A 57,671-nucleotide genomic window follows, 5' to 3' on the forward strand; every position below is an offset into this window, starting at 1 on the left:
CCGCCTATGCCAGCCGGCCCAAGGCCACACCACGTGGCTCCAGCGCCGGCGAACACAACCGGATCCGCCACGACTCCGTCGACAACAACGGAAAACTCACCCTGCGACACAACGGAAAGCTGCACCACATAGGCATCGGGCGAGCCCTCGCCCGAACCCCCGTGATCATGCTCATCCAAGACCTGGACATCCATATCGTCAACGCCCAAACAGGAGAACTCCTCAGGGCACTGACCCTCGACCCCACCAGGGATTACCAACCCCAAAACGAAAGGAAACCGCTGAACCCAGGGGTTCAACGGTTTCCTATGTCCTGAGACAGGACAAGTGTGTCCGGAGGGGGACTTGAACCCCCACGCCCTATACGGGCACTAGCACCTCAAGCTAGCGCGTATACCAATTCCGCCACCCGGACAGGTGCTTCTCGATCCAATCCTCACATCTTCTGAAGTTTGGCTCGACGTACGACGATAGCACGAAATCGACGCACACTTACTCATAATCGACCGTTACGGTTCAGCCCGGTAACGTGAAGCCATGACCCTCGACTCTTCTGCCGCCACAGCGGGTATCTCCTCACTCTCGCGCACCGCAACGATCGCCCGCGATCTCATCCGCATCGACACCACCAACTTCGGTGAGGGCAAGTCGGTGGGGGAGACCGTGGCGGCCGAATATGTGGCCGCGAAGCTGACCGCCATGGGTTTGAAACCCGAGTTGTTCGACTCCGCCCCCGGGCGGACCAGCGTCGTCGCGCGGGTCGCCGGTGCCGATGCTTCGCAGGGCGCATTGGTTGTGCACGGGCACCTCGACGTTGTGCCCGCGATCGCAGACAACTGGTCGGTCGACCCGTTCGCCGGCGAGGTGAAAGACGGCATGCTCTGGGGCCGCGGCGCCGTCGACATGAAGAACATGGATGCCATGATTCTCGAATCGTTGCACGGCATCCTCTCGTCGGGCCGCCAACCGGCACGCGATCTTGTGATCGCTTTCTTCGCCGACGAAGAGGCCGGCGGAACGTACGGCGCGCACTACCTGGTCGACAAGCATCCCGAGTTGTTCGCCGGTGCCACCGACGCGATCAGCGAGGTGGGCGGTTATTCCATCGACCTAGCCGGCCGCCGCGCGTACCTGGTGCAAACGGCGGAGAAGGCAATGATGTGGATCAAGCTGATCGCCACCGGCACCGCCGGGCACGGCTCGGCGATCAACCCTGACAACGCCATCACCCGCCTGTCTCAGGCGGTCGCCCGTATCGGCAGCCAGGAATGGCCCGTGCACCTCACCCGCACCACCCGCCAACTGCTCGACGGTGTGGCCCGCATCCTCGGCCACGACCCGCAGAAGATTTCGGCCGAAGACCTCGCCATCGCCACGGGCAGTGCCTCCAAGTTTCTCTCGGCGAGCCTGCGCACCACCACCAACCCGACAGTGTTCACCGCCGGATACAAGCACAACGTCATTCCCGACACCGCCGAGGCGCTGATCGATGTGCGCGTTCTGCCGGGGGAGGAGGACGCGGTTCTGGCGCGCATCCGTGAACTGGCTGGCGACGGCATCGAGATCGAGATGGTGCACCAGGATGTCGGGCTTGAGACTGATTTCTCCGGCCCCCTCGTCGACGCGATGATCGCCAGCCTGAAGCGCCACGACCCGGATGCCGACGTGCTGCCCTACATGCTCGCGGGCGGAACCGACAACAAGGCGCTGAGCAAGCTGGGCATTCGCGGCTACGGGTTTGCCCCGCTGCAACTGCCGGCCGACCTCGACTTCGTCTCGCTCTTCCACGGGGTTGACGAGCGCGTGCCGCTGAGCGCCCTCGAGTTCGGTACAGCCACACTGACCGACCTGCTGCTGCGGTACTGATCTCTGCGGCACTGATTTCTGCGGTACTGATTTCTGCGGCCCTGATTTCAGGGGGATCGATGTTGGGGCGCTGAGGTCGAGGCGCGGAGCCGGTGGCCCTGATAACACTCCCAGAACGCCCTCAATCTGACCGAATATTGCCGTGGGGCTGAGGATTCGTGCCGCAAGGCGTTACGCTGAACCCCGGCGATTGCACTGTGCCTCGGTCAGCCCGTCGCATGGGGTCAGCCAGTCGCATGACCGCACCTGTCGAGACAGAAAGTTTTTATGGATCTTCTCAATGCCGCCATCCTCGGCCTGATCCAGGGGCTCACCGAGTTTCTGCCGATCTCTTCCAGCGCCCACCTGCGCATCGCCGGCGCGTTTCTCGGCACCGGCGCCGACCCCGGCGCGGCATTCACGGCCATCACGCAGCTGGGCACCGAGACCGCGGTGATCATCTACTTCTGGCGCGACATCACGCGCATCATCAGCGCCTGGTTTCGCTCGCTGGCCGGCAAGGTGCCCCGTAGCGACCCGGATGCCCGCATGGGCTGGTTCATCATCCTCGGCACCGTGCCGATCGTGGTGCTCGGACTGCTCTTCCAGACCCAGATCGAGACGACGCTGCGCTCCCTGTGGATCGTCGCCATCACCCTGATCGTGTTCGGTCTCGTGCTCGGCGCCGCCGATCTGTTCGGCAAGAAGGAGCGCACGGTCCAGCAGCTGACCTGGCCGCGCGCGATCATCTTCGGGCTCGCCCAGTCGCTGGCCCTCATCCCCGGGGTGTCCCGCTCGGGCGCCACAATCTCGGCCGGGCTGTTCATGGGATTCAACCGGGAAGCCGCCGCACGCTACTCGTTCCTGCTGGCGATCCCCGCCGTGTTCGGCAGCGGGCTGTACCAGTTGTACAAAGTGGTCAAGGAGCCCTGCCTGGTCGCCGGCGCTACCTGCCAGCCCGAGATCTTCACCGGCTGGGAGACCGCCTTCGCCACGCTCATCGCCGGCGTTGTCGGTTTCATGGTGATCGCGTTCTTCATGCGCTACATCTCCAAGCACAGCTTCGCGCCGTTCGTGATCTACCGCATCCTGCTCGGCCTGACGCTCATCATCTTGCTCTCGACGGGGGTGCTGCTACCGTAGTTCGCCTCGGGCGCTCGCCCCGTGCAGCAGATGCGCTCATCCGCCAGCGAAGATTTCGCTTCGGGTCCGACCGGCCGCAGATGTGATGGTGCATGAGCGCCGGGCGCGGGCGCACGGCGGCCTGCAGATATCTCGGTAGGGTAGAAGCGTGCAGGCATGGACGAGACCCGAGATACCGAGACTGCCCGGATACTCGAAACCTCCGCTCCTGTATGACACCGCCAGCCAACGGATGATCGAAGCCGGGCCGTCAGACGAAACCGCCCGCCTGTATGTCTGCGGCATCACCCCCTACGACGCCACCCACATGGGACACGCGTCGACCTATGTCGCGTTCGACACCCTGCAAAGGGTCTGGCGGGACGCCGGCTATGCCGTTCGCTACACCCAGAACATCACCGACGTTGATGACCCGCTGTTCGAGCGGGCCAATGCCACCGGGGTCGACTGGCGTGAACTCGGCGAGAGCCAGGTCGAGCTGTTTCGCAACGACATGGTCAACCTGCAGGTGATCCCGCCCGATGACTTCATCGGCGTGACCGAGGTGGTCGACGACATCGCCCGGGCCGTGCAAAACCTGGTCGACCGCGGACTGGCGTACGAGGTGGCGGTTGACGATGACTCCGAGATCGCCGGTACGGGCACCCGGCGGGTCGACATCTACTTTGACAACACGCGCACCGAACAGGAAACCGAGTGGCGCCTCGGACAGTACAGCAATTACGACGAGACCACCATGCTGCGCCTGTCAGCCGAGCGCGGGGGAGACCCGGAGCGGCCCGGCAAGCGGGATCCGCTCGATCCGCTGCTCTGGAAGGCACAGCGCGAAGGCGAGCCCTCGTGGCCGTCGACGCTCGGCGCCGGGCGACCCGGCTGGCACATCGAGTGCTCGGTCATCGCGTTGGAAAGCCTCGGCCGCAACTTCGACGTGCAGGGCGGCGGCACCGACCTGATCTTTCCCCATCACGAGTTCAGCGCTGGCCACGCGACTGCTCTCTCGGGCGCTCCGTTGGCGAAGATCTTCAGCCACTCCGGCATGGTCGCCTACCACGGCGAGAAGATGAGCAAGTCGCTCGGCAACCTCGTTCTGGTGTCCCGGCTGATTGAAGGCGGCGTCGACCCGCGCGCAATTCGTCTGGTCATTCTCAGCCAGCACTATCGAAGTGACTGGGAGTGGACCGACCGGCTGCTCGCCGACAGCTTCTGCCGGCTTGGCGACTGGCTGGCCGCCTTCACCGAGACAGCGGATGCCGGCCCCCGATCAGGCGCAACACCGGCGAGCGCGATCAGTGTGGTCAACGAGATGCGCGAAGCGCTGAACCACGACCTCGATACGCCAGCCGCGATCGCGGTCGTGGATGGAGCGGTGCGCTCCGGCGTCGACGACCCTGGCCTGCTGGCGGCCGCTGTGAACGCGCTCCTGGGCGTCAACCTGGAACGCTGAGCCCACAAACATCAGGATGTGAGCCGTGCGGACGCCCTGTGAAGGTCGGCGGCCCTGTGCTCCTGAACTTTTGCGGGTCCCAGGCGTTCGCTCAGCCAACGTAGGGGAGTCTGCGAATCAGTCCTTGCCGCGCCAGGGCTCGTCCGGCTTGCCGTCACCACGGCCGTCGGCGCGGCCATCACTGCGACCGTCGCCCCGGCCGTCTCCGCGACCGTCGCTCCGCTTGCGCAGGTACTTCTCGAACTCGTTCGCGATCGCCTCGCCGCTCGCCTCCGGAGAATCGACGGTGTCTCTGGCCTGCTCCAACTGCTGGATGTATGCGGCCATCTCGTCGTCTTCCCCTGCCAGCACGTCGATCCCGCTCTGCCATGCAGCCGCCTCATCGACCAGGTCGCCGCGGTCGATCACCACGTCGATCACTTCTTCGAGCTTGTCGATCAGGGCAAGCATCGCCTTCGGGCTGGGCGCGTTGTGCACGTAGTGAGGCACGGAGGCCCAGATCGAAACCGTCGGAATGCCCACCTTCTCGGCGGCCTCACCGATCACACTGAGGATTCCGACGGGACCTTCGTAGTTGCTGCGCTCAGCATCGAGCTCGGCGCGAACTTCGGCGTTCTCGCTGGAGACGAAGATGGAGATCGGACGCGTGTGCGGTACATCTGCCAGCATCGCCCCGAGAAAGACCACCGCTGAGATGTCTTCGGCCAGCGCCGTGTCGATGATCTCGGCGGTAAAGCTCTTCCAGTTGCGGGAGGGCTCGGCGCCGAGCAACAGGTAGAGGTTGTTCACATTGCTACCGCTCACATTGAGTTCGGCATCCGCCGCCAACGCCACCCGTTCGGCTGCTCCCTCCGCGGGCCCGAAGATTGTCGCATCTGGCCACTGCAGGGTTCTGGCACCGTCTTCGTCCTGGCTCACCACGGGGCGGTTGAACTGAAAGTCGAAGTACGTCTCGGCGTCGAGCACCTTGATCGGCTGCGCCTGAACCTGCTCCTTCAGCAGGCGCACGGCGCCACTGGCGGCTTCGCCTGCGTCATTCCACCCCTCGAATGCCACCACAAGCAGTCGTCCGCCGAGGAAACCCATTCAGTCCATCTCTCTGATCACGCGCGTTCAGTGCCTAGTCGCTCAGTGCCTATTCTTTGACCGGGCGCGCTTTCACGCCCGGACAAAACCTTATCCTCCAAGGATAGAACGTCGCATGCCCCAGCAACCGTGGTGCAGGGATGCGTTCGCTCAGGGCCGCATCAACCGTCACCGGTATCATTGGCGCATATGACTAAAATGCTTCCCGACGCCGTCTTATGGGATATGGACGGAACCATCATCGACTCCGAACCCGCGTGGATGCGCGCCGAATCCGAACTGGTCACCTCGTTCGGTCACGCGTGGACGGCTGAAGACGCCCAACTGACGGTCGGTTTCGGCCTCTGGGAGTGCGCGGGAATCCTCGTGTCCCGCGGCGTCGACCTCAGCGAGGCCGAGATCATCGACCGCCTGACGGCGCGCGTGATCGAACTTTTGACCGTCGAGCAGTTGTGGCGGCCGGGCGCCCTGGAGATGATGAAGCAGGTTCAGGATGCCAGAATTCCACAGGCTCTGGTCACCGCGAGCTTTCGCTCGATGGCCCAACACGTGGCCGACAGCATCCCATTCGCGCCGTTCGACGTGATCATTGCCGGCGATGACGTCACCCACAACAAGCCCCACCCCGAGCCCTACTTGATGGCCGCCCAGAAGTTGGGCGTCGACCCGACCCGGTCGATCGCGTTCGAGGACTCCGTGCCGGGAACGGCATCGGCGGTCGCCGCCGGTACGATGACCATCGCCGTTCCCCATCAGTCGCCGTTACCCGAAGGCGCCGGGTACACCCTCTGGTCGACGCTGTCGGGCCGCGGCCTCGGCGACCTGGAACATGTCGTGAGGGGCACCCAAGAGACCCAGTTCCAGTCGACGGCCCGCGCATGAGTGGAGCACCGGATGAGGCAACAACGCCTCGGCCATCGGAACAGCCTCGGCCAACAGAACAGCCTGGGCCAGCGCAAGCACCTGTTGCACCCGAGATGCCTGTGCCCACGGGAGTGCCCAAGCGGAGCGGACCGTTCCGTGCCGGTGACAAGGTTCAACTGACCGGACCCAAGGGCCGGCGGAACACGATCACCCTCGAGGCGGGAAAGACCTTCCACACCCACCGCGGGATCCTCGACCACGACGCCATCATCGGCCAGCCCGACGGTTCGGTCATCGAGAACACGGTCGGGGTGGAACACCTGGCGTTGCGCCCACTGCTGGTCGACTTCGTGATGTCGATGCCGCGCGGGGCTGCGATCATCTATCCCAAGGACGCCGCACAGATTCTCGCACTGGCCGATATCTTTCCGGGCGCACGAGTGGTCGAGGCGGGCGTCGGCTCTGGCGCACTTTCGCTCTGGTTGCTTCGCGCCATCGGCGAGGGGGGAATGCTCTACTCGTTCGAACGCCGCGAGGAGTTCGCGGCCGTCGCCCGCGGCAACGCGGCATCCTTCCTCGGCGCTGATCCCACCAACTGGATCGTCACGGTCGGCGACCTCGAGACCGCACTGCCCGAGACGGTGCCATCCGGCGGCGCCGACCGGGTCGTGCTCGACATGCTCGCGCCCTGGGAGTGCGTGCACGCAAGCGCTGACGCCCTCACCCCTGGTGGCGTTCTGCTTTGCTATGTGGCCACGGTCACCCAACTCTCGCGGGTCGCCGAGGCGATTCGGGCATCCGGCCTGTTCACCGAGCCGCAGTCGAACGAAACCATGGTGCGCGGCTGGCACGTGGAGGGGCTCGCGGTGCGTCCCGACCATCGGATGATCGGACACACCGGTTTTCTCATCACGGCCCGACGGCTCGCGCCCGACACCGTGCTGCCCGAACTCAAGCGCCGCCCGTCGAAGACGTCATTCGCCGACGAAGATGTCGAGGTCTGGACTCCCGGGGCGCTGGGAGAGCGGCAGGCCAGCCCCAAGGTGTTGCGCAAGCGGGTACGCCAGGCTGAAGCCGGCGCAGACCTTGCCCGCGGCGGATCGAGCGCGGAGGCGGCGCCGGAGCCGATTGAGCAGGACCACCTGGATCAGCAACCACCGGATCAGGCAACCCAGGATCAGCGAAACCAGGACCAGCACCCTCAGCATCAGCAACCCCACAGCGACAATTCAGCCGGCACCCACGATCCGGTCGCATAGGATGATTCACGGCGCATTCGTCACCGAGCGCCCCACTGACTTTCACTGAATAGAGGCTTCGTGCGCAAGACCGCCACCATCATCACCTCCCTTGTGCTGCTCGCGGGGCTGACCGCGTGCAGCGGCGGATCAGACAATCCTGTGGCGAGCGACTGCCAGCCCGCGGCCCAGCCGGGAAGCTCATCGGAAACCATCACCGCCACCGGAACGCTCGACACCCCGCCCAAAGTGAAGTTTCCCACCCCGCTCCACCCGAGCGAGACAGAGCGCAGCGTGCTGATCCCGGGCGAAGGAATCACCGCCGGGATGGGACAGAAGGTCGTCATCGAGCTGAACGTCTACAACGGCAGCACCGGTGCGGCGATCGAATCCTCCAAGTATGACAAGCAGTCTCCCGCCTCCTTCGTGCTGACCAAAGACGGGCTGCCGGGGCTCACCAAGTCGCTGGAGTGCGCACAGGCCGGCTCGCGCATCGCGTCGGCAGTTCCGCCCGCTGACGCATTCGGTCCGACCGGGGGCAACCCGCAGATCGGCGTCGGCGCCCACGACAGCCTGGTCTTCGTGATGGATGTCAAGCAGGTGTTCCCGGCCCGCGCTGACGGCAAACCGCAGGCAGCCCAGCCCGGATTCCCCAGTGTTGTTCTGGCTGAGAACGGTCAACCGGGGATCACCATCCCGCCCATCAACGCACCCACCGAGTTGAAGGTGACCGCGCTGAGGGTGGGCGCTGGCCCCGAGGTGAAGAAGGGTGACAGCGTCACCGTGCAGTACACGGGTGTGCTCTGGGACACCGGCAAGGTCTTCGACTCCAGCTGGGAGAAGGGGCAGCCGGCCACGTTTGCCACCGATCAGGTCGTTCCGGGCTTCGCGGATGCGCTCATCGGCCACACGGTCGGTTCGCAGATGCTCGCCGTGATTCCGCCCGACCAGGGCTACGGCGACAAGGCTCAGGGGGCGATCCCGGCCAACTCGACGTTGGTCTTCGTGGTGGACATCCTCGGCATCGGCTAGTCATCGGGCAGGCTCGGCGTGTTGGCCGGTCTGCCGGCCAACACCCTAGGATTGCAACGTGACCACTCCAGCGAAGAAGCCTCCACCACCGGTGGAGGAACGGCTGTTCTCTCTGGTGCTCGCACTCGTGGCCACCAGGATCGGTCTGACCAAGAACGAGATCCTGCAGACGGTGCAGGGTTACAGCCAGCGTTACGTACATTCCGGAGACAACGAGAATCTGGAGCGGCAGTTCGAGCGTGACAAGGACGAGCTGCGCGACCTCGGCGTGCCGCTCGAAGTCGTCGACGACCACACCGGAAACAACCACGACGCGCGTTACCGCATCTCGAAAGACGATTACGAGTTGCCGGCCGGCATCACCTTCACCCCAGATGAGATGACCCTGCTGTCGCTCGCCGCCATGGTCTGGAAAGAGGGGTCGCTCTCGGCCGACTCCCGCCGGGCGATCACAAAATTGCGTTCTCTCGACCTGCATCCGGACGAACCGATCATCGGCTACGCGCCACAGCTGCGGGTACGGGACTCGGCGTTCGAGCCGCTGCAACGCGCAATGGACCGCTATCAGGTGGTGTCGTTCGACTATGTGAAGCCAGGCGCCACGGCGCCCGGTAGGCGCACGGTGGAGCCGCTGGCCCTCGTGCAACACGACGGGCGCTGGCTGCTCAACGGGAACGATCTGGAAGCCGGCGCCCGGCGCACCTTCCTGTTGTCTCGCATCGTGTCTCCCGTTCGCGCCACCGGAAAGAGCTTCCCCGCCCCGGGCAGCGGCCACGCCGACCGCACCATCGAAGAACTTGACGCCCTGCTGCGATCGAACTCTGCAGAACTCCGGGTCACCCCCGGCAGTGACGCGCAGTTGCGGCTTTCCAGGCGGGCAGAGGGCACCACCGCTGACGCGGAATCAATCACCGTGAACTACACCGATCTCGCGCTTCTCGCCGATGAGCTTGCCGGCTATGGCCCCGAGGTGCAGGTGGTGGCGCCAGACGAATTGCAGCGCGCCGTGCGGGATCGCTTGCTCCTCGTCGCCGAAGCCCATGCCGAGCCTGGCCGGCCCGCCGACCTGCGGGGAGGGGCCACGGATGGCTGACAAGCCCGGTCAACTGTTGCGCGCGAGCGACAAGCTCACCTACCTGCTCACGCTCGTGCCGTACCTGATCGCCCAGAATCGCGTCAGTGTCACCGATGCTGCTGAACACTTCCAGGTGGAGCCGCAACAGATCCGCGACTGGGTGAAGCTCATCGCAATCTCAGGCATTCCCGGCGACACCGGCCAATACCTTCCCGACGATCTCTTCGACATCGTCTGGGACGACTTCGAGAACAACGACCAGATTGTGCTGACCCACCGGGTGGCCATCGAGTACACACCGAAGTTCTCCGGCAAGGAGGCCGCAGCGCTCATCGCCGGGTTGCAATACCTGTCGGCGTTGCCGGAGCAGTCCGACCGAGAGGCAGTGGCGAGCCTGATGGCCAAGCTGACACGCGGCACCTCCCAGACCCCGAGCGAAGTGGCCGTCGCAGACACGGTCCACGAGCGGGATGTGCCCCTCATCGGCGACGCGGTGAAACGAGGCCTCCAGATCGAGTTCGACTACCTGTCGGCGCGCGGGGAGCACGAGCGACGTATCGTCGACCCGTTGAGAATCGATTCGACCGACAACAGTTGGTACCTGCGTGCCTGGTGTCATTTGCGCGAGAGCGTGCGCACCTTCAGGCTCGACCGAATGAGCGATGTGCAACTGCGCGACGCACCCATCACCCGCCACGCCGGTGAGGTGGTGCTTCCGGAGACGCTCTTCGACGGGTCTGACGAGGATGTCAATGTGCTTCTCGAACTTCCGAGCACCGCATTGAGCCTGATCGCCGACTTCGCGCCCGAACCCGTCGGCGAAGCCGATGCGGACGGCCTGGTGCACGTGACCATCAGGGCCGCAGGTTTCCACGGGCTCAAACGACTCGTCGCCGGCCTGTCCGGCGTGGTACGAGTGGTTGCGCCAGACGAGGCCCGCACGGTGGTCGCCGAGTGGGCCAGTGCCGGGGCAGCCGCCTACGAGGGGGTGTGACCCGATGCCGTGGTGGTCATGGGTGTTGATCTGGTTCGGGTTGTTCCTGCTGCTGGTCGGGGTGCTGGCGTTGTTCGCCTGGCGCCTCTTCCAGAAGCTGATGGTGGCCCTCCGCGAGCTCGAGAAGTTGGCCGCTGCTGCAGAGATCCTGCACGCTGCCGGAGACAACACTCCCGAGCAACCGTTCCGATCTGCAGTCTCCCAGGACATGGCCGACGTGCACGCCCGACGCGAGGCGGAACGTGAGAAACGGGCCGAACGCGTGGAGATTCGCAGGAATAACAGAGTGAACCGGGGTAAACTCCTGACACGCGCCGATTACCGGCAATACTTGTACCTGACGAAAAGGACTTGACCCTCCATGGGAATCTTCGGCAATACGTTTACGGGCTTCCACCTGATCATCATTCTGGTGGTCATCTTGCTCCTGTTCGGTGCGCCGAAACTCCCGGGACTCGCCCGAAGTGTCGGACAGTCGATGCGCATCTTCAAGAGCGAAGTGAAGACCATGAAGGAGGAGAACGCCGATCCGGTCGATTCCACTGTCGACGCGAACGTTGACGCAGGCCGTACGAGCAGCGAACCCTCCAACATTGTCACCGGGCCGGAAACCCCGCCCAAACCCTGACTGAAGTGGCAACCCTCTTCAACCGGGGCAAGTCCGGCGAAGGGAAGATGTCGCTGGGCCGGCATCTGATCGAACTTCGCAATCGCCTCTATATCTCTGCCGGCGGCATTCTGGTGGCGACCATCGTCGGCTGGTTCCTCTCTGCGTATATCCTCGATGCGATCAGCAAGCCGATCGAGCAGATAGCCCTCGAATACGGGCGGGTCTCGTCATTCAACTTCGGGGCGATCACCACCGGGTTCGACCTGCGCTTCCAGATCGCGATCACCGTCGGCATCCTTCTGGCGAGCCCGCTGTGGCTCTACCAGATCTGGGCCTTCTTGATGCCCGGGCTGAACAAGAAGGAGAAACAGTACGGCCTGGGCTTCATGCTGACGGCCATTCCATTGTTCTTCATGGGCGCGTACGCCGGTTGGTTCGTGTTTCCGAACATCGTCGCCCTATTGACCAGCTTCGTTCCCGACGGCGCCAGCAACATCATGGATGCGCGAATGTACTACGACTTCGCCCTCAAGCTGATCATCATTGTCGGCGTCGCGTTCGTGCTCCCCGTCTTTCTCGTACTCCTCAACTTCGTCGGGGTGCTCAGTGCGGCCTCGATCCTGAAATCATGGCGGGTGGCGATCCTCGTGATCATCCTCTTCACCGCCACCGCAACGCCGTCGGTCGACGTGATCAGCATGTTCATGCTCGCCGTACCGATGATCATCCTGTATTTCTCCGCAGCGTTCGTCGCCTGGTTGCACGATCGACGGGTTGCCAAGCGCGCGGCAGCTTTCGACGACTCTCTCGGCATAGGAGAGCCTGCGTGACCGAGACCGCCTCGCCGGCCGAGCGCTATCAGGCGCACCAGGCCGGTGTCCGCTTTCCGCGGCTTGCCGAATTTCGCGAGCGGCAGCGATTCGATCTCGACCCGTTCCAGGTGAGCGCGTGCGAGTCGTTGGAGAACGGCCGAAGCGTACTGGTCGCTGCCCCTACCGGGGCAGGCAAGACGGTCGTTGCCGACTTCGCGGTGCACCTGGCGTTCCAAGAACCGGCCGCGAAGGTGTTCTACACCGCGCCGATGAAGGCGCTCAGCAACCAGAAGTTTCAAGACTTCGTGGCTCTCTACGGGCCGGAAGACATCGGCCTCCTCACCGGAGACACCTCGATCAACCCGCGCGCCCGGGTGGTTGTGATGACCACCGAGGTGCTGCGCAACATGCTCTACGCCGACTCTGACCTGCTGGATGACCTCGCCTTCGTCGTCATGGACGAAGTTCACTATCTGGCCGACCGCTTTCGCGGTGCCGTCTGGGAAGAAGTCATCATCCACCTGCCCCTGGCAGTGCGGCTGGTCTCCTTGAGCGCGACCGTCTCCAACGCGGAGGAGTTCGGTGACTGGCTGCAAGTGGTGCGCGGTGAGACCGATGTGATCGTCTCTGAAGACCGCCCTGTTCCGCTGGAACAGCACGTGCTGATGCGCTCTCGGCTGCTGCCGCTGTTCGCGACCACCCGCCACGCGGACAACCAGCGCGTGAACCCCGAATTGATGCAGCTGGCGAAGATCGGCGGGCGACCCCAGTCGCGCAGATCCCAGCGCGAACAGGTTCGCAACCGGCACGGTTTCGACCAGTCCCGCATGAATCGCTTTCAGGTGGCCGATCTGCTGCACAGCCGCAACCTGCTGCCCGCCATCTTCTTCGTGTTCAGCCGCAAGGGGTGCGACCAGGCGGTGGCGCAGGTACTGCGCTCCGGGGCACAGTTCACCGACAGCAACGAGCGGGATGAGATTCGGGAGACGGTCGAGGAGCGCTGTCGCACGATCCTCGACGAAGATCTGGCCGTGCTCGGCTACTGGGACTTTCTGCGAGGTCTTGAGCGCGGTGTGGCCGCCCACCACGCCGGAATGCTGCCGGCGTTCAAGGAAGTTGTCGAAGACCTGTTCCGACGTAAGTTGGTGAAGGTGGTGTTCGCCACCGAAACGCTGGCACTGGGCATCAACATGCCTGCCCGCACCGTCGTGCTGGAGAAGCTGGAGAAGTTCAACGGTGTGGAGCGCGTACCGATCACACCGGGGGAGTACACCCAACTGACCGGGCGGGCCGGTCGCCGCGGGATCGACATCGAGGGCCACGCCGTCATCCAATGGCAGCCCGGATTGAACCCCCAAGCCATGGCATCACTCGCATCCCGGCGCACCTACCCTCTCAACTCGAGTTTCAGCCCCACCTATAACATGGCGGTCAACCTGATCGATCAGTTCGGCCGTGAACGCACCCGGGATATCCTGGAATCTTCATTCGCACAGTTCCAGGCCGACCGGGCAGTCGTCGATCTCGCGCAGAAGGTACGAAGCCAGGAGGAGTCGCTCGCCGGATTCCAGAAGTCGATGGCGTGTGACCGGGGTGACTTCGGCGAGTACCAGACGCTGCGACGCGAACTCAGTGATTTGGAGCGCGCCGGCGCCGGGCGGGCAGACACCGAAACCCACCACGTGCGCAGCACACGCCAACAGGCCCTTTCCGACCTGCGCGCCCGCCTGAAGGCGCACCCCTGCCACGGGTGCCCGGATCGAGACAAACACGCGCGCTGGGCCGAGCGGTGGATTCGCCTGCAACGAGAGAACAAGGCGCTCCGAAAGCAGATCGGTGCGCGCACGGGCGCCGTCGCCCGGGTGTTCGACCGCGTCACCGACGTGCTGGTCTCCTGTGACTACCTCAAGGCCTCCGACGATGGCACTCTCGTGCTGACTCCGGCAGGGCAGATGCTGCGCCGCATCTACGGGGAACGCGACCTGCTCATCACCGAGGCGTTGCGGGTGGGCGCGTGGGAGGGTTTGGATGCCGCCGGTATGGCCGCGATGGCGTGCGCCCTGGTGTATCAGCCGCGACGCGACGACGTGGGCGAAGCCGCCCTGCCACGTGGCCGCTTCCGCGCCGCGCTGGAGGCGACCGAAGCCCTCTGGGAGCGCCTTGACGCGCTGGAGCGGGAGCACCGGCTGCCCGGTAGCCTACCTCTGTCGCCGGCACTCAGCCTGGCCATGCACACCTGGGCCTCGGGCGGCAGCCTCAGCGACGTTCTCTACGAGTCCGATCTGCCGGCCGGCGACTTCATCCGTTGGACCAAGCAGACCATCGACCTGCTCGATCAGTTGTCGATCGTCGCCGACGGCGACCTCGGGCGCAACGCCCGGGCGGCGCTGGAGAAGATTCGCCGAGGCATCGTGGCCTACTCGTCGGTGGCCTAGGCCGCGAAGAATCCAAATGACCTCCTCCCGCACGGCGATGTCTTCCGTCATCGAACCAGAAGCCAACGGAAGCACAATTTTGGGCGTTCCGGCTCCACGATGGAGGCTGCCCGGGCCCCTTTCAGCGCTGACCGCTGCAGCCGCCGGCGTCATGATGGACTGGGGGTTTCCCGACGGCGACATCTGGCCGCTCACCCTCGTCGGCGTCGGCCTGTTCCTGTGGGCGTTGGTCGGCCGTACCTTTGGCGGCGGTCTGCTGATCGGGCTGATCGGCGGACTCGCCTTCTATCTGATCCACATTGAATGGGCCACCACCTACCTCGGCCCGCTGCCGTGGGTAGCCTTGTCCACGCTGCAGGCCCTCTTCGTCGCCGTCGGCGGGGGACTGATCGCGCTGGCCTACCGGTTCGTACCGCGAGCATGGCCGGGCACCTTCGGACGTCTGGTTCTGCTGCCGGTCATCGTGGCCGGCCTGTGGACGGCCAGGGAGGCGATCTCCAGCGTCTGGCCCTACGGCGGCTTCGCCTGGGGGAGGGTGGCGCTGTCTCAGACAGAGGGGTTCTTCGCACCGCTGCTGGCCTGGTTCGGAATATCCGGACTCAGCTTTCTCCTCGTGCTCATGGTGGCTGTTCTCCTCCAATGCCTGCTCGAGTATTCTCTGCCCCGAGTGACACGGGCGCTGGTGGCCGCCACTGCGGTGGTGGCCGTTCTGGCCATTCCGGCGTTCCCGGTCGAAACCTCGGGCAGCACGAGAATCGCGGCGATCCAGGGCAACGCCAAAGCCGGTTACTTCGATCAGCGTCAACCGGGCGACATTCTGAATGCCCACGTCTCGGCGACCCTGCCGCTGGTCGGTGAAGACGTCGACATGGTGGTCTGGCCGGAGAACGGTACCGACCTCGACCCGATGACCGTGCCCGCGGCCGCGAAGGTGTTCGACTACCTGACGGGGGCGATGAACGCCCCACTCGTGGCCGGCACCATTACACACCGCGATGACAAATGGTTCAACACCTCGTTCGTCTGGGAGCACGGCGTGGGTGCCACGCAGCTCTACGACAAGAAGCATCCGGTACCGTTCGGGGAGTACGTGCCCGACCGTGCGTTCTGGCGGCCGTTCGCCCCCGAGCTGATTGACCTGATCGCCCGGGACTACACCCCGGGAACCCTGCCCAACGTCTTCGACGTCAACGGGATCCGTGCCGGGGTCGCCATCTGTTTCGACATCGCAGACGACCAGCTGATCCAGGAGATGATGCAGGGTGACGCCCAGGTGATCCTGGCACAGACGAACAATGCCGACTTCGGGCACACCGACGAGAGCGTGCAACAACTGGCTATCGCGCGGTCGCGCGCGATCGAGACCGGGCGCAGCGTGGTCAACATCTCCACCGTCGGCACCAGCGCGATCATCGCCCCGGACGGCAGCACTCTGGCCCAACTGGAGTGGTTCACCGCAGGGGCGATGGTCGAGGATGTTCCGCTCGGCACGAGCACGACGGGTGCAACCCTCATCGGCCGCCAACTGGAATGGCTGGTCTCGGGCCTCGCCCTCGGCGGGCTGGCGATCGCGCTGTTTCCCCGGGGGAAGAAGATTCGGCACCAAGGAACTGCTCGAAATCAACTGAGCTGAGTCTCCCAAAACCCAGAGCGCTCCACCGGTCTAGTATCCGTGGTCTTGGAGTCCAGCCGCGCCTCCGGGTAAGCTAAAGAATATGAAGCTTTCTGTTGTCGTGCCTTGCTTCAACGAGGAAGCCAGCATCCAACGTCTGGTCGATGTGTTGACTGCAACGCTTTCGAGCATGGTGGATTCTTTCGAAGTCATATTGGTGGACGACGGGAGTCGCGATGGGACTCTTGACCGACTACGAACCGTAGCTCGACGCGACGATCGGTTCCGGTACCTGTCGTTCAGTAGGAACTTTGGGAAGGAAGCCGCCATTCTGGCTGGCCTGAGCGAAGCGACTGGTGACGCCGTTGCCGTTCTGGACGCCGACTTGCAGCATCCGCCGGCGCTGCTCGCCGAGATGCTGCCTTTCCTTGATCGAGGCTACGACCAGGTGGTCGCCGTCAGAACACGGACGGGTGACCCTGCGGCTCGGACGCTCGCTTCGCGACTCTACTACCGCCTGGTGAACCGCATGGTGGACGTAAAATTCGAAGACGGCGTGGGCGATTTCCGTGTATTGAGTAGAAAGGCGACGAACTCGTTGCTGGCTCTGCGAGAGTACAACCGCTTCTCGAAGGGTTTGTTCTCTTGGATCGGGTTCGCGACGGCCACTGTCGACTACGAAAACGTCACCCGCGAAACCGGCGAGAGCAAATGGGGATTCCGAACTCTGTTGAATTACGGGATCGACGGAATCTTGTCTTTCAATAGCAGGCCACTTCGTGCTGCCATCCATGTAGGTCTAGTCGTTATGGTTCTAGGAGTTCTTTACGCTGCATGGGTGGTGGTCGATGCGATCATCAGCGGCGTAACCGTGTCTGGCTACGTCACCACCATTTCTGCCGTTGTGCTGTTCGGTGGACTGCAAATGATCTTGTTGGGCATTATCGGTGAGTACCTCGGGCGAATCTATCTGGAAACCAAGGCGAGGCCTCACTATATCCTCCAAGAGGTCAGTACGCCGGTTACAGGTTCGGGTGCTTTGACTGAGGAAATAGAAGCCCGGAGCACGTGTTGCCAGCAGAGTCCGAACATGGCGAGTGAGAAGGCACGACCAACGATCTCCGAGAGGACGGCGTGAGCTCAAGCCCACAGTTATAAGCGGGCAGAGTGGAACCTTTCAGTATCGGCCGGCTTGCCGAGTCTGGGGCTATCCGCGTGATCAACACAGGCGTTTAGTACGGTCTGTATTTATTACTGCACTCGACTTCACCGCACTTGTTTGCGCACTCGAGCCTTCGCCCTAACAATGGTTGGTTCATACTTCCTAAATTGTTGGGTTACGTTGCGAATTTACCTTCACCCGCATTGTGGTCCTCTACGTGATGTTGGGGCGTGGCAGCAGTTGCCCAATGCTTGATGTCAGTACCTCTTCGGAGATCTAACCGTCGCGGCCGATGAGCCTCTCTTGCAAAGAGCGAGTCGTTCATGTCCGGTGTGCGGAAGGCTTGGCGTTAGAGGACCATTCCGCAATTACGAGGGCTGTGGCAAACCAGGTGCGAGTAAACTACAGAATCTGCCGTGACCGGAGCGATTTCACAGCGTGTGAACTTGGAGCCAATTTGTATGAATTGTCGTTGGCCATGTCTCCGCTGGCAGCGCAGTCATGACAAACTCGACGAGGTAGCCGCGGTATCAAATCTATGGTGCTCTGAGAAGATCACATAGCCGAACTATTTAAGCTGGATTGTCAGATCCGGTGGTAGATGGTAAAACAGCTTATACCGAGTCGCCCAAACTCCCTCGGTTGGGTCAGGTGCGTGCACGTATTTAGGGAATGGCAATTTCGGAACCACTACTTGTTGCTCGCCCGCTGCGACATGTTGCCGGATGTCGGAAAGCCGGTCTGCAGACACGGCCGAAATTGAGATGTAGATGACGAAGTAACTGCACAACAGGCCCACCGTCACGGCCATCGCCACTGCGGCAAGTCCTGACATGACTGTTCTTCCGATGTTCTCTGCAACCTCTTGAAAGAGCAAATTCACGATCACCAGCGTTATGGCATAGGTCACTAGGAAGAGGCGCGGTCCGATGGGATCGACGAAAGCAAGAGGCCCGACGAGCATGATCATTGCCGCGATGCACGCGAGCAACAAATGCTTTCTACTTTTCGAAAGCGAACCCGAGATTGTGAAAAGCCCGGCCAGCAGAAGTAACGCTGCGATCCCGCTGATCTTGCGCCAGGATGGAGGTAATCCCGTCAACGCATCGACCCTATTCAGCGCGAACGCAACTGCAATGAACGCGAAGATGAGTATCGTCGGCACGAGCATTTTGCCCCACCCTCTGCTGCGCGCGAGAAACGTGCCGAGCAGAATTACCGCGGATGCCAATGCCACGTTCAGAGCCAGGTTATCAATGATCGCAGACTGACTAACCGGGCCGAAAAGCTTCGAAATTGCACGCTGAATTCCTGAAACTTGCTGATACCCTTCGTCGCCGCCAAATGCGCGCTGGTAGGCCTCGTTTGAGAACATTGCAATGGCGCCCGCTAGGAAACCCGCTGCCCACCCCCAGGCGTCCGCTGATACCTTACCCAGTGCGAGCCTTTGCAGCGGTAGGAGAATCAGAGATGCCGCTACGAAAAAGACCGTCACATTTTCCATGAACTGGGCTGCCAAGAATGCCAGCGACACAATTGCCGTCACACGGAATATCTTCGGGCGAGAGGTGGACAGTTGGCCTAACCAATCTGCCTGCACCGCTCGCGCAAAGATCAGAACGAGCAGAGTGCTCAACGCGTAGTTCACGAAACCCGAAAGCCACGAGATCGTCTGATTCCACAGCAAATTAGGCATGGCAAGCAACAAGGCGGACGTGATCGCGTATCCCCAAGCGGTACGGTTCTTGCTGATGTCAAGGATGAGAAACAGAATCGACGTGAAGGTTGCTGCAACCACGAACGGCGCAATTAGGGGAAGTCGAGTCAGGGCGAGAACGATCAGATTACCGACGTAACGCCCGTTGTAATTCTCGAAGAATGCATCCAGGCGGTCGATGCCAATTTGTGAGCCCCATGCCCAGTCATCACCGCTCAGAGGGAACAGGAAAGCGAGAACCGTCAGCAGGGCAAACGTACTACCAAGCCAATAAAGATCGATCCGCTGGAGAATACGACGCGGGCCGGTTTCGAGATTCGAAACGCTGTGTGAAGGGCGCGGCGCTGTGTGATCGCCATTCGTCGTTTCAGCAGTCTGCTCGAGAATTGAACTTTGAGCTTGTTTTGTATGGTCAGGCATCATGATCCCACCAACGTACCGCACCGCAGCACCATGGAATCGCCGCCCGCACCTGGAGCGAATGCCCACTACGTTCTCAGTTGTAGTTACGCAACGGACGGATCCTCAAATACCCGCCCCGGGCACCGGTTTCCATGACCTCGCCAGGACCGATCTGGACGAAGTCATCACCGGAATCAACAACCGACCGCACGAGCCTCGGTCGGACGACCTACGCCGAAGCGCTCCAAGGACTATGCTCGCAACCAGACCGCTCCTGTACTTTGCACTCCCAACTAGCACCCGGGTGGGCGGCGGCCCGCAGAGGATGTAGATAGCGTCGATTGCCGAACCGCCTCCGTCAGGCAGAAAAAAGGTTCAGGACGCCCCGAAACTCGCCCTGAACCATTTCCAGACCGGAAAGATGGATTCTCCGGTCACGTGTTATCGCCTATGCCTTGGACACCGTCTTCTTCTTTGGCTGACTCTTTGCTGCCGGCGCCTTGGACCTCTGGCCGCTCGACTTCACCTCACCGTTTGACGACTTCTCGTCAGCGGCTTTGAGGGTTCCCCGACGGGAGCGAAGAAACGTCAGCCGCTCCTCCAACAGCTCTTCGAGCTCTTCCCGGGTGCGCCGCTCCAGCAGCATGTCCCAATGCGAACGCGGGATCTTGGCTTCCGGGCGATCCAGTGTCACCGGCTCTGTGCCTTCCAGCAACACGGCCTCTTCGCCACAGGTACGACACTCCCACGTCTGGGGAGCCTCCGCGTCAGCAGAGAACGTGACCTGGCTCAACTTGCCGCACACGGTGCACTGGTAGCGATACTCGGTCCTCGGCGAGAACGTGACCCCTTCTTCGCTCTGTAAACTCTGGGATCCGAGCCTCATTCCGCGCAAACTGCGATCTGCCATTGTCTGGTCTCCTCTCGCGTCGCTTCACCAGTTATAAACCCCTGAGCTGTGTAATCCCCTCCCGATGCAGAGCTATTGTGTGCAAACTACCAGTTTCAGCCCGACGGTGCAGTACCTTTTATCACCGATACCGCGATGTCGGTGCGATCGGTGACTAAACCGTCGACGCCCAACGCGAGCAGACGACTCATGGCAGCGGGGTCGTTCACCGTCCACACATGCACCTCGACACCCACCGCATGGAACATTGCAACGCTTCGACTCGTGACCACCTGGATGCCGGAGTACCGCTCGGGAATCTGCACCGCATCCATCCCTCGGAGCGCCGCCCGCACCCCAGGCGTTATTCGAGCCTTCGAGGCCGCGAGTGCGGCCACGAACCGAGCAGACGACGAACTGGTCGCCACCCCAGGCAGCAACTGAACCGCACCGCGGCGGCGGCGCTCGGAGAATGAAGTGATCAGCACGCGATCCACCGCACCGGCATTCTGTACAGCGTCGGCAGTCGGGTAGACGGCCCGTGGCTCCTTGATGTCGATGTTGAATCGGCCTTCCGGGAGCGCGGCCAGCGCTTCGGCGACCGTCGGCACCCGCTCGCCGCCACCGAGGTCAATGGAGCGCAGTTCTGCCAGGGTGAGCTCGGCGACGGGGATGCGGACGCCCTGGTGAACGACCTCCGCATCATGCACGAGCACGGCGACACCGTCACGCGTGGCATGCACATCGGTCTCGAGGTGCGTGGCGCCCGCCGTCACGGCTGCGTCGAACGCCGCGAGCGTGTTCTCGGGAACAGTCAGCGCCAGCCCGCGGTGCGCTAGCACTCGTGGGCCGGTGGGGGAGAAGTAGTCGGTCAGAGCCCAGTGCTCTCCGGGCCCTTGGTGGGGCCGAGTTTGTCGACGAATGCAGAGCTGATGCCTCGCAGCGCCTCGGTGAACTCTCCCGGAATGACCCAGGTGGTGTTGCCGGCGCCCTCGGCCAACTTCGGCAGGGTGAGCAGGTACTGGTAGGCAAGCAGTTTCGGATCGGGATCGCCGGCATGGATCGCGCCGAAGACCGTCTCGATCGCCTTCCCCTCACCCTCGGCACGTAGGATCGCCGCCTTGGCGAAACCCTCGGCCTCAAGAATGGCGGCCTGTCGGGCACCCTCGGCGGTGAGGATTGCGCTCTGCTTCGTGCCCTCCGCGGTGAGGATCAGCGCGCGGCGGTCACGCTCGGCACGCATCTGCTTCTCCATCGCGTCCTGGATCGACAGGGGCGGGTCGATCGCCTTCAGCTCTACGCGGCCGACACGGATTCCCCACTTGCCGGTGGCCTCGTCAAGCACGATACGCAGCTTGCTGTTGATCGAGTCGCGACTGGTGAGGGTCTCTTCCAGGTTGAGCCCGCCGACCACGTTACGAAGTGTGGTGGTGGCCAGCTGTTCCACGGCATAGAGGTAGTTCTGGATCTCGTAGGTGGCGGCTCGGGCATCCGTCACCTGCAGGTAGACGACGGTGTCGATCGATACGACCAGGTTGTCTTCGGTGATCACCGGCTGCGGCGCGAACGAAATGACTTGTTCACGCAGGTCGAGCAGCGGAAGCAGGCGGTCGATGAAGGGCACCAGAATGTTGAGGCCCGGCAGAAGCGTCTTGTGATACTTGCCCAGCCGCTCCACCACCCCAGCCCTGGATTGTGGAATGATGCGGATCGCCTTGGCGAGGGTCACCAGTACAAAGATGACAATGACGACGATCGCTGTGACGACAACGACCCCGCCGACGGTTATGGTGTTCAATTCTCAAATGTCCTTTCCACCGGGGAGACGATGACCGTCGCCCCGTCGATCCCGTAGACGGTGACGTGTTCTCCGAGGGCGAGTTCAGTGTTCGCCGGCTGGTCGAGTCGTGCGCTCCAGATCTCACCGTTGGCAAGCCGAACCTGACCGGAGCCGAGCGTCAGCGGAATGATGACGATGCCGTCGAGACCGATCACGGCGTCGGTGTTCGATCTGGCCGGGTCGCCGCCTTTCTTCAACGCTTGAAGGAGAGGCGGCCTGAGCACTGTCAGCAGCAGGAGAGCTAGAACCGCTGCGACGATGATCTGCCCCCACCAGGGCACGCCCATCAGCCCGGAGAGCAGGCCGCCGAGGCTTCCCAACGCGATCATGAGGAATGTGAACTCCAGGGTGAACATCTCGATCACGACAAAGATCAGGATCAAGGCCAGCCACACAATCCAGGCGTAGCTCAGAATGTCGTTCATCTGGTTCATCCCCCTTTCGACCATCGGTCCTATCACCTATGAAACTAGCAGTCGAACCCGCAGACTTGACGTGAAAAGGGGTATTCTCGTAACTTCGGTGTCGAATGCGTGCGACACTTTCACGCACGTGCCCGAACCGACCCCAGCACCTCAGTCACCCAAGGAGCACACCGTGTCACAACCCCTGGTTCAAGGATCCCTCAACGGCAAGCGGGCTCTGGTCACCGGAAGCTCGCGGGGCATCGGCGCCGAGACGGTCTCCTATTTTGCTGAGGCGGGCGCGAAGGTCGTCATCAACTACCGCAATAAAGAGGCGCGAGCCCTCAAACTGGCCGCGCAGTTGGCCGAAAAGGGCGCCACCGTGATCACTGCCGGGGCCGACCTCACCGACCCCGCGTCGGTTGCCGGCATGTTCGAGCAGATCAATGCAGCATACGGCGGACTCGACATTCTGGTGTTGAACGCCTCGGGCGGAATGGAATCGGGGATGGCCGCCGACTATGCAATGGTGCTGAACCGGGATGCCCAGGTGAACGTCTTGACGCAGGCACTTCCCCTACTCGGCCAGGGCTCACGAGTCGTTTTTGTGACCAGTCACCAGGCGCACTTCATCCGCACCACCGAGACGATGGCCGAATATGACGTGGTGGCCCGGAGCAAGCGTGCCGGAGAAGATGCATTGCGCGAGATGCTGCCGGAGCTGGAAGCGCGGGGGATCGAGTTCGTTGTGGTCTCCGGTGACATGATCGAAGGCACCATCACCGCAACGTTGCTGGAACGCATGAATCCGGGCGCGATCTCCTCACGCAAGGAATCGGCTGGCCGCCTGTACAACGTCAGTGAGTTCGCCGCCGAGGTGGCCCTCGCCGCGGTCGAACCGGTTCCGGCCGATAACACCCGCTACGTCGGTGACACTTCGAGTTTCGTCGCTGAATAGTCTCACTTCCAGCCGCGCCCGATTGCGGTGCCCACACGCAGACCATCCTCGAACGCGGCGACCGCGTTCATGCCATCAATGCGCCTGGCCCCGCCGATCACGGTGTGGGGGATGTTTGTACCCGCCAGTGCCCGGGCGGGCTCGCGCAGGGATTCCTGGCCGGCGGCCAGCACCAGGGTGTCGGCCTCGACCAATTCTTCGTTGCCGTCCGCAGAAATCCAGACTCCGCGCGGTTCGACACTGAGATAATCGACACCGGTCAGGGTGCGCACTCCGGCCGCCCGGATCGTCTGCACCACCGCCCACCTGGTGGTCACGCCCATTCCGCGGCCGATCGATCCGCTGCGGCGCATGAGAGTGATCTGCCTGGCTGGCCTGGCCAGCGGCTGCGTCGAATCGGGGTCGTCCGAAACGCGGGCCCGGGCGCGAAACTCCCGGCGCCTGTTCGCTGACCCTGGTGCCTGATACCCGTATCGACAGCCATCGGCGCACTCCACCAACAGATGTGCCAGATCGACGCCGATCCCGCCGGCTCCGATGATCGCCACCCGTTCGCCGATGGCATCCGGGTCACGAAAGGCCGTGGCGTAGTCGACCATCTTCACCTCGTCGCCACCCGGCAGCCAAACCTCGCGCGGACGCACCCCCGAGGCGATGATCACGTGATCGAATTCGGCGACCTGCGCGGCCTCGTTGACCCGCGCATTCAGCAGCACCTGCACGCCGAGTCGTTCCAATTCGTTCTCGAAGTACCGCACCGTCTGAAGAAAGTCGGCCTTGCCGGGCACCATGCCAGCCATCAAGAACTGACCACCGATGCGCGCGTCGGCCTCGAACAGGGACACCCGAGCACCCGCTGCCGCCAATGCGCGGGCTGCCTCCATCCCTGCAGGGCCGGCACCGACCACGGCGACCGCGGGGCCGGTGCGGCTGATAGACCTGGCTGGCTCAGGCTGTGGCGCGGGTACCTCGAACTCCCGTTCACGTCCGGCGCGCGGATTGACCAGGCATGAAACCGGCTGCGTGCCGAACGACCGGTCGATGCAGGCCTCGTTACAGCCGATGCACGTGTTCACGAGCTGTTGCCGGCCGCTGAATGACTTTGCCACGATCTCGGGGTCGGCAAGAAAGGGGCGGGCCATCGAGATGAGATCGGCGTGGCCGGCAGCAAGGATGGTCTCGGCCTGCTCCAGCTTGTTGATGCGCCCGGAGGCGATCACCGGTTGCGTGCGGCCCGCACTTCGCAGCACTCCACGGATGCGTGACGCCGTGTCGACCCAGATGCCGTGCGGTACCAGGGTCTGCACGGTCGGAACCCGCGACTCGTGCCAGCCGATGCCGATATCGAGGGCATCCGCTCCGGCCGCGACGAGTGTGAGCGCCTGGTCGTCAACCTCGGCCTCCGTGGACGAGCCGGGCATCAGATCATCACCGGACAGGCGCACCAGGAGCGGGAGGATGCCGATCGCTGCCCTGACCGCGGTGACCACGGCGACCGGGAATGCCAGCCTGCGCCCGGCGTCGCCACCCCAGCGGTCCTTTCTGCGGTTGGTCAGCGGGGACACGAACTGGTTGAGCAGGTATCCTTCTGAACCCATCACCTCGACCGCGTCGAAGCCGAGGCGAGCGGCGTGCTCCGCACCTCGGGCGAAATCAGCGATGGTCTCCCGAAGGTGGTGTTCGTCAAGTGCAACCGGGGTGCGTCGTGAGAATGTGCTGTAGACGGCTGACGGTGCAACCGCGTCGAGGCCTTCGTCGGTGGGCAGGGCATAGCGGCCGGCGTGGAAAAGTTGCAGCGCGATCTTTCCCCCAGCGGCGTGCACCGCGTCGACGACGACGGCCAGGCGTTCCTGGTGGCGGGGTTCGTTGATCAGCATGTAGCCGGGACCGCCGGCGCCCTCGCGGTTCACAGCGGCCCCGCCGGTGACGATCAGTGCGGTGCCGCCGGCCACCCGCTCGGCATAGAACGCGGCAAGGGCCTCACCGTCGTCGACGGTCTCGAGGTTGAGATGCATGGAACCGGTCATGATGCGGTGGGGGAGAGCAAGGGTTCCGATGGTGACCGGGGACCTGGCGTAGGGGAATTGCGCTTGCGGAGTCTGGGCATGTGGAGCCTGGCCGGTGATCGGTTCACCTGCCGTCTCGGCACTGCCTGCCGCAGTCACGACGAAGCGTGCGGCAAGTCATCGGGCCGGGTGCCGTGGGTTGGCCGCTCCGGCAGCCGGAGCGGATCGCTGGTGTCGTGGTAGTACGGGGGTGCGGCCACGGTCATCCCGCCGTCGACGGCCAGCACCTGGCCGGTGATGTAGCCCGCCTTCTCGGAGAGCAGAAACTCGATCGCGTTCGCCATGTCATCGACGGTGCCGGCCCGACCAAGCGGGATGGCCGCCAACACGGTCTCCACCGGGGCCATGCCGGGCATCGAATAGAAGTAGTGCAGAGAGTCCGATTCGATCAGTCCGCCGTTCACCGCGTTCACCGTGATGCCGTAACCGGCGAACTCAACGGCCATGAAGCGCACGAACGACTCGATCGCGGCCTTGTACGACCCCAGCGCCGCGTACGTGGCGAAGGCGCGCGTGGAGCCGTAGCTGGAGACGGCCACGATCCTTCCGCCGTGATCCATCAGCGAGACCGCCTGCTGGGCTCCCAGCACGAACGGGCGCACGTTCATGCCGTAGGAACGATCAAGATGGTGGATCTTCAGGTCGAGAATCTTCCTGAATGCCGACGCCGCGGCGTTGTTGATGAAGTGATCGAGCCTGCCGTACCGGTCGGCGACCTCGTCGAAAAGCCGCATGATGTCTTCCGGGTTCTCCATATCAGCCTGCACGGCGAACCCGCCCCCGCCCAGCCGTACCGCCTCAGCGACCACCTCGTCGGCGAGGTCTTTGTTGGTGCGGTAGTTGACCACGACGGAGGCGCCCTGGGCTGCCAAGAGGAGGGCCAGTCGGCGTCCGATTCCCCGGGACGACCCGGTGATCACCGCAACCATGTCCCGGCGGCTCGCATCCGTTGTGGTCATGGTTGGTCCTTTCGATCACGAGCCCGTTCGAACACGTCGTGGGCGACAACCGTCTTCTGGATCTCGTTGGTGCCCTCCTCGAAGCGCTGGGCGCGCGCGTCTCGGTACACCCGCTCGATCGGCTCCGACTTCATGTAGCCCCGGCCGCCGTGCACCTGGAGGGCCTTGTCGGTGACCCGGGTGAGCATGTCGACGGCAACCATCTTCGCCATCGATGACAGGGCGCCCGCACGGTCGGTTCCGCGTTCCCATTCGTCGGCGGCGTGCAGCACCAGTGCCCGGGCCGCCTCGATGTCGGCCTCGTTCTCGGCGATCATGAACGCGATCGCCTGGCGGGAGCTGATGGGCTTGCCGAAGGTGACCCGGTGCCTGGAGTAGTCGACCGCCAACTGCTGGGCACGCTGGGCGAGGCCGACACAACTCATCGCCACCGAGATACGGCTCGGGGTGAGAAACCCGCCGAGGGCAATGGTGAGTCCGTCACCTTCGGCACCGAGCCGGTTCGTTACCGGAACCGGGGTGTCTGAGAACGTCAGGCTGGCGTGGTCGGTGCCGTGCACGCCCATTGTTCTCGAAGTGTCTTCGACTGTCACACCCGGCGCATGCCGGTCGACCAGCAGGGCGACGGTGCCCTGTTTGCCGCTTGAGCCAGCGAGGCGGGCGAACAGGAGCCAGTAGTCGCACCTCACTCCGAAGGTGATCAGGTGTTTGCGCCCGGTGAGCAGGTAGCCGTCTTCGGCCGGGCGCGCCGTGCAGGTGATGTCGGCGCCGGAGCCGTTGTCAGGTTCGGTGAGGGTGAATGCCACCAGGATGTCGCCGCGCACCGATGGGGTCACGAACGTTTCCCGCTGCCACGGGTCGGCGTACGGGTTCATCGACCGCCAGGTGCCGTTGATCACGTGCACGAGCATGCGCACGGAGGCGTGGGTGCGGGAGAAGAGCTCCATCAGCAGCATCCACTGGCTGAAGCTCAGCCCGGCGCCACCCAGGTCGACCGGTGCTGCTAGCCCAAGAAAGCCCTCGGTCCTGAGGGCGTCAAACAGTTCTCCAGGCGCGACATCGTCAGCCTCGATCCGGCTGCCCCACAGTTCGCCGGGACCTTCCACCCATTCACGCACCCGGTCACGGAGAACGCTGAATTCGTGCTGCACCAGCTGCTGTCCGCGGCCGTCCGGTGTCGACATTGATACCTACCTCTCTCTCATGGTCTGCCACCACTGAGAGTCGTTGCGGGACAAACCCGGCCGCACGATCGCGCAGGATGAATTTCTGGATCTTGCCGACCGCGTTGCGCGGGATCTCATCGATCACCTCAAGTCGTTCGGGCCAGAAATACTTGGACACGCCGTTCTCGTCCAGGAACTGCTGCAGCTGCCGGAAGGTCAGGCGTTTGTCCGGGGCCAAGGTGATGAATGCACAGGCACGTTCACCGAGCCGGGGATCCGGCATGGCCACGATCGCCACATCGCTGACGGCATCATGGGTGTACAACAGTTGTTCGATCGAGGCGACCGGGATCTTCTCGCCTCCCCGGTTGATCACGTCACGTACACGGCCGGTGATGCGAAGGAAGCCACCGTCGTGGAGGGTGGCCAGGTCGCCGGTGCGGTACCAGCCGTCGGAGGTGAACACTTCGGCGGTGAGATCGGGACGTTCCAGGTAGCCGTCGAATACTGTGGGGCCGTTGACCTCGAGGTTGCCCTCGACACCTGCTGGGAGCACCGACCCGCTGTCATCGGTGATCCGCAACTGCACTCCTGGCAGGGCGCGGCCTTCGGTGCCCCAGACCTTTGTGGACTCATCAAGCGGGGTGGCCAGGGTGGCAAGCCCGGTCTCGGTCGTGCCGAAGGCGCCGCAGACCATGGTCTGAAGCGTGCGGGTGGCGCGTTCGGCGAGCACTCGGGGAACGGCGGCGCCGGTCGCGACGAAGATCCGCAACGTGCGCGGTGGGGGAGCGCCCTCGGCCACGGCCTGCACCAGGTCGGACAGGAACGGCGTCGCTGCTTGGACAAACGTGCCTTCCCACCGGTTCAACACCTCGAGGGCACGACGCGGATTCCAGGTCCCCTGCACGATCTGGGGTGACCCGAGAGCGAATGCCAACCACATGCCGTAGAGGAACCCGGTCTGGTGGGCCAGCGGAGACGGCACGTAGATCACATCATTGGCATTCAGGCCGAGGTGCTCGATCTCCATCTGCACGGCGCGGCTCAGGGTGCGATGCGTGTGCACCACGAGTTTCGGTTCTCCGGAGGTGCCCGAGGTGAACAGCAGTTGCGCGGGGTCGTCTGGGTTCGGCTCCACGGCTTCGATTCGAGCGCGGTCGACGATGGCTTCGGACATCGCGCGGTGCCAGCCGTGCCACTGCACAGTCGCATGCTGGCACTCCGGCAGGACGCGCGCAGTGCCTGGAGTGTCGTGCATCACCACCACGTGTTGCAATGAAAACGGCTCCGGGTCCGGGGAACCGGGAGCCCGGCTGGCGGCCGCCACGGCGGCCTCATCGAGCATGCGTGCGATCTCATGGGCATGGGCGCGCGCACGGAAGTTGTCGATGACCACGAGCACGCGTGCGCGTGAGCGCCTCAGCGCGAAAGACACCTCATGGGTGCGGAAGATCGGCATGATCGGGCAGATCACCGCACCGATGCGCATGGCCGCCGCCGCCACGATCACGAACTCCTTGTCGTTCGGCAATTGCACAGCCACCCGGTCACCGGGCTCAACCCCCAAGCTCAACAGTAGAGCTGCAACGCGGTCCACTTTCTCGTCGAGTTCACCCCAGCACACGTGGACGGTGCGGTCCCAACGCGCATCCACGACGGCAAGGGCGTGCGGCCGAGCGTTCGCCCAGTGCCGGATCCACCCGGGCCCAGTCATCGTTTCTGCGGTGGCCGGGGTCTCCGCAGGGCCAACCGCGTGCAGCGGGCGGCCCGCAGAGGTCGCCGGCCTCTTCTCGACCTGAAAATCGAGACCCATGGTCTGCATGGCCTCGATGAACCGCGGGTAGGAGATGCGGTAGGCGTTCGGGTAGGTGAGGGTGGAGCGCCCGGTGGCCGCCGATGCTGCGACCGCCAACGACATCAACACCCGGTGATCGTTGAACGAGGACAGGTGGGCGTTGTCCAACTGCTCCACCCCGCGGATGAGCAGGTTGCCACCGTCGACCGTGACGTCGGCGCCCATGCTGTTCAATTGCAGCATTGCAGTCACCCGGTCGGATTCCTTCAACCGCACGTGCTCCACGTTGCGCAGGATGCTTTCACCACGAGCGGTCGCCGCCAGGGTCGACAGGATTGGCAACATGTCCGGAAGGTCGCGGCAGTCGACGTCGATCGGCTCGAGGGGCCCACCGTCGTGGCTCACGCGCAACCCACCACTTCGCCGTTCGACACGCATGGGCAGGCCCATACCTCGGATCACGTCGAGGAAGCCGGCTTCGGGATGGTCGTAGTCGGTTGCGCGCATGCCGGGCATTCCGGTGAGCAACACGTCGGCCGGGTGCAATGCGGCCACAGCCAGGCCGAACGCGGCCGAGCCGATGTCGGGCGGCAGGGCGAGTTGGGCGGGAACGGCGTGCTGGTTCGGTTTGATGTCAAAACGACGCCAATCCGCCGATGCGGTCACGATCAGCCCGAATTGGCGCATCATCGTCACCGTCAGTTCGACGTAGTTGCGCTCATTCAGCTCGCCATTGACCACAATCGTGGTGTGCTTCGTCGCGAACGGTGCCACCAGCAGCAACGATGAGATCCACTGGGAGAGCGTGCCGCTGATGTGCACGACGCCTCCGCGAGGGCGTCCGGGGGTAACGGTGATGGGCGGGCGGTCATCCGCCGACTTCGTCTCGATTCCCATCTCGCCCAATGCGCGCAGCAGGGGACCAATGGGTCGGTGCTCGAAGTAGCGCTGCCCGGTGATTGTCAGTGGTGTTTCGCATAGCGCGGCCAGCCCGACCATGAAGTAGAGGGTGGTGCCGGAACTGCCCACCGAGAGGGCATCACTGGCGGGCCGGTATCGGCCTCCGTGCACGAGCATCGTGTCGCCGTGGATGTCGATGTCTGCGCCGAGTTGTTTCAGTAGTTGCACCGTGTAGTGCACGTGCGTGGCGTCACTCAGCCCGGTGATCGAACTGGTGCCCCGGGCCAGCGAGGCGAGGATCAGTGCCCGGTGGGCGTGATACTTCGAGTTCGGTACCTGAACGGTGCCGGTGACCTTTGCTGATGTGCCGACGACTGCGAGATGCATGCTGAATGTCCCATCCAGTTGCTCCGTCCAGCCCGGAGGCTGCGATAACTTTCACAGTACCCGGTCGGGTCTTTTTCGGCAGGGGAGAGGCCGCTCAGAGGCTGATTGCGAACCAGAAGCCGAGGCCGGCTGCCAGAATCGCGAGCACCATCATTCCGAGTCCATGAACCAGTGCCGCGGCTGCCCGTTCCTCTTGAAACAGTCGAACGGTTTCGAAGGTGGCGGTGCTGAAGGTGGTGAACCCGCCGAGAAAGCCGGTGCCGATCACAAACAGCCATTCGTCTGGCAGCGTGCCGACCAACGCGATCCCGGTGAGAAAGCCGAGCAGGAGGGAGCCGGTGATGTTGATCACGCCGGTTTCCAGCGGAAACGTGTGTACGCGCAAACCCCGCAATACGCCATCAATGAAGAATCGGCATCCGACGCCGATTCCGCCGGCGACGGCCGCGGCGATGAACAGCAGCGGAGTCATCGTGGGCCACCGCCTGTAAGAGTGGGGCCAGTCCTGGTGCCGGGGCCCAGAAGGCCGGCGCACAGTAGCCCCGCCCATGTTGCCAGTACGCCGAGGATGAGGGTACCGAACGCGTAGGCGAGCCCGAGCCCGACATTGTCGCCGACAATCAACAGCACGGTGTCTGTTGCGAAAGCACTGTAGGTGGTGAAACCACCGAGCGCGCCGGTGCCGACCGCCAGTCGGAGGCGATGGGCGGTGACGTCGCCGGCGGAGCGGCGTGCGAGCCTCCCGAGAAGAAACGCAAGCAGGAAGGCACCAATCACGTTGATGGTGGCAATGGCCACCGGAACGGGGCCTGCGGCCGGGATCATCAGACCGAGGGCCTCCCGGCCGGCGGTGCCAAGGATGCCGCCGAGCGCCACCAACCCCAGATTTCCCCAATGCCGGTGCGCAGGTGGTGTGCGTCTGGGCGTCATGCTTAGCGACTGAAGTCTTGTTATGTCAAGTAATTTAGAGCGCGGCCACGACATCCCGGCCGAAGCGGAAAGCGCGGAACAGTTGGCTGATGCCGGCCACGATGAGGAAGATTCCCGCGACGATCGCCAGCGTGCTGATCGCCTGCATCGGCACGGACAGCACGACGATGCCGGCGAGGATGCTGATCACGCCGAAGACGATGCCGACCCAACGTGACGAGTCGTCGGCGGATTCGGCGATCGAAGCGACGCCTTCGATGATCCAGGCGATTCCGACCATCAGGCTCAGCAGAACCAGCGTTGTGTCGGGGTTGCGCAGCATGAAGATACCGGCGACAAGAACCAGAACTCCGAGCAAGAGGTCGAGTATGCGCGCGCCGGCGTTCAGGCCGGTGGCGACCAGCCCGGTGACCACGCGGATCGCGCCGATCACGAGAAAGTACAGGCCGAACAGCACTGCGATGACATTCAGCGTCGCCGCGGTGGAGAACACCGCCCAGGCGCCCAGGATGACCGCCACGAGGCCACCGACGAACATGGCGACCCGAATCAGGTTGATCGTTGACTTGCCGAGCTCGCTGGCACGTTTCTGAAACGCGAATGACTGGTTGAACTGCGGTTGCCCTGATTGCGTGGACATTCTGGCTCCTGACCGATTGCCTGGGGGCTCGCGAACGACGACCCTCACTAAAACATAGTGGAGCGGCGCCGCGCGTGGCGTGCGGCTGCCGACGAGTCCACCAGGGCCCCGCCTCACTCAAATGCGCCGATAATGCACATTATGTCAAGTAATAGATTTTGCCCACAACCCGCGCGCCCCCTGCGCTCACTCGAACGGTAGTGCGCTCCAGTCGCGCGGCCCAGGTGCGCGTCGAAGTGGTTCGCGGGTATTCCTCCCCGACGAGCCAGACGAGCCCGGCAAGCCCGACGACTCCGTCACCACAGCCCGCACCGATCTCGGCATCGCGAAAGACTTCGGCGGATACAGTGCGGCTTCCGATCGCCGCCTCCCCCATCGCCGGCCCCGACTCAGACGAATCCGTTCCCCGCACCAGCGCATCGAGGTGATCAGGCCCACGCACAGGAAGAATGCGAGCAGCGCGGCACCGACCATCGCACCTATCGGATGCCAGACGAGCACGAGGATCAGCTCGACAAGCGATTGCAGCAGATTCTGGAGAGCCGTGAAGAGTTCGGACAAATCTTCGACCGTAGCCGCTCGGAAGCAGCGGGCTCCATCCCCAGTTCAGGCCACGTATGGGTCGCCGCCCCATTGTGAATGTATCACAATATTGATACATTGAGATTCTTAGATCAGCGGTTATGAAATGGGGTCACCGATGTCTCTGCAGATGCTGTTGATGTCGGCTCTGACCCTGGCTGCGCCAGTCGTGGTCGCCCTGGGTATTCTCACTCACCTTGCCCGGCGAAACGACCCAGTCGGACAGGCCGGCATGCGGGCGCTCGGCCGCGAGTCGTTTCGCCAGTGGTCGCGATTGGTATCCCGGTATGCTGCCGCCACCAGGGTCATCTGCGTGCTCTTGTTCGCAGCGGTGTTGGTTCGGTTCTTTGTGATCGAGATCCAATATGTTCTGAGTGACCTGCTTGGAACGGGATTCGTTGATCACTGGGGCTGGGGTTTCTACGCGTTTCCGGTCGCCACGGCGTCTCTGGGCGTACTGGCTCACACGTGGCTCACCGTTGACCACGGTGCAACCGCGGCTGACGGGCCGATCACGGTGACACTTGAGCCCCGAACGACCTGGAGCTTTGCATCGACCCCATGGATTGTTACGTGGGTGGCTTCCGCGACTGTGCTCGTGACCACGGTCGTCACCGCCGGACTAATAGCGGATGTCGACGATGAAGGACGGCACGCCGCCCTCTCGACCGGTACCGGTGCGCTCGGAGGCCACAGTGAGTTTCTCGGGTGGTACTACGGTGTGCCGATGCTGATCGCCGTAGCCGCGCTGGCAGCCGTCACCGTTGTCTCTCTCACATTCGGGGCGCGGGGCCCCATACCCGCCACGGCATCGACGGGGCGCACCGTCGATATCGTGCTGCGCACGCTCGGTGCTCGGGCAATCCTGTCGATGGGCGCTGGAGCGATGCTGGTCGCCACCGGGCTCTCCTGGACATTCATCTCCAGCGCGGTGAGATTGCAGTCGTGGGTTGACCTCGGCTCGGCCGGAACGGTGCGTTTCGATACGGGGCTCGCCGGACTCTCCTGGTGGCTGCAAGTCGGCGCGTGGCTCTTCGAAGGCCTCGGCTTTGCTGCCCTACTGCTTCCTGCAGTGACGCGGCGGCCGACGGTGCGCGAAGAAGGGGCACCGGCAGGCTCAGAATCCTCCGGTGAACTGGCCGAAGACTCATCGGCACTGCGCCGAGCGATCGGCTGACTGTGGCCGAACTCACCATCACCGAGCGCGGCCTCCCGTCCGACCAGGTCTATGACCAGTTGCAGGCCATGATCCGTGGCGGCGCACTCGCAACCGGCGAACGACTGCCCTCTGTCCGCCAGTTGGCGCGTGACCTCGCGGTGGCCACCGGAACTGTGGCCAAGGCCTACCGGCTCCTCGAGGCCGAGGGCCTGGTCGTCTCCCGCGCGGGCGCCGGCACGAGGGTGAGCAGTCAGGTGGCCGCTCCCCCCTCCCCCGTACTCGAAGCCGCGCGCGCACTTGCCCGCGTTGCTGATGCCCACGACATCTCGCTGGAAGAAGCAGTCAGCGCCCTTCGCATCTCCTGGCTTCACGAGGAATAGGCTCTGACCGGTCCACAGCCCTGGCACGCGTCACCGAGGCGCACTACGTATCGATCACCGTTTCTGCGGCCGCCGCCTCATCCTGCTCACGCACACCGTGCCGCCAACGCCCGCTCGCGATGTAGACGACAACGACGTTGAGCACGGCGACAGTAGGCACTGCAAAAAGTGCGCCGGGGATTCCAGCGATCAACGTGCCCGCCGCGACCGAGAACACCACAGCGAGCGGATGCACCTTGACGGCGCTCCCCATCACGAGCGGCTGTACGACATGTGCCTCCAAGAGGTGCACGAGCAGAACCCCGGCGAGCATCACGAGCGCCTGGATGGGCCCGACGTAGAACAGTGCGACAGCGACGACGGCTATTCCGGTGACGATCGCTCCGACAACCGGGATGAACGAGGCGAGAAACACGACGACGGCGAGCGGGATGGCCAGAGGCAGGCCGAGAAAGAAGGCGAAGAGCCCGATCCCCACGCCATCTCCTGCCGCAATCAAGATCTGTACTCGCACGAAGGTCGTCAGAGTGAACCAGGCGGATTCACCTGCGCCGTCGACGGCTGCGCGTGCCCGGAGCGGAAACAGCCGTACGATCCACGCCCAGATCCCCCAGCCGTCGATCAGCATGAAGATCGTTGCGAAAGCAGCCAACAGGCCACCGACCACGAAGTGGCCAGCGGTCGAGCCGACCGTCAACGCTCCGCTGAGAATCCTCGAACTGTTCTCCTGTATGAGTGCAACCGCCTGCGCAATGTATCCATCGATCTGAGCGTCCCCGATCTGAAGTGGTGACCTGAGCAGAAAAGTCTTGAAATCCGCGTAGCGCTGCGCAGACTCCTTCTCAAGCTGCGGCAGCCCAGCACGAACTTCGAAGGTGACGAGCACGATGAGCCCCCCGATCACCACGAGCAGGAGCCCCAGTGCTGTGACGATTGCAAGCCATTTCGGCCAGCGGTGGCTGCGTAGGAAACTCACAAAGGGTGTGAGGAGCGCGCTGACCAGGAGCGCTACAAGAAACGGGACGACAAGGTCTTTGAGCGTCGCCAAGAGCCAGAAGACGGTGGCGAGGAGCGCCATGATGACCAACAGTCTCCACGCCCACTGGCCGGCGATCTCAACTCCGACAGGGATTGATCGTTCGGCCTCGGCCCGGCGCCCCGGGAGGGTGGATTCAGGTGTCGATCTCGCGTGAGGGAGTTTCATTCGCCCAGTGTGCGCGCGTCGGAATACCACTGCCAGTGGCCCGCAGGCTGGCGACCGAAGCCCTCACGCTCGAGGGCCACAATAAAAGGTGGGACCGCACACTGTGCGGCCCCACCCAGGTGCCTTGCGGCCTTGCCTCATGCACAAGAAACTAACCCGAATAGTCGCTTGTGCGGCTGAGTAGCTTCACCGTACCAGCTGATATATTACTGCCGCCATTCCCCTGTTCGGGGCACAATTGTATTCTCGAAAACCCTGACTCATCTGCTCTTTCACCACTCTTTTTCAGCCCCGCGAGTCGAAGATTCCCTCGCTCAGTTGCCGTAATACGGCACACCGTTTCGCATGGCTGTCGCAAACGCTGCAATCAGGATGATGGAGACGATGATGCCCACGACTATCAAGACGGCGCTGATGATGATTCCGGCCAGCGCCAACGGGTTCTTGTAGCCGGCTCGCTTCGACTGGAGGTACGCGATGATGCTGACCACCAGCCCCGCGAGCTGGAACACGAAGGCAAGAACGAAGCCGATGATTCCAAGCGTCTTACCCGGGTCAACCTGGACCGGAGGAGCACCATACCCGCCGGAGAGGGGTGCCATCGGATAGCCATAGTCGGGCGCCGGCTGATAGCCGCCCGGTGGGGGTACCTGAGGGTAGCCCGGTTGCTGCCCTCCAGGGTACGCGGGCGGAACCGGTGCACCCGGATCGGAGCCGGGGTTGCCGTTCGGCGGAACCGGCGGAGTGTTCGGGTGGTTCGGGGTGCTTGGATCGCTCATGAGATCACTCTTCGAATGAGAGGCATCACTCAGCGGCGCGCGGAACGCCGTCACCTCTATTCACCCCACGGTAACCCCACAATCTCGGCAGGTTCCTGAGAGTTGAGACAAATCTCCTGGGCGTGGCCAAAGTCATCGAGCCGAGGTGCATACACACAATTCGTTGCCCTCGGCGTCGGCCATCACCCACCAGGAGGGTGCGTGTTCGTCGGTGACCAGGGTGCCGCCGGCCGCAACGATCGCGTCGACCCGGCCGCGGGCATCCTGGGTGGGAACATAGACGTCGAGATGGATACGACTGCGTTCTGTGCGCGGCGGATCCATCTTCTGGAACCAGATCTTCGGGCCACTCCCCCGCGGGTCGCGCAGCTCCACGTCGCCGTCACCGTCCAGGTCTTCAATGTAGTCGCAGCCCACCCGCCAGAAATCGCGGATCGCGTCGGCGTCCGAGCAGTCAATTGCGATCTCGTAGTTGGTCGGCCGTGTGGTGTTCGCCTTCGCGCCGGCACGGTGCGCCAGTTGCTCGATCTCCTCGGCCAGGCGCAGGTCGCGACCGGTCACTCCCCCGGCGTCATGGGAGCTCACGGTGAACGCTATCTGGCCGTAGCCGAGGCTCACATCGGGGTGGTGGTTGGCGCGTTCTGCAGCTTCCGCGACCTCGGCCACCAGCTGCGCAGCCCGGGCGAAGTCGTCGGTGGAGTAGGACGCGTACAGCGCACCGTCGAGGTGCACGAATGCGCCGGTCAGGGCATCGCGGGTCTGGGCTGGAGAGAGTACGGCGTCTGCAGGGATCATTCCCCTACTGTGCCCCGCGTATTACAACGAGGCAAGCCTCTGGGCGAACTCGTCCGGCAGCACGACATTCGACGGAGCATGCGCAAACAGCGGCGCGATCTGGTCAGGGGTGAATCCGGCGATGCCGCACCCGATCTTGGTGACAAGGAAGCGGAGATCCGGATGCTTGACGGCAAACTCGAGGAACGTCAGCACCTCGTCGCGGATCGTCTCGAACCCACTCATCGTGTCAATGGCGTACGACTGGCCGTGCAGCCCGTGCCCCTCGCCCCAGACGGCTCCGAATCTCTCGTACGCGGTGCGAGCAGCACCGGCACCGTGTTGCCCTGAGGCGTTCGAGCCAAAAACAAAGACCTCGCCTGGCGACAGTTCCGTGATCATACGCACCACTGTAACCTGCGCCGTTTACTCGGAGTGCCGGTTACTCGGAGTGCCGGTTACTCGGAGTGCCGGTTACTCGGAGTGCCGGTTACTCGGAGTGCCGGTTACTCGGACTGCAGGCGAGCTGGCCCACCCGATAGTGTGAACAAAACTCCGGCGCGGGATGGCCCCGGGCAACCGCGATCCTAAGGACGCATCTCGTGAACAAATACATTCTCTCCATCGACCAGGGAACCACCAGTACCCGGGCCATGATCTTCGACCACGGCGGCCGAGTCATCTCCAGCGGTCAACTCGAGCACAAACAGATCCTTCCGCAGGCAGGCTGGGTGGAGCACGACGCTCTCGAGATCTGGGACAACACCCGCGAGGTGATCGGCCGGGCCCTGGGCATCGGCGATATCACCCGGCACGCGATCCACGCGGTGGGCATCACCAACCAGCGCGAGACCTGCGTGGTCTGGGACAGGCGTACGGGCGCCCCCGTGTACAACGCCATCGTGTGGCAGGACACCCGCACCCAGGCGATCGTCGACCGGGTGGCCAAGGCTGAGACCGGCGACCCCGATTTCAACCGGTTCAAGGAGCTCACCGGGCTGCCACTGAGCACCTATTTCTCGGCGAGCAAAATTGTCTGGATCCTGGAGAATGTTCCCGGTGCCCGGGCAGATGCCGAGGCCGGCCACTTGCTGTTCGGCACCACCGACAGCTGGCTGATCTGGAACCTGACCGGCGGCGTCGACGGCGGTGTGCATGTCACCGACGTCACCAACGCCTCGCGCACACTTCTGATGAACCTGCACACCCTCGAGTGGGACGACTCGCTGCTGGCCGCCTTCGACGTGCCGCGGTCGATGCTCCCCTCCATTCGCTCATCCAGCGAGGTGTACGGCACGGTGAAATCGTCCAGCCTCCTCAGGCAGACTCCGATCGCGGGAATCCTCGGCGACCAGCAGGCGGCCACCTTCGGTCAGGCCGCGTTCGAGACCGGCCAGGCGAAGAACACGTACGGCACCGGAAACTTTCTGATCGTGAATACGGGCGAAGACATCGTCTTCTCGAAGAACGGCCTGCTGACCACCGTCGCCTACCAGTTGGGCGAGGATGCTCCACGTTACGCCTTGGAGGGCTCCATCGCGGTGACCGGATCACTGGTCCACTGGCTGCGCGACAACCTCGGCATCATCCACTCCTCCTCTGAGGTGGAACAACTCGCCGGCACCGTCGACGACACCGGCGGAATCTATTTCGTGCCCGCGTTCTCGGGCCTCTTCGCGCCCTATTGGAGATCGGATGCCCGTGGCGTCCTCGTCGGGATGAGCCGGTTCACCAACAAGGGCCACATCGCTCGCGCCGCACTCGAGGCCACGGCATACCAGACGCGGGAGGTGCTCGACGCGGTGAACAAGGACACCGGGGTACCACTTGAAGAGCTCAGGGTCGACGGCGGCATGATCGCCAACGAGTTGCTGATGCAGTTCCAAGCCGACATTCTCGGCGTGCCGGTGGTGCGCCCGCAGATCGCCGAGACCACCGCCCTGGGCGCGGCCTATGCCGCCGGTCTCGCCACCGGCTTCTGGAAAGATCTGGACGATCTGCGGGCGAACTGGCACGAATCAGCCCGCTGGGAGCCGCGCACCACTGAGGCCCAGCGCGACACCTCGCTGCGCGGCTGGCAGAAGGCGGTCACCCGCACGTTCGACTGGGTCGACCCGGCCGACTGACCCGTTGACTGTCTGCCAACGGGCGGACCGGAGCATGGGCTGGCACTCCCTCTCGTTGGTTTCGGCAACAGCTGACCCAGGTTCACGGCCCCGCTCCGGGGCCCGTCAGTGTCAGGCGTGCTGCGCGCGCACCCACTCCTCAAGTTTGGCGGCGGCCCTGCCGGAGTCGATCGCATCGGCGGCAACCACCATCTCCTCCCGAAACCGGTCAAGAATGCTTCGATCCCCTTCTGTGACATCCTGAGACAGCCGGTACGAGACCAGGCCCGCCGCCGCGTTCAACAACACGATGTCCCGCACGGGCCCGGCAGCCCCTGTCAAGGTCTCCCTCACCACGCGCGCATTGTGTTCGGAATCCCCACCGAGGAGATCCTGTATCTGCGCCCGCTCGATACCCAGGTCACGCGGTTCGAGGTCGTGTTCGGTGACCATTCCGAGGCTGATCTCCCAGATGTGACTGTGCCCCGTCGTGGTCAACTCGTCCAGCCCGTCGTCGCCGCGGAAGACCAACGCGGTGGCCCCACGGGTCTGCAGCACGCCCACGATCAGTGGCACCCGGTCCAATTGAGACACGCCGATTGCCGAAGCCTCCGGTCTGGCCGGGTTACACAACGGCCCGAGGTAGTTGAACACCGTCGGTATGCCGATCTCACGGCGTGTTGTGGCTGCGTTCGCGAATCCGGGATGAAACTTTGCGGCGTAGGCGAACGTGATCCCCGTCTCTGAAAGGATCTGTGCCACCCGCTCGGTGGGCAGAGACAGATCGAGGCCCAACGCCGCCAGCACATCGGATGAGCCCGATTGTGAACTGGCCGCGCGGTTGCCGTGCTTGATGACGGGCACCCCCGCCGACGCGGCCACAATAGCCGCCATCGTCGACACGTTGACGGTTCCGAAACGATCGCCGCCGGTTCCGACGATGTCCAAACCGATCGGATCCACGGTTAGCGGCACGGCCTCTTCCAACACCGCATCTCGAAAACCCACCATTTCGTCAACGGTTTCCCCCTTGACACGCAGTGCCACCAAAAAGGATGCGATCTGTGCGGGCGTGGCATCGCCGCGCATTATTTCGCGCATCGCCCACGTCGCTTCCGCAACGCTCAGGTCTTCTCCATCCAAGAGTGAGGTGAGAAGATTCGGCCAAGTCGGAGTAAGAAACATGTACTCCAGCGTAGTTGGACACGGCACACTCTCATTGAATGCGGAACTTGGACCAAAAATCGGCCATAATGGAACGGTGACGAGCACATCAATTACTCCTGTGGCGAATACGCCCGTGGTCAATCGACCGAATCCTGTTGCGGTGGGCACCATCGTGTGGCTTGGCAGCGAGGTGATGTTTTTCGCGGGCCTTTTTGCGATCTACTTCACCCTTCGCGCCATGTCTCCCGAGCTCTGGAGCTTCGAGACCTCGAAGCTCGACGTGACCTATGCCACCATCAACACCCTGATCCTCGTGAGCTCTTCGTTCACCTGCCAGTTCGGGGTGTTCGCCGCAGAGCGTCTCCAGTCACGCTCCACGGGTTGGCGGCCCTCCCAGTGGGGGATGGTCGAGTGGTTCTTCCTCACCTACGCATTGGGTGCAATCTTCGTCTCCGGCCAGGTTCTCGAATATGCCACGCTCGTAACCGAAGGCATCGCATTCGACACCAATGCCTACACATCGGCGTTCTACTTCACCACCGGATTCCACGCTATTCACGTGACAGGTGGGCTCTTCGCGTTCCTCTTGGTCATCGGTCGAGCATTCGCGGTGCGAAGGTTCACCCACAAGGAAGCCACGACTGCGATCGTGGTCTCGTACTACTGGCACTTCGTCGATGTGGTGTGGATCGCACTGTTCCTCGTCATCTACGTCCTCAAATAGCAAGCAGGAGCGGACACTTCAGAATGCGTAAGACAACTCAACCCTCCAGACGCGGACGCACCAAGACCGGCAGACGTCACCCACTGGCCACAGTCGCGCTGATCGCGATCGGCTTGATGATGACCGGCGGCGCCTATGCGGCCATCAACGCCGGAACCGCCACGGCCGACACCGACATCAATACGCAAGTCAATATTGATGAGGGTGCGAAGCTCTTCCAGGCCAACTGCGCCACGTGCCACGGCATGGAGGCCGACGGCACAGTCGACGCCCCGAGCCTGGTGGGCGTGGGCGCGGCATCCGTCGACTTCCAGGTCGGAACGGGCCGTATGCCGATGCAGATGCAGGGTCCCCAGGCTCAGCAGAAGCCAGTGCAGTTCACCGACCTGCAGGTCAAGCAGTTGGCCGTCTACGTCGGCTCGCTCGCACCGGGGCCCGGCATTCCCGACGCCCAGTACCTCACGGGTGACGGCGATCTCGCCAACGGTGGAGAACTGTTCCGCATCAACTGCGCCATGTGTCACAACGTCGCCGCCGCCGGCGGGGCGTTGACCCAGGGCAAGTTCGCTCCCCCGCTCGCGGGCGTCTCGGCTGTTCACAAGTACGAGGCGATGGTGACCGGCCCGCAGAACATGCCCGTCTTCAACGACCTCGTCATCACCCCCACCGAGAAGAGCGACATCATCTCGTACCTGCAGCACCTGGAGGCAGCTCCCTCTGCAGGCGGTTTCGGGCTTGGCTCGATCGGGCCGGTCTCCGAGGGTCTATTCCTCTGGATCTTCGGACTCGGATCGATCGTTGCGCTGACGATCTGGATAACCGCACGATCCAATTGACCACCGTATTCTCGGCTCAACCTGCCGTTGAACGAACTCAGACGAAGTCAGACCAGAACAGGCACGAAAAGGAGAACCATGGCACAGGACGATAACGGCGGGAAGGATTCGGTGTCGAGCGGGCAGCACGTTTCGCACGACGCCCTCGGCGCCTCGCCCGGCACAGCCGTGATCGTTCGGGACGCCGTTCAGGATCCCGGACTGCCACCGCACCGACCGCGCACCACCGACATCAATCCCAAGGCCGAGAAGCGTGCCGAACGGGTCGTCTACACACTGTTCTACCTGTCGCTGGCCGGCAGCATCTTCGCGATCGCCGCATACATCGCCTTCCCGATCATTGAAGGCGACTCCGGCTCGGTGCGCCTGAACAACATGTTCGTCGGGCTCGGAATGACGCTCGCACTGCTCGGACTGGGCGTGGGTGCCGTGCACTGGGGTAAGGCCCTCATGCACGACCACGAGGGAATCGACATCCGCCACCCGCAGCCGGGCACCACTGAAGAGCGTGCGGCTGCGATCAACGTCATCGATGAGGCCAACCGCGAATCCGGTTTCGGCCGGCGCACCATGATCCGCAACAGCCTCTTGGGCGCGTTGATCGTGTTCCCACTGCCTGCCGTCGTCTTGTTCCGTGGTCTCGCACCGATGGATCAGGATCCTGTCGCTCTGCTCAAGCACACCATGTGGGAAAAGGGAACACGCTTGACGCACGACCCCTCCGGTGTTCCGATCAAGGCTTCTGATCTGACTCTCGGTTCGTCCGTCCAGGTGATTCCCGAAGGCCTGGCGGAACTGGAGCACCACAAGATCGAGGAAAAGGCCAAGGCCGCTGTGTTGTTGATGCGCCTTGATCCCAAGGACCTCAACCCGCTGCCAGGTCGCGAGACCTGGGCCTACGACGGCATCGTCGCCTACTCCAAGGTCTGCACGCACGTCGGCTGCCCGGTCGCTCTCTACGAGCAGCAGAAGCACCACCTGCTCTGCCCCTGCCACCAGTCGCAGTTCGATGTGACCAACAACTGTGAGGTCATCTTCGGACCGGCCAAGCGAGCACTCCCCCAACTGCCGATCACCGTCGACAGTGAGGGTTACCTCATCGCCCAGAGCGATTTCACTGAGCCTGTCGGCCCGAGCTTCTGGGAGCGCGCATGAACACCGTGACCACCACCGGCCAAACCCGCACTGCTGCTGCACCCCGCGAGGGCGGTTTCACCGCAGCAGCTGCGGGGTACATCGACGACCGCACCAAGATCTCTGTCGTCGTTCGTGACTATGGTCGCAAGATCTTCCCCGACCACTGGTCGTTCCTGCTCGGAGAGGTCGCGCTGTACAGCTTCGTCGTGATCCTGCTCTCGGGCAGCTTCCTGACGTTCTTCTTCCAGGCGTCGATGACCCAGCTGGTCTATGACGGCTCCTTCGTGCCGCTCAAGGGAATCACGATGTCGGCTGCGATGCAATCGACGGTGGATATCTCCTTCGACGTTCGCGGCGGCCTGCTGATGCGCCAGGTACACCACTGGGCGGCCCTGCTGTTCGTGGCTGCAATCGGCCTGCACATGCTGCGCATCTTCTTCACGGGTGCGTTCCGCAAGCCGCGCGAACTGAACTGGGTCATCGGTTTCGTCCTGTTCATCCTGGCCATGGCCGAAGGCTTCACCGGCTACTCGCTCCCGGATGACCTGCTCTCCGGCAACGGACTGCGCATCATCGACGGAATGGTCAAGGGCATCCCGATAATCGGAACCTGGACCTCGTTCCTGATATTCGGTGGAGAGTTCCCGGGCGAAGACATTGTCGGGCGACTGTATTCCCTGCACATACTGTTCCTGCCGGCGCTCGTCGTCGCATTCATCGCGCTGCATCTGTTGTTCGTGGTCACCCACAAGCACACCCAGTTCCCCGGAGCCGGGCGCACGCAGGACAACGTGGTCGGCTACCCGGTGATGCCGGTGTACGCAGCGAAGGCCGGTGGGTTCTTCTTCATCGTCTTCGGTGTGATCATGTTGATCTCATCGCTGTTCTCGATCAACGCGGTATGGGTCTACGGGCCATACGACCCATCGCCGATCTCTGCCGGTACCCAACCGGACTGGTATATCGGATTCCTCGATGGTGCGCTGAGGCTGGTGCCACCAGGCTGGGAGTTCGTCTGGCTGGGATTCACCTGGTCGTTCAACATCCTGATGCCCATGATCATCATCGGGATCTTCATCGCGGTCGTGATGTTCTATCCGTTCATCGAAGGCTGGATCACGGGAGACAAGCGCGAGCACCACTTGCTGGACCGCCCGCGCAACGCCCCGACCCGCACTGCCATCGGTGCTGCCGGAGTCACGTTCTACGCAGTCCTCTGGGCGGCAGCGAGCTCCGACCTGATCGCGACGCACTTCCATCTGGCGATCGAGGGCGTGACGCACACGCTTCAGGCACTGTTGTTCGTCGGGCCGCTCATCGCCTTCGTCCTCACGAAGCGCACGTGCCTCGCCCTGCAACGCAAGGACCGCTCGATCGCCCTGCACGGCTACGAGTCGGGTCGGATCGTGCGCCTGCCTGGTGGCGAGTACATCGAGGTGCACCAGCCGGCCGACGAGTACCAGAAGTGGGAGCTAGTCAGCTACAACGAATACAAGCCGTTGATGCTGCGGCCGAACGCCGAGGGCAAGATCACCATGGCCGAGCGCACCCGCGCAGGACTGTCGCGGTGGTTCTTCGAGGACCGCATCGCGCCGGCCTCGCAGACCGAGATCGAGGCTTCGCACGGAGATCATCACTAAGAGTAGTTACAGTAGCTCAGTTCTGCAGCAAAGGGTCCCGGCGTTCGCGCCGGGGCCCTTTGCTGTGAGGCGGCGTAGTCGGGTGCGACGATGTCGGGTGCGGCGATGTCGCTGAGCTGATCTTCCTTGAGCTCGCGCCACGTGGAACGCTTCGCTCCTGATCGATCTGCAGCGAAGCGCGCCACCTGGCGCGCGCCTGCTCAGCGGCCTCGCGCGTCAACTCCTGAGGCGATGTAGGAGCGCACGTGGGCCGCCCTCGGGACGACCACGTGGGCCGCGCTCGGGACGACGAGGGCGCTACGGTCGTGGGCCGTCACGCGACTGTGAGGAGTACGAAGGCACGTACCCTACGCTTTGGTCAGTGCGCTGCCCTTGTGCATTGCGACATGGTCGGTCTTGTCGCTCGTGATCTCATACTGGGGGTCGTCCTCGCTGCAATGGCGGGTGTACCCCTTGAACTGGAAGTCACTGGTGTGCTTCTTGGTTATTGTGCCGCTCACGCGCCCTGCTTCTGAGTTCCACGACACGTGGTCACCCAGAGCGAACTTCTTGGACATACGTTGCCCTCCCTCGAATCATGTGTGCCGGTGCACCGACCATACTCCGCATTCGTACGTTCCGCATGCACCCACCAGGGCGACGATTCAGGCTGACGGGGTCACGGGACGTCTAGGAGCCGCGGCTGGTGTCTCTTCCTGAAATTCAGTGTTTCCCGGCGGTACGCGAGTGGGGCCCGTTGGTTTCCCGGCGGTACGCGAGTGGGGCCCGTTGGTTTCCCAGCGGTACGCGAGTGGGACCCGTTGGTGCCTGGGCAAACGAAAGCGGCCGGCCCCCGAAGGGACCGACCGCCTGTCGTGATGCCTTTAGCGGGCGAAGTATCCGCGGTAGTACTCGTACACCCAACCGACGATGGTTATCGCAATCAGTGTGACGCCGATGTAGGCGATCCAGAACCCGACCGCGATACCCAGAAAGAGCAGTGCGACTGCGGCGGCGAGGGCGATCGGCCACCAGCTCCACGGGCTGAAGTGTCCGAGCTCGGGGTCTCCGTCATCGATGTTCGCGGTGCTGATGTCCTCGGGCAGCTCCGCACCCTGGCCGCGGTGTACCAGCTTGAGGTAGAACGCGATGAAGACGAACATGACCGCGAGCAGACCGAGGGCAATCGTGCCGGCCCACTCGATAGTGTGGTGGAACGGATCCGACAGGCTCCACACGGCGTAGAGCACTGTTGAAAAAGCGTAGAACGCGGCCAGTATCCAAAAAACATTCGTGCTCGTTCTCACGCTACTTCACCTCTCCGTCGAACTTGTCGTAGACCGTAGCTTCCGGCGCATCCTTCATCGGGCCGATCCCGACAGGCATGCCAACTTCTGGGTGATTCAGGTCGAAAGCAGGAGACTCGCTACGAATCCTTGGAATCGAGGTGAAGTTGTGCCGTGGCGGCGGGCAACTGGTCGCCCACTCGAGCGACCGGCCGTGGCCCCAGGGGTCGTTCACCGTGACCTTCGGCGCACTGCGATGGGTGATGTACACGTTCAGGAAGAACGGGATCATCGACGCACCGAGAATCATCGCGCCCACAGTTGACAGCTGGTTCATCCAGGTGAAGCCATCGGTGGGAAGGTAGCTCGCGTAGCGACGCGGCATCCCGATGACACCAAGCCAGTGCTGGATGAGGAACGTGGTGTGGAAGCCGATGAACAGCAACCAGAAGTGCCACTTGCCGAGGGTCTCGTTGAGCATGCGCCCGGTCCACTTGGGCCACCAGAAGTAGAACCCACTGAACATGGCGAACACGACGGTACCGAACACGACGTAGTGGAAGTGCGCCACAACGAAGTAGGAGTCCGTCACGTGGAAGTCAAGCGGCGGCGAGGCCAGGATGACACCGGTGAGGCCACCGAAGGTGAAGGTGAGCAGGAAGCCGATCGCCCACATCATGGGGGTCTCGAACGTCACTGAGCCCCGGAACATCGTTCCGATCCAGTTGAAGATCTTCACCCCAGTGGGCACCGCGATGAGCATCGACAACAGGGAGAAGAACGGCAGCAACACCGATCCGGTCGCGTACATGTGGTGAGCCCACACCGTCACAGACAGCGCGGCGATCGCGATCGTCGCGAAGATCAGGGTCTTGTAACCGAAGATGGGTTTGCGGCTGAATACGGGGAACACTTCTGTCACGATGCCGAAGAATGGCAACGCGATGATGTAGACCTCCGGATGCCCGAAGAACCAGAACAGGTGTTGCCACAGCATTGCCCCGCCGTTGGCGGCGTCGTAGATGTGCGCACCGAAGATCCGGTCAGCGGCCAGAGCCAGCAGCGCGGCAGCCAGAACCGGGAACACCATGATCACGAGGATCGCGGTGACCAGCGTGTTCCACGTGAAGATCGGCATCCGGAACATGGTCATACCCGGTGCCCGCAACGTGATGATCGTCGCAATGAAGTTCACCGAACCGAGGATCGTACCGAAGCCACCGAGGGCCAGACCCATCACCCACAGGTCACCACCCGCGCCTGGCGAGAACGTGGCGCTGGATAGTGGAGCATAGGCGAACCAGCCGAAAGCTGCGGCACCCTGCGGTGTGAGGAAGCCCGCGACCGCGATGAGGCCACCGAAGCTGTAGAGCCAGTACGCGAACGCATTGAGCCTCGGGAACACTACGTCGGGAGCACCGATCTGCAACGGCATGATGACGTTGGCGAAGCCGGCGAACAGGGGTGTCGCGAACAGCAGCAACATGATGGTGCCGTGCATCGTGAACATCTGGTTGTACTGCTCTTTGGTGGCCAGCAGCTCAAGGCCCGGCTCGAACAGCTGGGCGCGCATGATCAGGGCCATCACGCCACCGATGCAGAAGAAGATGAACGAGGTGACCAGGTACATGTACCCGATCATTTTGTGGTCCGTCGTCGTGACAATGTTGACGAGCAGGTGCCCCTTGGTCTGCGCCTTGGCCGTCCCCTGGGAGCTGGGAGGTGTTCCGGGAGCAGTTGCCTGACCCGGCGCCGTTGTCGTTGTAGTCATCGGAATAACCTCTACTTCTCGGATGCGTCAGGCGCTGTGACACCCGGCAGGTTCGTGTTGCGGTCGAATTCAACGCCCAGCTGGCCTACATAGCCGGCAGCACGGAGGGATGCGATGTGCGCGTCGTATTCGGCCTGCGACACGACTTTCACGTCAAACAGCATCAACGAGTGGTATTCACCGCAGAGCTCAGCACACTTACCCATGAAGGTGCCTTCACGCTCAGGAATGATCGACATGTAGTTGGTCTTGCCGGGCAGGACGTCCTTCTTGTACAGGAAGTCGGGAACCCAGAACGAGTGCACCACGTCTCGAGAATCGAGAATGATCTCGACCGACTTGTTGACCGGAAGATACAGGGTCGGGAGCAATGCCTCATCGATCGAGCCCTGCGGCCCGGTATCGATTGGCTGCGCCTGGATCCCCGGTGAGTAGACGTCTTCGTTGACATAGTTGAAGTCCCACGCCCACTGCTTGGCGAGCAGGTGGATCGTTACGTCTGGGTTGTCGAACCGGGTCTCGATCTCATACGAGTCTCTGGCCGAGAAGGAGAAGAAACCGATCACGAGGATCAGCGGGATCACCGTGTAGAAGATCTCGATCGGCATGTTGTAACGCAGCTGCACGGGAAGACCGGTCTGGCCCTTACGCCTGCGGTAGACGACCATGACCCAGATCGTGAGACCCCAGGCGACAAGGCCGACCACCAACAGGACGGTCCAGGATGTCACCCACAGACCGGTGATCCGGTCGGTCTGGTTCGTGGCCGGCGGCGCACCTTCAATGTGCCCGGGCAGGTACCCGTTCAGTTGAGCCTGGGTACAACCAGCCAGGACAAAAGCCAACGCGGCTGCTGCCGGAATCGCAGCCCATCGGAATCGACGTGTAGATCGCACCAGTGACCCTTCAAAAACTCGTGAACAGTTCAATTACAACTGTATTTGCTCAGTACACACCCTACCGGGCGACACGCGCCTCATCGTGCACTTAGGAACCTCAGCTTAACCGATTTCCGGCCAGAATTCCCTAGTTGAACGAGTCTCCGCAGGCACAACTGCCTCCGGCGTTGGGGTTGTCAATAGTGAATCCCTGCTTCTGAATGGTGTCTTCAAAGTCGATGGTGGCCCCGGAAAGGTACGGAACACTCATCTTGTCCACGACAACGCCCACCCCGTCGAAATCGACGCTCACGTCGTCGTCAAGGGTGCGTTCGTCGAAGAACAATTGATAGATCAGGCCGGAACATCCTCCCGGTTGCACGGCTATGCGCAGGCGCAGATCGTCTCGGCCTTCTTGGGCCAGGAGGCTCTTGACCTTGCCGATCGCGGTATCGGTGATGTCGACCCCGTGCGCGGGGGCGTCGACAGCCTGAGCGTCACCGAGTTCTGTCAGGGTGTCGTTGGTCGTCGTGTCGGTCATGAATGCTCCTTGCCCATCGTTGCCGCCGGGCGCGATGCTCCGGCGGATTCGTTACCTGAATCTTACCCGCGACAGCCGAAAGACCGCTGATTCGGTATGCGATCGAAAGGACGCGGGAATGCAGGTCGGTGGTTCCTGGGGCGCTTCGCGGGCGCCCTGCCCACTACAGTCGGGCTCAGGCCCGCTCGTTCAGCCGGACCAGGAGCAGAGCCTCGGTGAGGATCGCCCGTTCGAACACGCCGAGGTGCAGCGACTCGTTGGGGCTGTGGGCCCGGGAATCCGGATCCTCGACTCCGGTCACCAGAATCTCCGCCTCGGGGAAGACCCGTACGAGGTCGGAGATGAACGGGATCGAACCGCCGATCCCCGCTTCAACAGGTTCCGCTCCCCAGGCATCCTTCATCGCCCGCTTCGCTTCGGCGACCGCCCACCCCGACGTGTCGACCAGGAACGGCTGCCCCTGGTCGACCTCGGAGATGACGACCTGGGCGCCGAAGGGGGCGTTCGCCTTCACATGCTCTTCGACAGCCCGGTAGGCGTCTGCGGAGTCCTGTCCGGGGGCGACCCGCACACTGACCCGCGCCGCGATCTCCGGTGAAAGCGTGTTGGAGGCGTTCGCCACCGTCGGCGCGTCAATCCCGGTCACCGTGATCGCCGGCTGCGCCCACAACCTGCTGAGGATGGTGCCATCGCCGATGGGGCTCACCCCATCGGCCAGACCCGCCTCCAGGCGAAGCTGGGCCTCGTCGTAGTCGGGGGTCTCCATCTCATACCGGTTGAGGCCGGCCACCGCCACCGAGCCCTGTTCATCGTGCAGCGTGGCCAATAATCGGATCATGGCGAGCATGCCGTCGGGCACCGCTCCCCCGAACATGCCCGAATGCGAGGCGTGCTTCAACGTGCGCACGGAGAGCTTGAAGGTGACGTTTCCGCGCAGTGCGACCGTCAGCGCCGGCGTTTCGGTGTCCCAGTTGTCTGAGTCGGCGACGACAATGACGTCGGCGGCGAGTTCATCACGATTGTCGGCCAGGAAGTTCGCGAAGGAGCGCGAACCGAACTCCTCCTCCCCCTCGATGAAGAGGGCGAGCCCCAGATCGAAGTCTGCACCCGCTGCGGCGACCAGCGCGCGAATCGACGCGACATGCGCCATCACACCGGCCTTGTCATCGGCGGCACCCCGGCCGTACAGGCGCCCGGAACGGGTGACCGGGTCGAAGGGAGCTGAATCCCAATCCTCGTCCTTACCGGGTGGCTGCACGTCGTGGTGGGCGTAGAGCATCACCGTCGGTCGCCCGTTGCGGGCAGCCCGCGTGGCGAGAACTGCGGGCTGTCCGAGCACGTCGGCCTCGCCGATCCGGGCCTGTTTGATCTGAACCGTATCGAACACATCCAGCCCTCTGACCAGTTCGGCCACCGCCTCGGCGCTGGCAGCCACGTGTTGCGGATCAAACGCGTCCCAGGACACAGACGGGATGCGCACCAGCGCTTTCAACTCGTCGATCGCCTGGTCGAGCCCGGCAATCACCGCTCTCCGAGCTGCCGATTCGGTGGCACTGGCGCCTCCGAGCACTGAACCGCCGGTATTTGTGTCCTGGGTCTGCTCTGATTCGGTCATACCGGTAATCTTAAGGCAGAGACGAACTCAAGGACTGATGTGGCCAAGAAGACTAACCCGACCAACCTGCCTGACCCTGCCAAGCCCGAGGTGCCCCCGACGGGGAAGGGTGCGCCCACACCGACCCGCAAACAGCAGGAGGCGGCGCTCATGCGTCCGCTGGTTTCCGGCGATCGCAAACAGGCGAACAAAGACGCCCGGGCGAAGATGAGCCATGCCCGCGACCGCGCGCGGGTGGGAATGGCTGCTGGCGAGGAGAAATTCTTGCCGGAGAGGGACAAGGGTGCCCAACGGCGGTTCGTTCGCGACTGGGTGGATGCCCGCTTCAATGTGGGCGAGTTCATGATCCCCATCATGTTCGTGGTGATCATTTTGACCTTCCTGCCCGACCTGACCATCCAGAGCGTGGGCATCCTGGTGCTGTGGATCTTCTTCGCGGCCGCCGTGCTCGACTGCATCTGGCTGAGTATGCGGGTGAAAGCGAAGATCAAGGAGCGCTTCAAGGTCGAGACCGCGCAGAAGGGCACCGCCTGGTACGCATCCATGCGGGCCCTGCAGCTGCGGGTGATGCGCCTGCCGAAGCCCCAGGTCAAGCGCGGCCAGTACCCGGCCTGAGATCGGCTCGCTGATCCTGGCGGTGGTGGCAGATTCGGCGCTGATCGACGATCGGCGTTCACGGTGAGTGTGCGGTCAGCGCCCTTGCCGCAACGCGAGCAGACCGCGATTGATCTGCCTCGCCCACAACGGACCCTGGTAGATGAACCCCGAGTAGCCCTGCACCAGCGTCGCGCCGGCATCCAGCCGCTCCTCGACCTGGGCGGCAGTCTCTACTCCCCCGACCGAGATGACGCAGAGCGAGGCGGGCACCACAGCTCGAATCAGCTTCAGCACCTCGAGGGAGCGCGCGTACAGTGGTGCCCCGGAGAGACCGCCAGCGCCTGCAGCGGCGACCAGGGAGGCCGGTGACTCGAGGTGTTCGCGGCTCAGGGTCGTATTGGTCGCGATGATGCCTTCCAAGCCGAGAGTGACCACCAGTTGCGCGACCGTGCGAACCTCGTCATCAGTGAGGTCCGGCGCGATCTTGACCAATAGGGGGGTGTCGAGCGTGGCCTCTTTGACTGCGGTCAACAGTGGCGCGAGTTGTTCCAACTCCTGCAGCCCGCGAAGACCTGGGGTGTTCGGGCTCGACACGTTGACCACCAGATAGTCGGCATGGCCGGCGAGAAGGCGCGCGCTGGTGACGTAGTCGGCGGTGGCATCGGCTACATCCACAACCCGGCTCTTGCCGATGTTGACGCCGATCACCGGCCGGGTGCGCCTGCGGCGGAGCGCGGCCAGTCTCGGCTGGGCTGATTCGGCGCCCTCATTGTTGAAACCCATCCGGTTGATCACCGCACGGTCAGCGACCAGGCGAAACAGCCGGGGTTTCTCGTTGCCAGCTTGCGCCAACGCCGTGATCGTGCCCACTTCGATGTGTCCGAACCCCAACTGGCCGAGACCGATGACCGCCCGGGCATCTTTGTCGAACCCCGCAGCGACCCCGAACGGGCTGTCGAACCAGACGCCGAGAGCCTGCACCGCGAGACTGCGATCGGGCCGGGTGAATCGGCTGAGCAGGGCACCCAACCCGAGAGCCGGCAGGGCTCGAATCACGGCCAGTGCCAGATGGTGCGCGCGCTCCGGGTCGAGCCTGCGAAGAAGGAGTTGAAAGATCAGAGAGTACATTGCTGCCCAGACTATCGGGCGGCCACACGCTGGTCTCACACGCTGGTCTCACACGCTGGTCTCACACGCTGGTCCCACACTTTGTCCCCACAAGCGTGGCCCCACAAGCGTGGCCCCGCACGTCGCCGCAACGGTCAGAACCGAACGATCAGAACCGATCGATCAGCTCTCGACGTCGTCTCCCACCCGCTCGACGCGGAGGTCAGAAATCGCGCTCTCGAAGTCCTCCAATGAATCGAAGGCCTGGTACACACTCGCGAACCGCAGATAGGCGACCTCGTCGAGTTCGCGCAGCGGCGACAGGATGGTCAGCCCGATCTCATTGGCGTCGATCTGGGAGACTCCGGTGGCTCGGATGTTCTCCTCCACCTTCTGGGCCAGCATGGCCAGGTCGGTGTCGGTCACCGGCCGACCCTGGCAGGCCTTGCGAACCCCGGAGATGATCTTCTCTCGACTGAACGGCTCGGTCACCCCGTTGCGTTTGACCACGTTGAGGCTCGCCGTCTCGATGGTCGAGAAGCGGCGACCGCACTCAGGACATTGGCGGCGACGTCTGATTGCGACGCCGTCGTCGGTGGTGCGGGAGTCGATGACACGAGAGTCCGGATGCCGGCAGAATGGGCAGTGCATCCCAATAGATTACCCGCCGAACCCGCCACTGGCTGTATGACGCCCAGCCTGTGCGGCCGCTCAGGTCAGGCAGTTCGGACCGAGCAGCGACTTCAGCTCGCCGTACAGGTCGGCTGACACCGTGACCGGATAGGGAATCTCGAACACCCGGGCCACGTCGCCCTTGACCAGCTTCAACCTGACCTCATTCGGTCCGCGGTGACGAATCAGCACGTCACACAGGCTTTGCACCGTATCGGTTGTGGCTCGCGACTCCTCCAACGAAAGCACGAACGGCCCGCTGCCGAAACTCTGCCCGAGGTCGGGAGTGAACATGCTGAACGCGTGCAGGTTCATGCCGTCGTCTCTCATGCTCACTCGACCGCGTACGGCCACGACGCTGTCATTGACCAGCGCCGGGGAGAACTCCTGATAGGCCTTGCCCATGAACATCACGGTGATCTCCCCGCCGAAATCCTCCACTTCGGCCATCCCGTACATGTTTCCGGATTTGCGCGCCATGCGATGCTGCACCCCGGTGATCAGCCCTGCCACTGTCACCGTTTCACCGTCTTGGATGTGCTCGGAACTCAGAAGGTCGCTGATGGTGATACTCGCGTGTTTGGCCAGTTGGACCTCCAACCCGGCCAACGGGTGATCCGAGACATAGAGCCCGAGCATTTCACGTTCGAAGGCGAGCTTGTCGCGCTTCGACCACTCCGGCCGCTCCGGCACCGGATTCGGGTCTTCCTCGAGATCGAAGCCGAAGTCGAAGGCCATCAGGCCGAACTCCTCGTTCTTCTTCAGCTTGACCGCCTCGTCGACGAAATCCTCGTGCACCTCGAGCAGGGCGCGGCGGGTCGAGCCGAGCGAATCGAAGGCGCCCGCCTTGATCAAGGATTCGATGCTTCGCTTGTTGGTCGCCTGCACCGACACCTTCTTCAGGTAGTCGGAGAACGAGGTGAATTGCCCTTCCTTGGCGCGGGCGGTCTTGATCGCCTCTACCACGTTGTTTCCGACGTTGCGCACCGCCCCGAGGCCGAACCGGATGTCGCTGCCGACCGCGGAGAAGACCCCGTTCGACTCGTTCACATCCGGCGACAGCACCCGGATGCCCATGCGCCGGCACTCGCTCAGGTACATTCCGAGTTTGTCCTTCGAGTCACCCACACTGGTCAGCAGGGCGGCCATGTACTCGGCCGGGTAGTTGGCCTTGAGGTACGCCGTCCAGTAACTGAGCACGCCGTAGCCGGCACTGTGCGCCTTGTTGAAGGCGTAGTCGGCGAACGGCATCAAGGTGTCCCAGAGGGTCTTGATCGCATTCTTGCTGTAGCCGTTGGCCTCCATGCCCGCGGAGTAGCCGGCGAACTGCTTGTCGAGCTCTTCCTTCTTCTTCTTGCCCATCGCGCGGCGCAGAACGTCGGCTTGTCCGAGGCTGAAGCCGGCCACCTTCTGCGCGACCGCCATCACCTGCTCCTGGTAGACGATGAGCCCGTACGTCGTGTCGAGGATCTCTGCCAGCGGCTCGGCCAGTTCGGGGTGGATCGCCTCGATCTTCTGCAACCCGTTCTTGCGCAGGGCGTAGTTGGTGTGCGAATTCATTCCCATCGGGCCCGGGCGATACAGCGCGATCACGGCTGAGATGTCTTCGAAATGGGTCGGCTTCAACTGCCGAAGAAGCGAACGCATCGGACCGCCGTCGAGTTGGAACACGCCGAGCGTGTCACCACGCGACAGAAGTTCGTAGGTCTTCTGGTCGGCGTCGAGGTCAAGCTCCTCCAACACCACCTCGTCACCGTTGTTCTCACGGATGTTCGCCAGCGCATCTTGGATCACCGTGAGGTTGCGAAGTCCCAAGAAGTCCATCTTGAGCAGGCCCAGGCTTTCGCACGGGGGCTGGTCGAACTGGGTGATGATGGCGCCGTCGTCTTCGCGCTTCATGATCGGGATCACATCGAGCAGCGGTTCCGCGCTCATGATCACTCCGGCCGCGTGCACACCCCATTGCCGTTTCAGGTTCTCCAACCCGCGCGCGGTCTCGAATACCCGGGCAGCCTCGGGCTCGTTTTCGATCAACGCCCGGAAGTCGGCGCCCTCCTTGTACCGTTTGGCTGCCGGGTCGGTCAGCTCGGTCAGGGTGACATCCTTGCCCATCACCGACGGCGGCATCGCCTTGGTCAGCCTGTCGCCCACCGAATAGGGCATGCCCAGAACCCGGGAAGAGTCTTTCAACGCCTGTTTGGCCTTGATCGTGCCGTACGTCACGATCTGCGCCACTCGATCGTCACCGTATTTCTCGGTCACATACCGGATGACCTCGCCGCGCCGCCGGTCGTCGAAGTCGACATCGACGTCGGGCATGGAGACACGTTCGGGGTTGAGGAAGCGTTCGAAGATGAGCCCGTGCGCCAACGGGTCGAGCTCGGTGATGCCCATCGCGTAGGACGCGAGCGAGCCGGCCGCGGACCCCCGGCCGGGTCCGACCCGGATTCCTTGCTGTTTGGCCCAGGTGATGAAGTCGGCGACGACCAGGAAGTAGCCGGGAAACCCCATCTGGTTGATCACGTCGACCTCGTATTTGGCCTGGGCGACGTGCGCGTCAGAAACTCCACCGGGGAAGCGCACCGCCAGCCCGCGGTCCACCTCCTTCTGGAACCAGCTCGACTCCGTCTCACCTTCTGGCACCGGGAAACGAGGCATCAGGTCGCGTTTGGCGAAGCTCGTGTTGCAACGCTCAGCGATCAGGAGGGTGTTGTCACAGGCCTCCGGGTTGTCCCGGAACAGGTGCCGCATCTGCGCGGCCGTCTTCAGGTAGAACTCGTCCGAGTCGAACTTGAACCGGTTCGGGTCGTCCAGGGTCGACGCAGACTGCACGCAGAGCAGCGCAGCATGGGCCTTGGCATCCTCCGCGTGGGTGTAGTGCAGGTCGTTCGTGGCCAGCAGCGGCATGGACAGCTCCTTGGCCAGCCGCAAGAGGTCGCTCATGGTGCGCCGCTCGACGTCGATGCCGTGGTCCATCACCTCGCAGAAGAAGTTCTCCTTGCCGAAGATGTCCTGGAACTCGGCGGCGGCCTTCTTGGCCTCCTGGTACTGCCCGAGGCGCAGCCGGGTCTGGATCTCGCCACCGGCGCATCCGGTGGTGGCGATCACCCCCGGGGCGTAGCGGGTCAGCAGGTCGCGGTCCATCCTTGGCTTGAAGTAGAAACCTTCAAGTGAGGCCAATGACGACATGCGGAACAGGTTGTGCATGCCCTCTGTGGTCTCGGCCAGCAAGGTCATGTGGGTGTACGAGCCGCCGCCGGAGACGTCGTCTCGGCCGCTCGTGGAGTCGCCCCAGCGCACCCGGGTCTTGTCGCCGCGCGCCGTGCCGGGGGTGATGTAGGCCTCAGTGCCGATGATCGGCTTGATGCCGGCGTCGGTGGCGGTGTTCCAGAAGTCGTAGGCCCCGAACATGTTGCCGTGGTCGGTGACCGCGATGGCGGGCATCTTCTGCGCCACGGCGGCTTCAACCAGCGGTTTTACCCTGGCAGCTCCATCGAGCATCGAGTATTCACTGTGAACGTGGAGATGAGCGAACGAGTCGCCGGTGGTGGGCACGAATTGAACTCCTGAGGTTGACTGTCACCAGCCTAAACCGAACTCCTGGCGATCCCCTATCGGCCTCGTCCGGCGGGCGCGTCAGGCAGGGCTCTCGGCGTCGAGGGTCAGCGGTCGTCAGCGTTGGTCGACGTCGAGCACATCGAGGGCATGCTGCAGGTCGGCAGGGTACGGAGACTCGAAGACGACGTGTTGTCCGGAATCAGGGTGGGTGAATCCCAGCTGTTTCGCGTGCAGCCACTGCCTGGTGAGACCCAGCCGAGCACTGATCGTCGGATCGGCGCCATACATCGAATCGCCCACGCAGGGATGCCGTTGGGCGGCCATGTGCACGCGGATCTGGTGCGTGCGCCCGGTCTCCAATTGGATCTCCAGCAGCGATGCACTCGGAAACGCCTCGAGCGTCTCGTAGTGGGTGATCGAGCGTTTGCCGTCAGCGACCACCGCAAAGCGCCAACCGCCGCGTGGATGACGGCCGATCGGAGCGTCGATGGTGCCGGTGAGCGGATCGGGGTGCCCCTGGACAACGGCATGGTAGACCTTGTCGACCTCCCGGTCGTGGAAGGCCCGCTTCAACACGGAGTAGGCGTGCTCAGACCGCGCCACCACCATCAGCCCGCTCGTGCCCGCATCGAGCCGGTGCACGATCCCGGCGCGTTCCGCAGGGCCGCTGGTGGCCACCTGGTACCCGGCTGCCGCCAAGGCGCCCAGCACGGTCGGGCCGGTCCAACCGATCGACGGGTGGGCTGCCACACCGACCGGCTTGTCGATCACAAGA

Annotated in this window: 51 protein-coding genes, 1 tRNA gene and 2 pseudogenes (1 of these 54 running past the window's edge); 24 read left to right on the top strand and 30 right to left on the bottom strand. The window is 63.3% G+C overall.

Annotation, left to right across the window (positions count from 1 at the left end; genetic code table 11):
* Positions 1–317, top strand: a pseudogene (locus DL891_RS06655) (IS481 family transposase); the annotation flags it as partial.
* Between the two features lie 13 nt (positions 318–330).
* On the opposite strand, the gene DL891_RS06660 reads toward DL891_RS06655, so the two are convergent.
* Positions 331–415, bottom strand: a tRNA-Leu gene (locus DL891_RS06660).
* Between the two features lie 122 nt (positions 416–537).
* Between DL891_RS06660 and DL891_RS06665 the strand changes: the two genes are divergently transcribed.
* The 3 genes from DL891_RS06665 to mshC all read left to right on the top strand — a co-directional run bounded on the left by DL891_RS06665 (position 538) and on the right by mshC (position 4,432).
* Positions 538–1,866 (top strand): M20/M25/M40 family metallo-hydrolase, encoded by a 1,329-nt coding sequence (locus DL891_RS06665; protein ID WP_111719657.1) that lies wholly within the window; start codon positions 538–540, stop codon positions 1,864–1,866.
* Between the two features lie 267 nt (positions 1,867–2,133).
* On the top strand, positions 2,134–2,988 hold the full coding sequence (locus tag DL891_RS06670; protein WP_111719658.1) for an undecaprenyl-diphosphate phosphatase: 855 nt from the start codon (positions 2,134–2,136) through the stop codon (positions 2,986–2,988).
* 148 nt (positions 2,989–3,136) lie between these two features.
* A complete protein-coding gene (gene mshC / locus DL891_RS06675; RefSeq protein ID WP_111719659.1) occupies positions 3,137–4,432 on the top strand; it encodes a cysteine--1-D-myo-inosityl 2-amino-2-deoxy-alpha-D-glucopyranoside ligase in 1,296 nt (431 codons plus the stop codon).
* A gap of 117 nt (positions 4,433–4,549) precedes the next feature.
* Here the strand turns inward: mshC and DL891_RS06680 are convergent, their stop codons facing one another.
* Positions 4,550–5,518, bottom strand: coding sequence for a proteasome assembly chaperone family protein (locus tag DL891_RS06680; RefSeq protein WP_111719660.1), 969 nt, complete (start codon positions 5,516–5,518; stop codon positions 4,550–4,552).
* Positions 5,519–5,707: 189 nt separating this feature from the next.
* Here DL891_RS06680 and DL891_RS06685 point away from each other — a divergent pair, with 189 nt between their 5' ends.
* From DL891_RS06685 to DL891_RS06735, 11 genes are all read left to right on the top strand, one after another.
* Complete coding sequence (locus DL891_RS06685) at positions 5,708–6,400, top strand: HAD family phosphatase (RefSeq protein ID WP_111719661.1); 693 nt, start codon at positions 5,708–5,710, stop codon at positions 6,398–6,400.
* Positions 6,401–6,495: 95 nt separating this feature from the next.
* On the top strand, positions 6,496–7,641 hold the full coding sequence (locus DL891_RS06690) for a tRNA (adenine-N1)-methyltransferase (protein ID WP_111719662.1): 1,146 nt from the start codon (positions 6,496–6,498) through the stop codon (positions 7,639–7,641).
* A gap of 60 nt (positions 7,642–7,701) precedes the next feature.
* Positions 7,702–8,652 (top strand): FKBP-type peptidyl-prolyl cis-trans isomerase, encoded by a 951-nt coding sequence (locus DL891_RS06695; protein WP_111719663.1) that lies wholly within the window; start codon positions 7,702–7,704, stop codon positions 8,650–8,652.
* Positions 8,653–8,710: 58 nt separating this feature from the next.
* The gene (locus DL891_RS06700; protein ID WP_111719664.1) at positions 8,711–9,745 is read left to right on the top strand and encodes a YafY family protein; all 1,035 of its coding nucleotides are present in this window, start codon (positions 8,711–8,713) and stop codon (positions 9,743–9,745) included.
* A complete protein-coding gene (locus tag DL891_RS06705) occupies positions 9,738–10,721 on the top strand; it encodes a YafY family protein (protein ID WP_111719878.1) in 984 nt (327 codons plus the stop codon). Before DL891_RS06700 ends, DL891_RS06705 begins: the two co-directional genes overlap by 8 nt.
* A 4-nt stretch (positions 10,722–10,725) precedes the next feature.
* Positions 10,726–11,076, top strand: a complete 351-nt coding sequence (locus DL891_RS06710) for a hypothetical protein (protein ID WP_111719665.1) — start codon at positions 10,726–10,728, stop codon at positions 11,074–11,076.
* Between the two features lie 6 nt (positions 11,077–11,082).
* Positions 11,083–11,349 carry a Sec-independent protein translocase subunit TatA gene (gene tatA, locus DL891_RS06715; RefSeq protein ID WP_111719666.1) on the top strand — a complete coding sequence of 89 codons (267 nt, stop codon included), beginning with the start codon at positions 11,083–11,085 and terminating at the stop codon, positions 11,347–11,349.
* A 5-nt stretch (positions 11,350–11,354) separates the two neighbouring features.
* The gene (gene tatC / locus DL891_RS06720) at positions 11,355–12,161 is read left to right on the top strand and encodes a twin-arginine translocase subunit TatC (protein ID WP_368665620.1); all 807 of its coding nucleotides are present in this window, start codon (positions 11,355–11,357) and stop codon (positions 12,159–12,161) included.
* The gene (locus tag DL891_RS06725) at positions 12,158–14,578 is read left to right on the top strand and encodes an RNA helicase (protein WP_111719667.1); all 2,421 of its coding nucleotides are present in this window, start codon (positions 12,158–12,160) and stop codon (positions 14,576–14,578) included. The genes tatC and DL891_RS06725 overlap by 4 nt, the downstream gene beginning before the upstream one ends.
* A gap of 16 nt (positions 14,579–14,594) precedes the next feature.
* Complete coding sequence (gene lnt, locus DL891_RS06730) at positions 14,595–16,211, top strand: apolipoprotein N-acyltransferase (protein ID WP_232819043.1); 1,617 nt, start codon at positions 14,595–14,597, stop codon at positions 16,209–16,211.
* 82 nt (positions 16,212–16,293) lie between these two features.
* Positions 16,294–17,328 (top strand): glycosyltransferase family 2 protein, encoded by a 1,035-nt coding sequence (locus DL891_RS06735; RefSeq protein WP_111719668.1) that lies wholly within the window; start codon positions 16,294–16,296, stop codon positions 17,326–17,328.
* Positions 17,329–17,920: 592 nt separating this feature from the next.
* On the opposite strand, the gene DL891_RS06740 is transcribed toward DL891_RS06735, so the two are convergent.
* The 5 genes and pseudogenes from DL891_RS06740 to DL891_RS06760 form a co-directional block, all read right to left on the bottom strand.
* Positions 17,921–19,492 carry a hypothetical protein gene (locus DL891_RS06740; protein WP_157962425.1) on the bottom strand — a complete coding sequence of 524 codons (1,572 nt, stop codon included), beginning with the start codon at positions 19,490–19,492 and terminating at the stop codon, positions 17,921–17,923.
* A 544-nt stretch (positions 19,493–20,036) separates the two neighbouring features.
* Positions 20,037–20,381, bottom strand: a pseudogene (locus DL891_RS06745) (RNA polymerase-binding protein RbpA); the annotation flags it as partial.
* Positions 20,382–20,476: 95 nt separating this feature from the next.
* Positions 20,477–21,202, bottom strand: a complete 726-nt coding sequence (locus DL891_RS06750; protein ID WP_232819044.1) for a glycerophosphodiester phosphodiesterase family protein — start codon at positions 21,200–21,202, stop codon at positions 20,477–20,479.
* 29 nt (positions 21,203–21,231) lie between these two features.
* On the bottom strand, positions 21,232–22,149 hold the full coding sequence (locus DL891_RS06755; protein ID WP_232819063.1) for an SPFH domain-containing protein: 918 nt from the start codon (positions 22,147–22,149) through the stop codon (positions 21,232–21,234).
* Between the two features lie 5 nt (positions 22,150–22,154).
* Positions 22,155–22,625, bottom strand: coding sequence for an NfeD family protein (locus DL891_RS06760; RefSeq protein WP_111719881.1), 471 nt, complete (start codon positions 22,623–22,625; stop codon positions 22,155–22,157).
* A 172-nt stretch (positions 22,626–22,797) separates the two neighbouring features.
* Here DL891_RS06760 and DL891_RS06765 point away from each other — a divergent pair, with 172 nt between their 5' ends.
* Positions 22,798–23,562 (top strand): SDR family oxidoreductase, encoded by a 765-nt coding sequence (locus tag DL891_RS06765; RefSeq protein ID WP_111719673.1) that lies wholly within the window; start codon positions 22,798–22,800, stop codon positions 23,560–23,562.
* A 2-nt stretch (positions 23,563–23,564) separates the two neighbouring features.
* On the opposite strand, the gene DL891_RS06770 is transcribed toward DL891_RS06765, so the two are convergent.
* From DL891_RS06770 to DL891_RS06805, 8 genes are all read right to left on the bottom strand, one after another.
* Positions 23,565–25,727 carry an FAD-dependent oxidoreductase gene (locus DL891_RS06770; protein WP_198668799.1) on the bottom strand — a complete coding sequence of 721 codons (2,163 nt, stop codon included), beginning with the start codon at positions 25,725–25,727 and terminating at the stop codon, positions 23,565–23,567.
* Positions 25,724–26,587, bottom strand: a complete 864-nt coding sequence (locus DL891_RS06775) for an SDR family oxidoreductase (RefSeq protein ID WP_111719674.1) — start codon at positions 26,585–26,587, stop codon at positions 25,724–25,726. The genes DL891_RS06770 and DL891_RS06775 overlap by 4 nt, the downstream gene beginning before the upstream one ends.
* Complete coding sequence (locus DL891_RS06780; protein WP_111719675.1) at positions 26,584–27,771, bottom strand: acyl-CoA dehydrogenase family protein; 1,188 nt, start codon at positions 27,769–27,771, stop codon at positions 26,584–26,586. The genes DL891_RS06775 and DL891_RS06780 overlap by 4 nt, the downstream gene beginning before the upstream one ends.
* Entirely contained in the window at positions 27,710–30,835 is a 3,126-nt protein-coding gene (gene aroA, locus DL891_RS06785) for a 3-phosphoshikimate 1-carboxyvinyltransferase (RefSeq protein ID WP_111719676.1), read from the bottom strand. Before aroA ends, DL891_RS06780 begins: the two co-directional genes overlap by 62 nt.
* 94 nt (positions 30,836–30,929) lie before the next feature.
* Positions 30,930–31,307, bottom strand: coding sequence for a CrcB family protein (locus DL891_RS06790; RefSeq protein WP_111719677.1), 378 nt, complete (start codon positions 31,305–31,307; stop codon positions 30,930–30,932).
* Positions 31,304–31,765 (bottom strand): CrcB family protein, encoded by a 462-nt coding sequence (locus DL891_RS06795; RefSeq protein ID WP_111719678.1) that lies wholly within the window; start codon positions 31,763–31,765, stop codon positions 31,304–31,306. Before DL891_RS06795 ends, DL891_RS06790 begins: the two co-directional genes overlap by 4 nt.
* Positions 31,766–31,799: 34 nt before the next feature.
* Complete coding sequence (locus DL891_RS06800; protein ID WP_111719679.1) at positions 31,800–32,405, bottom strand: HdeD family acid-resistance protein; 606 nt, start codon at positions 32,403–32,405, stop codon at positions 31,800–31,802.
* Positions 32,406–32,544: 139 nt separating this feature from the next.
* Entirely contained in the window at positions 32,545–32,847 is a 303-nt protein-coding gene (locus tag DL891_RS06805) for a hypothetical protein (protein ID WP_157962426.1), read from the bottom strand.
* Between the two features lie 258 nt (positions 32,848–33,105).
* Between DL891_RS06805 and DL891_RS06810 the strand changes: the two genes are divergently transcribed.
* Both DL891_RS06810 and DL891_RS06815 read left to right on the top strand, forming a co-directional pair.
* Positions 33,106–34,164 (top strand): hypothetical protein, encoded by a 1,059-nt coding sequence (locus tag DL891_RS06810; RefSeq protein WP_111719681.1) that lies wholly within the window; start codon positions 33,106–33,108, stop codon positions 34,162–34,164.
* A gap of 2 nt (positions 34,165–34,166) precedes the next feature.
* Complete coding sequence (locus tag DL891_RS06815; RefSeq protein WP_232819045.1) at positions 34,167–34,526, top strand: GntR family transcriptional regulator; 360 nt, start codon at positions 34,167–34,169, stop codon at positions 34,524–34,526.
* 43 nt (positions 34,527–34,569) lie between these two features.
* On the opposite strand, the gene DL891_RS06820 is transcribed toward DL891_RS06815, so the two are convergent.
* The 4 genes from DL891_RS06820 to DL891_RS06835 all read right to left on the bottom strand — a co-directional run bounded on the left by DL891_RS06820 (position 34,570) and on the right by DL891_RS06835 (position 37,685).
* Positions 34,570–35,730, bottom strand: a complete 1,161-nt coding sequence (locus DL891_RS06820) for an AI-2E family transporter (protein WP_111719682.1) — start codon at positions 35,728–35,730, stop codon at positions 34,570–34,572.
* A gap of 314 nt (positions 35,731–36,044) precedes the next feature.
* The gene (locus tag DL891_RS06825) at positions 36,045–36,509 is read right to left on the bottom strand and encodes a DUF4190 domain-containing protein (RefSeq protein ID WP_157962427.1); all 465 of its coding nucleotides are present in this window, start codon (positions 36,507–36,509) and stop codon (positions 36,045–36,047) included.
* A 132-nt stretch (positions 36,510–36,641) separates the two neighbouring features.
* Entirely contained in the window at positions 36,642–37,304 is a 663-nt protein-coding gene (locus DL891_RS06830) for a VOC family protein (RefSeq protein WP_111719684.1), read from the bottom strand.
* 21 nt (positions 37,305–37,325) lie between these two features.
* A complete protein-coding gene (locus tag DL891_RS06835; RefSeq protein WP_111719685.1) occupies positions 37,326–37,685 on the bottom strand; it encodes a hypothetical protein in 360 nt (119 codons plus the stop codon).
* 200 nt (positions 37,686–37,885) lie between these two features.
* Here DL891_RS06835 and glpK point away from each other — a divergent pair, with 200 nt between their 5' ends.
* Positions 37,886–39,409, top strand: coding sequence for a glycerol kinase GlpK (gene glpK, locus DL891_RS06840; RefSeq protein WP_111719686.1), 1,524 nt, complete (start codon positions 37,886–37,888; stop codon positions 39,407–39,409).
* A gap of 111 nt (positions 39,410–39,520) precedes the next feature.
* On the opposite strand, the gene trpD is transcribed toward glpK, so the two are convergent.
* Positions 39,521–40,573, bottom strand: coding sequence for an anthranilate phosphoribosyltransferase (gene trpD, locus DL891_RS06845; RefSeq protein ID WP_111719687.1), 1,053 nt, complete (start codon positions 40,571–40,573; stop codon positions 39,521–39,523).
* A 76-nt stretch (positions 40,574–40,649) separates the two neighbouring features.
* Between trpD and DL891_RS06850 the strand changes: the two genes are divergently transcribed.
* The 4 genes from DL891_RS06850 to DL891_RS06865 all read left to right on the top strand — a co-directional run bounded on the left by DL891_RS06850 (position 40,650) and on the right by DL891_RS06865 (position 44,892).
* Positions 40,650–41,279 carry a heme-copper oxidase subunit III gene (locus DL891_RS06850; protein WP_232819046.1) on the top strand — a complete coding sequence of 210 codons (630 nt, stop codon included), beginning with the start codon at positions 40,650–40,652 and terminating at the stop codon, positions 41,277–41,279.
* A gap of 23 nt (positions 41,280–41,302) precedes the next feature.
* Positions 41,303–42,115: a cytochrome c gene (locus DL891_RS06855; RefSeq protein ID WP_111719689.1), complete on the top strand. Its 813-nt coding sequence runs from the start codon at positions 41,303–41,305 to the stop codon at positions 42,113–42,115.
* 78 nt (positions 42,116–42,193) lie between these two features.
* Positions 42,194–43,270 (top strand): ubiquinol-cytochrome c reductase iron-sulfur subunit, encoded by a 1,077-nt coding sequence (locus tag DL891_RS06860; protein WP_111719690.1) that lies wholly within the window; start codon positions 42,194–42,196, stop codon positions 43,268–43,270.
* Positions 43,267–44,892: a ubiquinol-cytochrome c reductase cytochrome b subunit gene (locus tag DL891_RS06865; protein ID WP_111719691.1), complete on the top strand. Its 1,626-nt coding sequence runs from the start codon at positions 43,267–43,269 to the stop codon at positions 44,890–44,892. The genes DL891_RS06860 and DL891_RS06865 overlap by 4 nt, the downstream gene beginning before the upstream one ends.
* 347 nt (positions 44,893–45,239) lie before the next feature.
* Here the strand turns inward: DL891_RS06865 and DL891_RS06870 are convergent, their stop codons facing one another.
* The 6 genes from DL891_RS06870 to DL891_RS06895 all read right to left on the bottom strand — a co-directional run bounded on the left by DL891_RS06870 (position 45,240) and on the right by DL891_RS06895 (position 50,962).
* Positions 45,240–45,449, bottom strand: coding sequence for a DUF2945 domain-containing protein (locus DL891_RS06870; RefSeq protein ID WP_111719692.1), 210 nt, complete (start codon positions 45,447–45,449; stop codon positions 45,240–45,242).
* Positions 45,450–45,755: 306 nt separating this feature from the next.
* Positions 45,756–46,178: a cytochrome c oxidase subunit 4 gene (locus DL891_RS06875; RefSeq protein WP_111719693.1), complete on the bottom strand. Its 423-nt coding sequence runs from the start codon at positions 46,176–46,178 to the stop codon at positions 45,756–45,758.
* Between the two features lies 1 nt (position 46,179).
* Positions 46,180–47,928 carry a cytochrome c oxidase subunit I gene (ctaD, locus tag DL891_RS06880; protein WP_111719694.1) on the bottom strand — a complete coding sequence of 583 codons (1,749 nt, stop codon included), beginning with the start codon at positions 47,926–47,928 and terminating at the stop codon, positions 46,180–46,182.
* 11 nt (positions 47,929–47,939) lie between these two features.
* Positions 47,940–48,824 (bottom strand): cytochrome c oxidase subunit II, encoded by an 885-nt coding sequence (gene coxB / locus DL891_RS06885; protein WP_111719695.1) that lies wholly within the window; start codon positions 48,822–48,824, stop codon positions 47,940–47,942.
* A 130-nt stretch (positions 48,825–48,954) separates the two neighbouring features.
* Positions 48,955–49,347 (bottom strand): iron-sulfur cluster assembly accessory protein, encoded by a 393-nt coding sequence (locus DL891_RS06890; RefSeq protein WP_111719696.1) that lies wholly within the window; start codon positions 49,345–49,347, stop codon positions 48,955–48,957.
* Between the two features lie 175 nt (positions 49,348–49,522).
* On the bottom strand, positions 49,523–50,962 hold the full coding sequence (locus DL891_RS06895; protein WP_111719697.1) for a dipeptidase: 1,440 nt from the start codon (positions 50,960–50,962) through the stop codon (positions 49,523–49,525).
* A 39-nt stretch (positions 50,963–51,001) separates the two neighbouring features.
* On the opposite strand from DL891_RS06895, the gene DL891_RS06900 reads away from it, so the two are divergent.
* Positions 51,002–51,577: a DUF3043 domain-containing protein gene (locus tag DL891_RS06900; RefSeq protein WP_111719698.1), complete on the top strand. Its 576-nt coding sequence runs from the start codon at positions 51,002–51,004 to the stop codon at positions 51,575–51,577.
* A 75-nt stretch (positions 51,578–51,652) separates the two neighbouring features.
* On the opposite strand, the gene DL891_RS06905 is transcribed toward DL891_RS06900, so the two are convergent.
* From DL891_RS06905 to DL891_RS06920, 4 genes are all read right to left on the bottom strand, one after another.
* Positions 51,653–52,687 carry a quinone-dependent dihydroorotate dehydrogenase gene (locus DL891_RS06905; protein ID WP_111719699.1) on the bottom strand — a complete coding sequence of 345 codons (1,035 nt, stop codon included), beginning with the start codon at positions 52,685–52,687 and terminating at the stop codon, positions 51,653–51,655.
* A gap of 162 nt (positions 52,688–52,849) precedes the next feature.
* Positions 52,850–53,317, bottom strand: a complete 468-nt coding sequence (nrdR, locus tag DL891_RS06910; RefSeq protein ID WP_111719700.1) for a transcriptional regulator NrdR — start codon at positions 53,315–53,317, stop codon at positions 52,850–52,852.
* A 60-nt stretch (positions 53,318–53,377) separates the two neighbouring features.
* On the bottom strand, positions 53,378–56,893 hold the full coding sequence (gene dnaE, locus DL891_RS06915) for a DNA polymerase III subunit alpha (protein WP_255563083.1): 3,516 nt from the start codon (positions 56,891–56,893) through the stop codon (positions 53,378–53,380).
* 117 nt (positions 56,894–57,010) lie between these two features.
* Positions 57,011–57,671, bottom strand: partial view of an RluA family pseudouridine synthase gene (locus DL891_RS06920; RefSeq protein ID WP_111719701.1) — the 3' portion only. The gene runs 269 nt beyond the window's last position; only the last 661 of its 930 coding nucleotides appear in the window; its start codon lies off the right edge, out of view; the stop codon is at positions 57,011–57,013.

The organism is Homoserinimonas sp. OAct 916, from assembly GCF_003260275.1.
Lineage (GTDB): Bacteria > Actinomycetota > Actinomycetes > Actinomycetales > Microbacteriaceae > OACT-916.

Excerpts from the sequence above, each read along its gene's own strand:
- DL891_RS06665 (WP_111719657.1), top strand. The coding sequence starts at position 538 with ATGACCCTCGACTCTTCTGCCGCCACAGCGGGTATCTCCTCACTCTCG.
- DL891_RS06670 (WP_111719658.1), top strand. The coding sequence starts at position 2,134 with ATGGATCTTCTCAATGCCGCCATCCTCGGCCTGATCCAGGGGCTCACC.
- DL891_RS06680 (WP_111719660.1), bottom strand. The coding sequence starts at position 5,518 with ATGGGTTTCCTCGGCGGACGACTGCTTGTGGTGGCATTCGAGGGGTGG.
- DL891_RS06685 (WP_111719661.1), top strand. The coding sequence starts at position 5,708 with ATGACTAAAATGCTTCCCGACGCCGTCTTATGGGATATGGACGGAACC.
- DL891_RS06690 (WP_111719662.1), top strand. The coding sequence starts at position 6,496 with ATGCCTGTGCCCACGGGAGTGCCCAAGCGGAGCGGACCGTTCCGTGCC.
- DL891_RS06705 (WP_111719878.1), top strand. The coding sequence starts at position 9,738 with ATGGCTGACAAGCCCGGTCAACTGTTGCGCGCGAGCGACAAGCTCACC.
- DL891_RS06710 (WP_111719665.1), top strand. The coding sequence starts at position 10,726 with ATGCCGTGGTGGTCATGGGTGTTGATCTGGTTCGGGTTGTTCCTGCTG.
- tatA (WP_111719666.1), top strand. The coding sequence starts at position 11,083 with ATGGGAATCTTCGGCAATACGTTTACGGGCTTCCACCTGATCATCATT.
- lnt (WP_232819043.1), top strand. The coding sequence starts at position 14,595 with ATGACCTCCTCCCGCACGGCGATGTCTTCCGTCATCGAACCAGAAGCC.
- DL891_RS06735 (WP_111719668.1), top strand. The coding sequence starts at position 16,294 with ATGAAGCTTTCTGTTGTCGTGCCTTGCTTCAACGAGGAAGCCAGCATC.
- DL891_RS06740 (WP_157962425.1), bottom strand. The coding sequence starts at position 19,492 with ATGATGCCTGACCATACAAAACAAGCTCAAAGTTCAATTCTCGAGCAG.
- DL891_RS06760 (WP_111719881.1), bottom strand. The coding sequence starts at position 22,625 with ATGAACGACATTCTGAGCTACGCCTGGATTGTGTGGCTGGCCTTGATC.
- DL891_RS06775 (WP_111719674.1), bottom strand. The coding sequence starts at position 26,587 with ATGACCACAACGGATGCGAGCCGCCGGGACATGGTTGCGGTGATCACC.
- DL891_RS06780 (WP_111719675.1), bottom strand. The coding sequence starts at position 27,771 with ATGTCGACACCGGACGGCCGCGGACAGCAGCTGGTGCAGCACGAATTC.
- aroA (WP_111719676.1), bottom strand. The coding sequence starts at position 30,835 with ATGCATCTCGCAGTCGTCGGCACATCAGCAAAGGTCACCGGCACCGTT.
- DL891_RS06790 (WP_111719677.1), bottom strand. The coding sequence starts at position 31,307 with ATGACTCCGCTGCTGTTCATCGCCGCGGCCGTCGCCGGCGGAATCGGC.
- DL891_RS06795 (WP_111719678.1), bottom strand. The coding sequence starts at position 31,765 with ATGACGCCCAGACGCACACCACCTGCGCACCGGCATTGGGGAAATCTG.
- DL891_RS06800 (WP_111719679.1), bottom strand. The coding sequence starts at position 32,405 with ATGTCCACGCAATCAGGGCAACCGCAGTTCAACCAGTCATTCGCGTTT.
- DL891_RS06810 (WP_111719681.1), top strand. The coding sequence starts at position 33,106 with ATGTCTCTGCAGATGCTGTTGATGTCGGCTCTGACCCTGGCTGCGCCA.
- DL891_RS06820 (WP_111719682.1), bottom strand. The coding sequence starts at position 35,730 with ATGAAACTCCCTCACGCGAGATCGACACCTGAATCCACCCTCCCGGGG.
- DL891_RS06825 (WP_157962427.1), bottom strand. The coding sequence starts at position 36,509 with ATGAGCGATCCAAGCACCCCGAACCACCCGAACACTCCGCCGGTTCCG.
- DL891_RS06830 (WP_111719684.1), bottom strand. The coding sequence starts at position 37,304 with ATGATCCCTGCAGACGCCGTACTCTCTCCAGCCCAGACCCGCGATGCC.
- DL891_RS06835 (WP_111719685.1), bottom strand. The coding sequence starts at position 37,685 with ATGATCACGGAACTGTCGCCAGGCGAGGTCTTTGTTTTTGGCTCGAAC.
- trpD (WP_111719687.1), bottom strand. The coding sequence starts at position 40,573 with ATGTTTCTTACTCCGACTTGGCCGAATCTTCTCACCTCACTCTTGGAT.
- DL891_RS06855 (WP_111719689.1), top strand. The coding sequence starts at position 41,303 with ATGCGTAAGACAACTCAACCCTCCAGACGCGGACGCACCAAGACCGGC.
- DL891_RS06860 (WP_111719690.1), top strand. The coding sequence starts at position 42,194 with ATGGCACAGGACGATAACGGCGGGAAGGATTCGGTGTCGAGCGGGCAG.
- DL891_RS06865 (WP_111719691.1), top strand. The coding sequence starts at position 43,267 with ATGAACACCGTGACCACCACCGGCCAAACCCGCACTGCTGCTGCACCC.
- DL891_RS06870 (WP_111719692.1), bottom strand. The coding sequence starts at position 45,449 with ATGTCCAAGAAGTTCGCTCTGGGTGACCACGTGTCGTGGAACTCAGAA.
- ctaD (WP_111719694.1), bottom strand. The coding sequence starts at position 47,928 with ATGACTACAACGACAACGGCGCCGGGTCAGGCAACTGCTCCCGGAACA.
- DL891_RS06890 (WP_111719696.1), bottom strand. The coding sequence starts at position 49,347 with ATGACCGACACGACGACCAACGACACCCTGACAGAACTCGGTGACGCT.
- DL891_RS06895 (WP_111719697.1), bottom strand. The coding sequence starts at position 50,962 with ATGACCGAATCAGAGCAGACCCAGGACACAAATACCGGCGGTTCAGTG.
- DL891_RS06905 (WP_111719699.1), bottom strand. The coding sequence starts at position 52,687 with ATGTACTCTCTGATCTTTCAACTCCTTCTTCGCAGGCTCGACCCGGAG.
- nrdR (WP_111719700.1), bottom strand. The coding sequence starts at position 53,317 with ATGCACTGCCCATTCTGCCGGCATCCGGACTCTCGTGTCATCGACTCC.